Source organism: Planctomycetota bacterium (assembly GCA_016207825.1).
Classification (GTDB): Bacteria; Planctomycetota; MHYJ01; order JACQXL01; family JACQZI01; genus JACQZI01.
Genome location: JACQZI010000017.1, coordinates 1 through 57,671 on the forward strand (window position 1 = coordinate 1; position 57,671 = coordinate 57,671).

Here is a 57,671-nt window from a genome sequence, read left to right on the forward strand (position 1 = left end):
AGTTAAGGTTTAAGGGTAACATAATGAATCTGTTTAAGTTTGTTAGCAGAGGTTATCGGAAAGAAAAAGCCATAGCGTAGAGGTAAAACAGCTAATAAACCGAAAGAAGAAACTTATAAAAATTATTCAACAGAGCAGGGGTACCCCTACCCCCAAAAAAGACAACTGCACCAAAAAGGCAGTTTTAACGCAATATAACGAGGATTCAGCCTGTTTTTGGATTTATTCAGATTTTTCACTGCACCAAAAACTCACTTTTGTGTGCACTCAACTGCACCAAAAACCATGTTTTTTGGGTATTTTAGCCACAGATTAGAGCTACTGCCTCCCGTGGGACACAGATTTAGTTAGTTAATCTGTTCAATCCGTTTAATCTGCTTACTGATTCTAAATATATTAAGAATGGGTGTAAGTATATGCGTTTTTATAGCCATAGTTCCCTTTTTCATTTGACAAAGTTCCCTTTTTGGGTTGACACCGTTAGAGCTTGCGATCGCCCAGAGCGACCTATCTCTAACGGCGTAAACAAATAAAATAATGCTCGGAAAAAATAATACTCAATATTTTTCCCCGGTGTTGACAAAACCATTTTTATGGTTTATACTTAATAAGGAGGACGAGAGTTATGGCGCAAAGATGTTTGTTTATCAAACTAAGCCGGGAGGAATTATTCGCCCTGAACAAGTTTATTTCCGATATGGCGGTCAAAAGCAAATTCCGGGCGCGCCTGCGCGGACAGGTCGCCTGGCTTTCCCACCAAAACCGGACGCCCGAATATATCGCCCGATATTTCCACTGCCCCATAAAATCAGTTTATAAATGGCTCAGGCTCTACCGCCGGAAAGGATTGGACGGACTGCGTTATAATGCCCGCAAGCCAAAACTTTCCGCGGAGGAAATCGCGAAGGCAATGGCCGTCAGCCACTGGGCGGATTCAACCAATAATGACAAGGAATACCGGGCGCGCTGGACTTTCCGCCGGATAGCCGGCTGGATAAAAGAGAATACGGGAACGGCTATTTCCCACGAGCGGATAAGGCAGATAATTTATAAAAGGCTTAAGGAATAATGAAATATCCCGACAGAAATATGAATAAGTCCCGACTGCCCCTCACGGGACGACCTGCTGGCTGCGGTCGGGATGCCTGAATAATTATAGCTGGTAAAGGCAGGACGCACGAATAAAGCAGTATGTGGGGCGGATTGAACTTTATGGATTAGAAAAATTAGTAATTACACCGCAAAGGCGCAAAGAATGTTTAAGTTTTCTTGGTGACTTAGCCCCGCTCCGCTTTGCTCCGGGGATACCCCATTATAGGGAGTCCCTGACGAAAGGAATGGGATGTCTTAGTGGCAGAAAGGAGATTAAATTATGACTTTACAACAAGGCGAAGTAAAAACAGAAAACATCGCCAACGGCGCGGTCACCCGCGATAAAATCGGCGAGAAACAGGTTTCAAGTTCCCGGATAAAGGATGCCGCTGTCACTACCGAGAAAATTGCCAATGAAGCAATCACCGCATCAAAAATCGGTGCCTTACAGGTAACTGATGCGAAGTTAAAATCCGGCGCAGTAACAACCGAAAAGATTGCCGATGGCGCGGTTTTAGTCAAGAAAATCGGCGATAGGGCGGTAACGACGGAGAAAATCGCCTTCGGCGCAATAACGAGTTCAAAGATTAGTTCAGGGGCAGTCGGCAGTCCCCAACTGGCTTCGAGCAGTGTAACTACGGAAAAGATTGCTAATGGTTCAATCACGCAAGCCAAGTTATCTTTTGTTCCGCCTTCCGTGGCACGACCGATTACTCCGCCGGTTACAACAGATGAGATTGCAAACTTGGCTGTTACTACACCGAAGATTGCCAATGGTGTAGTAACACCGGCGAAGTTATCTTTCGTTCCGGTGGCAAGACCGCTTGTCCCGCCGATTGTTGCGGCGGAAATCGCTACGGACGCCGTAGAGACGGAGAAAATCAAAGACGGCGCAGTCACTCCGGCAAAGCTGTCTTTTACCCCGGCTGGCGGCTCGCAAATAGTCGACTTCAGCCAGAACCTGCCGGTCTACCAGAACGCGGGCAGTGATGATTTCGGCTTGCAGGTGGATTTATCTGCATTCGTGCCGGACGGGGCTAAGGCAGTCTTCGTGGAACTCGAGCATCAGGCAGGCGAAGCCGTAACATTCGGGGCGATTGCCTCGGTCGGCGGTCCGGGCAATTACTATGCTTGCAGGGCGACACTGCCGGCCGGGCATACGGACACTGCTTACCCGGTTTGCAATGCGGGCAAGGTTGAACTTGCCGTAAAGACCCCGACAAGGAAGGTATTCGTCAGCGCGGAAAGGAACGGAAAAAGCACAACGGTGAATGTTTACCTGCTGGGTTGGGTGATATAAAGGTTACAGAGGCGGTCTCGGCATTCGCCGGGACGCCTGATTATATAATTATTGTAGAGCCGAGTAAAGCTGGGGTGGTTTATATAATCCCACTTGAGGCTGGATAAGCTTTGAATAATATAATACGGCCTAATCCTGTTTTTCCAAGGACTGTTCGACTATCCAGACCTTGCAGGTGGCGCTGACGCCGCTTTCCAGCTTGACCTTGACGCGGTAAACACCCAGTTCTTTGATGGGCGTTTCGATTTCTATCATCTCCGCTTTAATCTGCTTCCAGCCCTGCTTTTGGAGGGATTCGGCTATCATTTCCTGGCTGACCGCGCCGAAAAGCACGCCTTCCTCGTTTGCCTTGACCTCGATGGTGGATGAGGCATTTTCCAACTCGCCGGCGGCTTGCTGCAATGCCAGCTTGGCTTTTTCCTCTTCCGCCTTCATCCGTTTTTTATAGCTTTCCAGCTGTTTCAGGTTCTCTTTGGTCGCCATGGAAACCAGTTTTCTGGGTAAAAGGTAATTCCGGGCGTAGCCATCGGAAACCTTAAGGACATCACCGCGCTTACCTAACTTTGGAACATCGTGCCAGAGCAAAACTTCTACCATAATTAATCTCCGTTATACAAAAATACAAGAAAATGCTAACCCACAAAAGGAAGCAGTGCCATAATGCGGGCCTGTTTAATCGCTTTCTGGACCAGGCGCTGATGGGGAGCGCACATACCGGAACGCTTGCGTGAAACCATTTTAGCCTGGCTGGTGCAAAGTCGGGAAAGAACCGCCAGATTTTTGTAATCGACCGATTCGGTTTTATGCTGGCACAGACGGCATTTTTTGGTTCTTAATCTGGGATGGCCCATATCCCGGCTTTTGCCGTCACGGTCGCGCGGGCCGCCCCTGCCGCCGCCGAACCTTGAACCCGGGCCTGACTGTCTTGATTGAAAACTTCTTTGCATTTAATCCTCCGTTTTTATTTCTCTTATCATACAATCTCTTTTGAAACTGTCAAGAAAAAATGCTTTGCCACAAAGGCTCTAAGGCACTAAGCCAATCCGAAAATCACGGTGAAGCGATTATTCGAGATATATTTATTGACTTTTAAGGGAAACTATATTATTTATAGATATTAGTTCATGTAAAAGGAATTACGGCAATGAAAAACAATTCCCCTGATAAAAAAGCTAAAATAAAAGAAATCCTCGGCAAGATAAAAGAGTTTGATATCAAATTCATCAATCTTTGGTTTACCGATATATTAGGCTACCTTAAATCTTTTACCATTACCAGGCAGGAACTGGAAGCGGCTTTTACCGAAGGAATGGGTTTTGACGGCTCCTCCATCGAAGGCTTTACCAGGATAGATGAAAGCGATATGGTCGCCATCCCGGACCCGGAAACATTTCGGATAACCACTTGGCGCACCAATGATGAAGGCACTGCCCGGATGTTTGCGGACGTGGTAACGCCGGACGGCAAGCCCTTCGAAGGAGACCCCCGTTATATATTAAAATTGAACCTGGAACGGGCGGCAAAATTGGGATTTGTCTTTTATGTCGGCCCGGAACTGGAATATTTCTATTTTAAATCGGAACACTCCCCGGAAAAGCTCGATGAGGGCGGTTATTTTGATTTAATTCCGCGCGATGAAGCGATTCATTTACGGAGAGAAACCATCCTGGCTTTAGAATCGGTCGGGATTCCCGTGGAATACGCCCACCACGAAGTCGCCCCGTCCCAGCATGAAATTGATTTACGATATACCAACGCCCTTACCATGGCGGATACGGTCATGACTTACCGGCTAATCGTCAAGGAAATAGCCCAGAAATACGGTGTTTACGCAACCTTTATGCCCAAGCCGATTTTCGGGGAAAACGGTTCGGGCATGCATGTCCACATGTCCTTGTTCCAAGGAACGAGAAACGCCTTTTTTGACCAGAAAAGACGCTATCATCTTTCCAAATCTGCCGAGCAGTTTATCGCGGGACTCTTAAAATACGCCCCGGAATTCACAAGCGTAACAAACCAGTGGGTTAATTCCTATAAAAGGCTGGTGCCCGGTTATGAAGCGCCTGTTTATTTATCATGGGCACACAAGAACCGTTCGGACCTTATCCGCATCCCGATGTATAAACCGGGGAAAGAAAAAGCAACCAGAATTGAATTCCGTTCGCCGGACCCGGCATGTAACCCTTACCTGGCATTTTCCGTATTACTATCTGCCGGTCTTGCCGGTATCGAGGAAAAATTAAAGCCTTCTTCTCCAATTGAAGGGAACCTGTATGAAATGCCGCAGGAAGAACGCGACCGGAAAGGAATAAAAACGCTTCCCGGCAGTTTACTTGAAGCAATCCAGTTAACCGAAAAAAGCCGGCTGGTAAAAAAAGCGCTCGGCGAACACGTTTTTGAGCATTTTATACAAAACAAGAAAATCGAATGGGAACGCTACCGCGTCCAGATAACGTCTTACGAAATAGAAAAATATTTACCTGTGTTATGAACTTTCTAAAACCAGAGCAAAAGCCGTCGCTATTCAAAATGATATTCCGCTCGGCGGAATTCAGGCAGTTCGCCCTTATGACTGGATTGTGCCTGTTGTTTATCGGGACCATAGTTGTCTTCTCCGCCAAATGGGATAAATTATTCCCGCAAACAGCACAGGCACAGGGCAACCCGGAAGAAACGCCGGATGACAAGGAGAAACCTCCGGAAGAACAAAGCTTTCCCATCAAAATAGAGCCGATTAACGACGAACCACAACCGGTAACCCCGACCATTCACGGACCGGTTATCCCTTCCGTCCAACCGGCAATCACGGGCGAGGCTGATACAATCTTCAAATTAGCCATCGGCAGATTAGATAATGCCCGGGATGGCACGAGGGTAGAACAGGATGAGCCTTATAATAACCTGTTATCAGCTATCGGCAAAATGACGCGTGAAGAAATCTCTAAAAACATCAACCTTAACATAAAATTCAACGATTTGATGAAAAACCCCTCCAAATACAGGGGGGCGTTAATCAGCGTTAAAGGACTTCTTATCGTCGGTCCCCATGTTTTTGATTACCCCTCCACGAATCCAGCCGGGGTAACCCGTTATTATGCCGGAACGATTTTTGACCCTGAAAAGGACGAATGCTACCGCTTTCATTTGATTGACCGTCCGCAGGAACACAAAGATTGGAAAGGAGCCGGCTACGGCGATATGGTCTGGGTTGAAGGGGCGTTTCTCAAAGTCGAGCGGTATGAAATCAGCGAGAAATCAGGGGGCGGTTTCAAGGAAGCACCTTTCATTATTGGCCGAGCCATAAGAAAAGTAACACTGCCGACAAAAGGAGTTTCCGAGCTGCAGTGGGTGTTTGGCGGTATTATCATTTTGGTTACAATTGTTGTAATTATTATCGTTATTTTCTCCGGCAAAAGCGATAAAAAATACCAGGAACAATTACAGGCAAAACGGAAGAAAAAAGCCGAGGAGTTCATGCAGAAAAAGGAAAAGAGCACTACAGGGGAAGATAAACCTAAATCATCTTAATCCGTCCCGGACCTGGGCGGGCAAAAAGAAAGCCGAGCCATTTCAATCCATGCTTCCTTCAAATATAGAACAAAAATACCGGAAACTGATTGAGTTAATCCGCGGTTTAGGCTCAGTGGTCGTGGCATATTCCGGTGGCACCGACAGCACTTTACTGGCAGTCGTTTGCCATAATGTCCTCGGCGACAAGATGAGGGCTATTACCGCACAATCAGAAACTTACGCCCGGCACGAACTCGACGACGCCGTCCGGATTGCCCGGGAATTTAATTTCCCGCACGAGATAATACAGACCTCGGAATTCACAATTACCTCTTTTTCCGACAACCCCCCTAACCGCTGTTACTTTTGCAAGAAAGAATTATTCAAGAAACTAAAGGCGATTGCCGATAAAAAAAGTGATGCCTATGTAGTAGACGGAACGACTTTAAGCGACGAAGGCGACTTTCGTCCGGGCCGTCAAGCGGCAATCGAACTTGGTGTAAGAAGTCCTCTTCTTGAGGCGGGGTTAAGAAAGGAGGAAGTAAGAACACTTTCGCAATTTCTGGGGCTTCCCACCTGGAATAAACCCGCTTATGCCTGTTTAGCTTCAAGGTTCCCATATGGCGAAAAAATAAGCCGGGAAAAACTGGAAACACTGGAACAGGCTGAAAACTTCCTGCGCGATTTAGGATTCAAACAGGTGCGTGTCCGGTGGCATGCAAAAATCGCCCGGATAGAAGTGGACCCGGAAGACATCAACCGCTTGACCGAAGGAAAGACAAGAGACCTTATCGTAAATAAGTTCCTCTCCTTAGGCTTTTTATACGTAACAGTTGATTTAGAAGGATATAGGAGTGGAAGTATGAACAGAGAAATAGAAAAAAACGAACTAGAAGGATTTGAAAACGCGGACCATACCGGAGAAACCGAAAATGAGGAAATAAACCACCTGGCCTGCCCCCGTTGCAAGGATAAAAAGCTGGAAAACGTGGTCGCCAAAGACGCAAGATTCAAACAATGCCACCATTGCGGCGGAAGCTGGTTCAACCTTAATGAGCTGGAAAAAGCAATCGGGAAAAAGATAAAATTCATGATGCCGAACGGGAGCAAGGCAAGCGAAGCTTTTTCTTATTCTAACAAACCGATCTGCCCGACCTGCCATGCGCCGCTGATTCATATTAAATCGTTCGATTTTGCCGAGATAGGCATTGAAGCCTGCATCATATGCCAGGGACGATGGGTAGACGGCGCCGAAATAGAAAAGCTGCAAAACAGGGGACTTCTCACACAGGTCAAGAATTTTGTGATGCGCCTGTTCTAAAAATAAGGGAAAAACAGCCCGTTCCAAGCTGCGGCAACCAATGGGTTATCTCCGGCGACCCCAATATTCAATATATTTTTTGAGTTCCGCAGCTTTAGGATGGTTGGGGGAAAGATTGAGGACTTGCCTGAAATCATTACTTGCCTTTACATTATCTTTCTTCTTTACATAGGCCGCACCGCGATTCAAATAGCCGTCAACGATATTTTCAGGTTTTAAAGCAATGAATACATCATAGCACTTAATCGCGCTGTCCATATCGCCTATTTTGTAATAAATACTCCCAAGATTCAGGTAAGCCGCAGTGCGTTTGCGGTCAAGCTCAATTACCCTAATATAATCACTCGCCGCGCTCTTCAAGTTATCCTTCCGGTAAAAGATATTTCCACGATTCAAATAGGCATTAGTAAGATTTGGATTACGGGTAATCGCCGCACTATAATCACTCAGCGCCTTTTCCAATTCGCCTTTTTTAAGATAGGCATTACCGCGCATGTTATATGTTTCAGCATCATCTTTATTCAAGTCGACTGCCTTGTCAAAATCTTTAATCGCCAGGTCCATTTTATCCTGTTTATAATACAGGGAACCCCTTATCGCATAGGCAGATAAACTATCAGGGTCTGTATTTATTGCCTTGCTATAAGCTTCAATCGATTGGTTGATATCGCCTTTTTTATTATATATATCACCAATTTTGCAATAAACCGCCGCATCGTCCGGTTTTAATTCCAGTGCTTTGTTAAAATCAGCTATTGCCAGGTCAAATTCGTGCCTTTCACAGTAAATATCACCGCGAAACACATAAATATCCCTTGACCCCGGGTTAATCTCAATCAGCCTGTTGAAATCATCGAACGCCGATTCAGCATCCCCTTTATCCATATAAACCCTAACGCGCTTTTTATATCCCTCTTCGTTATTGGGAGACAATTCTATCACCCGTGAATAATCCTGTATCGCCTTTTCTATCTCCTTTTTATTATAATATGCATCGCCTCTCAACAAATGAGCCTCAAGATGGTCCGGAATAAATGTTATCACCCGGCTATAATTGGTTACGGCGTTATCCCAATCTTTTCCGTTACCATATGCCCTGGCAAGGGCAAAATAAGCTTCGACGAAATCGCTCTTGTATTTTACCGCTTCAAGGTATTTTTCGATGGCATTACAAATATCATCTTTTTCCTGATAAACATATCCGAGAGCATAATGGGCTTCGGCATAATTTGGTTTTTCCCTGAGCGCCTTGGTAAAACAATCTATAGTCTTATCATAGTTTGCTTCAGTTAATGCTATCACCGCTTTAGCAAACCATGCCAAATGGCTGTTAGGGTCACCTTTGACGACCTTCTCCATATCAACTTTAGCTTCAGCGGGTTTTTTATCTATAAAAGCCGTAATATAGCCTCTTTCATAATATGAAGATTCCAAGTCGGGAGAACTTTCAATCGCTTTGGTAAAGCACTCGACAGCCATTTTATAATTGCGCTTCTCTTTATAAGCATAACCCATCACCTGATAAGCATCGCCGAAAGACCCGTCAATTTTAATGGCATCTGCAGCAATCCTGATTTTATCGTCCGGCGTAGAAGCAAGCAAAGCGCCGCCTAAAACCTCCTTGGCTTTATTCCGTATTTCCTGCGCTCGTTTTTCTTTCTCTTTAGCTTCGGCTTCTGTCTTCTGCACCAAGCTGGCTTTTTCTCCCCGTTTCTTAATCGCGGTATCGCATTTATTCAGCATTTCTTTCGCCTTGGCGTCATCCGGAACTAACGCTAAAATATTTTTATATATATCACGAGCCTCCTCGTACTTTTCACGCTCAAAAGAATTAAGCCCTTTAAGATGATAATCACTTATCGCCTGGCTGGTTCTTATGGACGAGCTTACCAAGATAATTATCCCGATGATTATCAAAACCGCGGCAGAAACGATGGCAGCGGTTACAGCAGTTTTATTCTTTTTGTAAATGCCTGTCCATGTCCCGCCTGCTTTAGCGCTGACGCGTTCGTTTTTAAGGTATTTATCCAAATCAACAGCCATGGTTTCCGCCGTTTGGTAGCGGTCTTCATGTTTTTTCTCCAGGCATTTCAGGCAGATGGCCTCTATGTCTGGGGAAATTGTCTGAACTAATTTACGCGGTGGAATCGGCGCTTTATTTACCACTTGAATCAATGTTTGGTAAAGCTCTTTGCCTTTAAAGGGAGATACACCGGTTAGAGCGAAATAAAGAGTTGACCCTAGTGAAAAAACATCGCTTCGCCTGTCTATTTTATGCTTATCGCCCTTTGCCTGCTCCGGAGACATGTAATCAGGAGTCCCCATTATAGTACCGGTTACGGTAAGCGAACGTTCTGATTCCGTTGTTTCCTTCGCCAATCCGAAATCGGTAAGATACGCGTTGCCGGCCGAATCAAGCAATATATTTGAGGGCTTAATATCCCGATGAACTATCCCCTGGCTGTGCGCGTAATGAAGGGCGAGGGCGATATCGCGGATAATTTCTGCTGCCCGGTCATGGCTTAATTCCTTTTTATTCCTACCGACTATCTGGTCGAGAGAAACCCCATCGATATAATCCATGGTCAGATAATGGTATTTGTCAATCTTTCCGACTTCATAAACCCTGATGATATTTGAATGCTGCAACTTGGAAGCAGCCCTGGCTTCCCTGTTAAAACGCTCTATGGCCACATCGCCTTTTAAGAGCATGATTTTTAAAGCAACCCTCTGGTTTGATTCGGTATCCAAAGCAAGATAAACCACACCCATACCCCCTTGTCCGAGTTTCTTTTCTATCTGGTATTTACCAAATACTTTTCCGGTCGGCTGGGGATAATAGGGTGCTTTTTCAATCTGTTTAAGCCATGGCTCGACATAAGGATGTTTGCTGATACTGGTGATTTCATCCGGTTGTTTCTGGCGTGCCTGAACCACTTCCGGGCTTTCCCACCAATTACGGAATTCATCCAGTGATTTAAATTCCTTTAATTGCAATTGTATGCTTGACATAACAAATATTATCTTATCAAATACGCCCGGCAAGAGTCGAACTTGCGACCTGCGGTTTAGGAAACCGCCGCTCTATCCTGCTGAGCTACGGGCGCGTTTATTAATATTGAGCCTCTGCCCGGAGCGAAGCCCCTGCCGCTAGGGACTGAGCAACGGACGCATTAACACATAAATTTTAACCTTTTTGCGTTAAAAGTCAAGGATAAAAATCGATGATAAAACCAACGCGTGCTTATAGGCACTCAACGCACAGCCTGGCACAAAAAAAACAAACGGAGCTGCAAGGAAACCGCCCTAAATTAATTTACTTATTATATTTCAACAACGTGAATTTAGGAAAGCTGCAAACCTGTTTATTTGGGATGTCGGTCAATTCCATTAACGCAATAAGCCCCATGATTTTACCTTTCTCCTGCTTAATCATTTTAGCAATGGCTTCTACCGTTCCTCCGGTGGCAACAACATCATCTACAATCAGTACTTTGTTGTCACGTTTTATAATCCCTGCCGGAATTTCCAATAAAGAAACCCCGTATTCTAAAGCATACCCTGCTCGTTTCTTTGCCCCCGGTAGTTTGTTTATCTTACGAGCCATTATAAACCCGCACTTTAATTCAAACGCCAATGCCGCACCAAATATAAAACCCCTTGCTTCAGGCGAAACGATATAATCAGGATGCATACGGTTTTTACGCACGATAGCCGCCATTTTTTTTATAACAAGAGGAAACTTTTTAGACGCCAAACAAGGGCTGATATCCTTAAACAATATCCCTTTTTTTGGAAAATTCGGGTATTGTGCAATCAATCTTTTTAAATGCTTCATAAAAATTCCTCCTATTCGTTGATTCTATGCCTGTAATTATATTATTTTATCTTTTTAGAATCTAAATACCCTACATAAGGTAGATTACGATATTGCCCTTTATAATCAAGTCCATAGCCGATTATAAATTTATCCGGTGTTTTAAACCCATAATAATCAATCTTTATCTTCACTCGCCTCCGGCTGGGTTTATCCAGAAGAGCACACAGGCGGATACTTCGCGGTGAAAACGATTTCAACCTTTTCATAAGGAAATCCATTGTCAAGCCGGTATCGACAATATCATCAATAATAATGATATCTTTTCCTTTAATCGCATCAAAACGCCTTGTTTTTAGTTTTATTTTGCCTGATGAAACCGTTCCATTACCATAAGAAGAAACCTGTATAAAATCGCATTCCACCGGTATTTTAATCTCCCGAACAAGATCTGCTAAGAAAACAAAAGCGCCTTTAAGGATGCCGATTAGAAGCGGATTTTTACAGCGGTAATCTTTTTGAATAAGAGAAGCTAATTCACCAACCCGTTTTTTTATTTCCTGCTGAGAGATAAGGACTACTAATGTATCCTGCATATAAAGATAGCAACGCAATAGCAAACTGGATTACTCATTCCTTTTGGAAATGGCATAATATAATTTCCGCAGGGCATTTTTTTCCACCTGCCTGATTCTTTCGTAAGAAAGTCCCAGTTGTTTGCCTATCTGACGCAAAGTCATCGGAGGCTGTTTTTCTTCCAGCCCGTAACGCATTTTTAAAACAAGCGCTTCTTTGGGTTTGATGTTTTCAATCGTCCGCCTGAGCCATTCGGATTCCTCCCTGGTAAAAATATTGTGCACCGGAAGCCTGATGGTATCGTGCGGGGGAACATACGCTGATTCGGTAAAGTAATCCAGGCTGGTCGGGCGGCTTACTGATAATCCGTTTTGCAGAGTCTTTTTAAAAAGGTTGATGCTCTCGTGCGACATGTTCATCGTCTCGCAAACCTCATAAGGCTCCGGAAATCTACCTAGTTTCTGGGAAAGGGCAACCGAAACGCTCTTCCATCTTGAAATAAGCTCCACCACATGGCAAGGCAACCGGATGGTTTTGGATGACATATATAAAGCACGCATAATGGATTGCTTAATCCACCAGGAAGCATAGGTACTAAAACGCCCTTTTGAGGGATTGAAGCGCTTGACGGCTTTCATTAAACCGATATTTCCATCTTCAATCAAATCCTGGAATGATAACCCCCTATTCAAATATTTCCTGGCAATCTTAACGACCAAACGCAGGTTCGCTCTGATTAATTTATGCCTTGCTAAACGGTTGCCGCGCTTCATGGCGCCGGCTAGTTTATTTGTTTCGGGTATGCTTAATAAAGGATATTTGTTGATATCCTTGATGTACATCACCAGTTCATTCGAGTCTCTTTTCATTTCAGGTAAAATCGGGCGATTTGCGAAACCACATGTTCCTGCATTTCTTCGGTCAATTCCGCATAAATAGGCAGGGAAACGCATGTTTGGGCGCACTTTTCGGAAACCGGCAAATCTCCTTTTTTATATCCCATATCATTAAAGCATTCCTGGAGGTGCAACGGCAGCGGATAATAAACCTCGGTGCCAACGCCACCATCTTTAAGGAATTTAATCAGTTCATCGCGCTTCTCTTTTACCCGGATAGTGAACTGGTGGTATGTATGGTTACGCTCCGGTTTTGTTATTGGTGCGGTGATGATATCATCCAGTTTATATTTCTTAAAAAGATTTATATAACGCTGGGCATTCCTGGCACGCCCTTTATTCCATTCTGCAAGGTGTTTTAACTTGGCGGATAACACGGCCGCTTGTAATGCATCAAGGCGGCTGTTGCAACCGACATACTGGTGATAGTATTTCTTCAACCCGCCGTGTATGCGCAGGGTTTTTATAAGAATCGCCGATTTTTCATCATTTGTAGTCACCAAACCGGCATCACCCCAAGCGCCTAAGTTCTTGGATGGGAAGAAAGAAAAACACCCGAATATTCCGAAGGTTCCCGCATGTTTGTTTTTATACTTAGACCCGATTGCCTGCGCGGCATCTTCAACCACAGCAATGTTGTATTTGCGGCTCAACTCCGTTATCGCATCCATTTCGGCACACTGTCCGTAAAGATGGACCGGCATAACGGCTTTTACCTTTTTGCCGTTACGTTTGAGGTAATCTTCTATTTTATTAGGGTCAAGGTTATAAGTATCCTGTTCGATATCCACAAAAACAGGCTTGGCGCCCAAGCGCGCAATAGAACCGGCGGTCGCAAAGAAGCTGAAAGGGGTGGTGATCACCTCATCACCGCTGCCGATTTTTAGCGCCATAAAAGAAAGCAAAATCGCGTCCGAGCCGGAAGCGACCCCGATTGCGTATTTCACGTTGATATAACCGGAAATTTCTTTCTCAAAGTTTTCTACGGTTGCCCCTAAAATGAAATGCTGGCTTTGGATAACCGGCTGGATGGATTTTTCAATATCGCCCTTGATTGCTTGATACTGCGCTTTCAAATCCAGTATAGGGACCTGCATAGCACCCTATTATAGAAAGTTTAAAGGACAGCGCAAATATTTTTGTATTTGATATGAAAACGAATTTGCCTACTTGGGAGGAAATTCATTAAAGGCAAGGCTTTTATCTTTCACAATAGAGAAAACATTGGATAAACCCAAGAGATCAAAAACATTGCGAACCGCAGATTGCGGATTAACCAGAACTATTTTACCGTTGTTTTCCTCGGTAACACCGAGGGTGCCGATGAAAACACCGGCACCCGCGCTGTTTAAATAATCAACTCCGGTCAAATCGACCACCATTTCATACTGCTGCTTGGCTAAAAGCTTGTTAAAAACCTCCTCCAGTTTGCTGTACGAGTAGGCATCGATTGACCCATCGAGTATAATCGTAACCACCCCGTTTTCATTAACCTGTGTTTTTATTTCCAGGTCTTTCATATGAGATTACCTATTAGTATCCCAACAGCCGCAGTTGGCCGGCTACATCCTTATTCTTCACCAAATCATACGCTTTCTGGGCGGGCATACCTTCAGCCACCTCGAAAACGAGATGCTTGTTAACCTTCAGCACCGAAGCCAACTCGCTTACTTTTTCCAGGCGGGGAACCGGATATTCGCCTGTTTTAAATTCATGGAAATTCTTCTCATCCATTTTCCATTTCCGGGCAATATACCTGTCCGGAAGTTTTTCCCCCAGCACCAAACGGACAAACCGGTATAGGTTCAGGGACCGCGGGTTCTTAACCAAGGACATCTTCATCTGTTCGTATGTCCTTTTGTGTATCTTCCTTACACCCTTTCTGCTCATACTGCTCTCCTTTCATGTTGCTACTGCACAATGCTGCTAATTCAATTTTGTTAGGTATCATACCAAATGGATTTGGTTTTGTCAAGAAAAATAGTTGTTTTTCCGCTATTTCCCCAAGCCGGCGGCCCCTCCCTTTAGTTTTTATTGACTTGCCCTATAATTTATGATAAAATAAATACTTTTAGAGATACCGAAAGAATACGCCTATGTGTTATGCTATCCCCGGAAAGGTTATTGAGCTTGCCGACCGCCTGGCAACGGTTGATTATTACGGCGAGCGCAAGAAGGCGTATACCGACCTCCTTGACGTAAAGGTGGGCGATTATGTCTATGCCCAGGGCGGATTCCTCATCCAGAAAGTATCTTTCAAGGAAGCCCAGGAAATATTAGCCGACTGGAAAGAACTATTCTTCCGCTTGCAAGAAACGGATAAAAACCTCACCACGAACCCTAAAAACCTCTATGAAAGAGCCAATGCCATCCGGCAAAAGCACCAGGGCAATTCCTGCTGCGTCCATGGAATACTGGAATTTTCCAACTATTGCCGCTGCAATTGCCTTTACTGCGGCATACGGCGCGATAACAAAGCGCTCCAGAGATACCGCATGGAAATACCCCAGATACTGGAATCCGTGGAATATGCCGTTAAGCTCGGATTCAAGGCGCTGGTCCTGCAATCGGGCGAAGACCAGTATTACGACGACGACAAGCTTTATTCTATAGTAAAACAAATCCGCGACCGTTATCCTGTGCTTCTGTTTGTCTCGATAGGCGAACGCAGCTTAAACGCCTACAAACGGCTTTACGATGCCGGTGCACGGGGGGTTCTCATGCGTTTTGAAACATCTAACCCCAAAATATATGCCGAAGTCAAGCCGGAATCATCTCTCGAACAACGCCTTAAACTTCTAAACGATCTGAGGGAAATGGGTTATCTCATTATCACCGGTTTCCTGGTAGGACTCCCCGGAGAAAAAGCGAAAGATATCCTTAAAAGCATAAAACTTACCGCCTCTCTTGCCGCGGATAAGCCATCGGGCGAAGCCGGGATGTTTTCCTTCGGGCCGTTTATTCCGCATCCGCAAACGCCACTGGCAACCACCCCGCGCCCGACGATTGAAAAAATGCTGAAAATCATCGCCAAGGCGCGCATCATGAATCCGGATGCCCGGATACTCGTCACCACCGCGCTGGAAACCTTGGATAAAGAGAACGCGGCTCGTGACGGGCTTATGGCAGGCGCAAATTCGCTTATGATAAACGTCACCCCTCCCAAATACCGCAAATTATACGATATCTATCCCCAAAGATTCGGGACGGATTTGGAGGTCCAGGAACATATCAACCGGGCAATCGAATTATTGAAATCACTGGGACGCGCCCCAACTGATTTGAGCGTATGATTATAGGTATAGGAATAGACTTGGTCAAAATCCGCCGTATTAATAAATTGATACGCTCATCAAGCCTTCCCAAAATATTCACCCCAAATGAAATAAAATACTGCAAATCCAAAAAGAACCAGGCAGAATCATTTGCCGCGCGGTTTGCCGCCAAGGAGGCATTCCTTAAGGCAATCGGCACCGGCTGGGGCACATCCAAAAGCCCTCACTTTTCCCAAATAGAAGTTGTCAGGAACAATAAATCCCCTTTTCTATCCCTAAAACTAACCGGCAAAGCCAGGGAAATCGCCATGAAACTAAAAGTTAATAAAATCCATCTTTCCGTGGCTCATTCAGGAGAATATGCTATTGCCGTGGTGATACTGGAAGGCAAATCACAATAACTTTGTCTTATTGATAACCAGCTTGAACTCACACCCCAGAAGTTTGGCGGCTTTCTGGCTGACGACCATCCGGCTCATGAATATTTCAAAATATTCCATCACCTTGGAAATTCGCGTATCAATCACCAGTTCCATTGTTATCTTTTTGCGCTTTTTATCAATCTTGACATGGGACTCTTTAACCGCATAATTTACCCGGTCGTGGATATCAAAATCTATCTCCTTCATCGTCCGGACGCGCGAGCGGTGGACATCCGATTTATCCGCAATGATTACCGCCGCGGAAATAGAATTAACCGGCTCGCCTTTTTCTTCATCATGATTACCCACAGCCGCAACCACCTGGGCAATATCTTTGTAATCGGCTTTCAGGTCTTTCAAAATATGATAGACCAAAAACGCCCCATCCTGCCCATGGTCATGGCGGTTTATCGCGTTTCCAATATCATGCAAATATCCGGCAACTTCACCCATGTCCCGCATTTTTTTATTAAATCCGAGTGACTTAAGGATATGCCCTGTTCTCATGGCAACCAATTCGGCATGCCTTATTCCGTGCTCGGTATACCCGATGGCTCCGAGGTTGGCATTGGCAACCTCCATAAAAGCCTTTGTTTGCGGGTGGTTTATAACTTCTTTCAACGTAACCATGCCCTAACTTATATTATTATTTCTCCTTCGTGTAAAGGATTTTTATTGCCTTTTTAATTACGTGATGTTAATATATGGAATTATCCCATACCTCCGGTATGGGACGCCCTATCCATATACGGGAATGGGCGAAGGAGAATAAAATGATGACTCTCAATGAATTGCGCGAAAAACTGCAGAAAATCCATGAACGGCTGGCTATATTGGGAGATTCTCTTTGACCTGCCCGGCAAAGAAAAAGAGCTAACACTAATCGAGCAGGAAATGGCGCAACCGGGTTTCTGGGGCAACCAGACCGCTGCCCAGGAAAAAGTCAACCGCTTAAAGATTCTTAAAACTATCGTGCTGCCTTATCACAAACTGGAAAAAGAAAGCGCCGACAACCTAGAATTATCCGCCTTGGCAACCGAAAGCGGAGGCGAGAAAATTCTGGATGAGCTTGTTGCCGGGATATCCCCGCTGGAAAAATCGCTCGAACACCTGGAATACCAGCTATATTTAAACGGCCCTAACGACCAGAAGAATATCTTTTTAAGCATCCATGCGGGCACCGGCGGCACGGACGCCTGCGACTGGGCGGCCATGCTTTTAAGGATGTACCTAAGGTGGCTTGATAAAAACAATTACGAAAGCCAGATTATCGATTCGCTGGATGGGGACAGCGCCGGCATCCGGCACGCCACGGTTTATGCCAAAGGGCCTTACGCTTTCGGCTTCTTGAAATCGGAAATCGGCGTGCATAGATTGGTCCGCATTTCCCCTTTCGACTCCAATAAGCGCCGCCATACATCCTTTGCCGCTATTGATATCGTGCCTGAAATGGAAACGGAAGAACTTGATATTAACGAAAATGATATCAGAATTGATACCTACAGCGCCGGCGGTCCGGGCGGGCAGCACGTGAACAAAACCACCTCAGCTGTCAGGATTACCCATCTCCCGACCGGCATCATCGTCCAGTGCCAGAACGAGCGCTCCCAGCATTCCAATAAACAAACCGCCTTTAAACTGCTCGCCTCCAAGCTGAACGCCTTGAAGCAAAAGGAAAAGGAGGATGAGTTCAAGAAAATCTACGGGGAAAAAGGTGAAATCGCCTGGGGTTACCAGATACGCTCTTACGTCCTCCAGCCTTACACCCTGGTCAAAGACCACAGGACGGAAGTGGAAAACGGGAATGTCAACGCAGTTCTGGACGGTGATTTGGATATGTTCATAGAAGCTTATTTACAGACGAAGAAAAAATAATATGTGGATAAACCGGTTGTTGTTAGTTTGCCTCGCAGCCGTCCTGGTTGCATGCCCGCCCGGATGCGGCAAAGGCAATTCGGAAGAGGGGGAAACAAAAATCATCACTCTAGGCGCATATTATTTCCCGATGAACCCGGGAAAGAACAACCTACGCCAGAAACTGGTCCCGGAACAACTGCCCCTTTTGGGCAATTACGACTGCCGCGCTGAAACAACCTTAAAACAACATCTCCTGTGGGCAAACCAAGCAGGGATTAATTTCTTCCTGATGCACTGGTGGGGTCAGAGCACCACCACGGATAACACCGTTAAAAGCTTTTCCGACAACCTCACTAAAGAAAAGTCGGCGGTTAAATTTTGCATCTCTTACATGACCCCGTATATCCATAAAACACTGAACTTCGAAACCGCCTTGGACCAAACCTGCGAAGGACAAATGGTCGCCAATTTCATCTATTTAGCCCAGGCTTATTTCAAGCATCCGAATTATTTCCGCATTAATAATAAACCGGTCGTTTTCCTTTACCTCTCACGGCTTTTGAAAAGCGATAAAGGCGATTACCATAAGGCGTTTTCCAGAATCAGGACGCTCGTCAAGGATAAAACAGAAGACGAGCTTTATCTTATCGGCGATGAGGTCTTCTGGAACGAGCCCAAGCAAACCAGAATCAATGAACTGGACGCCGTCACGGCTTATAACATGTATGGCCCGGTCCGCTACAGCGGTTATGCGGAAGAAAGCGGGATTCTCAAGGATATGGACGAAGTTTTCGCCTCTTATAAAAAGTCAGCGCAAACTCTAAGCAAAGGCTTTATCCCTGCAGTCATGCCCGGCTTTAACGACCGCGGCGTGCCGGAAGCGGAAAGGCTGAAGTTCCAAGAAACACATTATATCATCCCGCGCCTGGTTTCCGTGGCAAACCAGGAAGAAGGTTCTTTTTACCGTGCTTATTTCCGGCTGGCTAAAAAGCATATCGACCCGAACCTGAATATTATCCTAATCAATTCCTGGAACGGATGGGAAAGCGACACCCAGATAGAACCGGTAAAAAGCTTCGTGGTCGGCACCAAACACCCGCCAGAACTGACCGGTGGTTATGAATATAACCCCTACGGGGATACGTATTTGAATATCACCAGGGAAGAAAAAATCCTTAAAATAGATAAACAGGAGTAATTATGTTCATCGTTGGAATAGATATCGGCGCTTCAGCCACCAAGGCGGTGATAATCGACCCGGCAAAAAAGATTATTGCCTCACACATCCACAAAACAGGCATAGACTTAACAGAAGCCAGCCAGACTGCTTATCACGAATTGCTCCACACCTCAAGGCTTAAACCCAGTGATATCAGCCTGATTGCCGCCACCGGATTCGGCAGGAACAACGTCACTTATGCCGACCGCACCATCACGGAAATCACCTGCCATGCCGTAGGCGCTTACCACTATTTTCCAAGAGCCATAACCGTGATAGATATCGGCGGGCAGGATAATAAAATCATCAAGGTTGACGAAAAGGGTTTGGTCACGAATTTCAAGATGAACCGCAAATGCGCGGCAGGAACAGGCGCCTTTATCGAAGAAATCGCATTTAAAATAGACGTAACGGTATCGGAATTGAATGAGATTGCGCGGGAGTCAACCAAAGATGTGGAAATCGGAAGCTTTTGCACGGTCTTTACCGCGACGGAAATACTCGCCAAAATACGCGCCGGAGAGAAAAAGGAAGATATCATCCGCGGCGTATTCCTGGCCGTGGCAAAAAGAGTCATTGAAATGGATACGCTGGAAGGAGAAATCGTCCTGACCGGCGGCGTGGTGGCCTATAATGATATCATGATATCCATTTTCAGCACCATGCTGAATAAACCCGTCCTGGTCCCGCCCGAACCGCAGTTAACCGGCGCATTAGGCGCGGCGCTCATCGGATTGAAAAACCTCGTGGATAAGTAAACATGTCAAGCTATTTTAAGTTGTTCAATTCGGGCGAACTAGCAAAACGCGTCAGCCAAGCCAAAGAAATCTTAAAAGAATGCACCTTATGCCCGCGCGATTGCAAAACAGATAGGACTAAAGGCAACAAAGGTATATGCAAGAGTGGAGTTGATGTGGTCATATCCTCAGCCGGACCTCATTATGGGGAAGAACCGCCTATATCTGGAGTTAAAGGATCTGGGACAATATTCTTTACCGGATGCAATATGCGCTGCCTCTTCTGCCAGAATTACCAGATAAGCCACCTTTATGAAGGGAAACCTATAACCATTGATGATTTGGCAAAGAAGATGATTCACCTGCAAGACCTCGGATGCCATAATATCAACCTGGTTACACCAACCCACTTTCTCCCTCAAGTTCTGGAGGCGTTATCGATTGCCTGCGGACAGGGATTAAAGATACCGATTGTCTATAACACCAACGGATACGATACCGTTGAAACGCTCAATCTCCTTGACGGGATTGTGGATATCTACCTCCCTGACATAAAACACAGCGATGAAGAATCGGCAAAGTTATGTTCCGGGGTTTCCGATTATGTCAAACACAACAGGCCCGCGTTAAAGGAAATGTATAGACAGGTTGGGAATTTGACGGTTGATGAAAATGGCATTGCCATCAGGGGATTAATCATCAGGCATCTGGTCCTGCCGGAAAGGCTGGCCGGGAGCTTTGCCTCTCTTGATTTTATCTCTAAGGAATTATCTCCGGATACCTGTGTCGGCATTATGTCGCAGTATCATCCGTGTTACAAAGGCGAGACACACCCGACACTTAACCGGCGGATTACGAACCGGGAATATGAAGAGGTGGTGGATTACGCGGAGAAGTTGGGGATGGAAAACTGTTTGGTGCAGTCTTTAACCAGCGCGGATAACTATCTGCCGGACTTTAAGAAGGAAAAACCGTTCAGTAAATAGTAGTTAGTGGACAGTTGTCAGTAAACAGAGAAAGATGAGTATTTTTAACATCAGTCCGTTCAAGGAAAAGGCCTTGCTTGACCGCATGGCGCGGCTGGGAATCAAGGAAGCCGATTTAGAGGAGCAATTCATCCGCTCAGGGGGCCATGGAGGGCAGAATGTCAACAAGGTGGCGACTTGTGTCTACCTAAAGCACTTACCTACCGGGATAGAGGTCAAGTGTCAGCAGGAGCGCTCCCAGGCGCTTAACCGCTTCCTGGCAAGGCGTATTCTGGCTGATAAGATCGAGAATATGATTCTGGGCAAGGCGAGCAAGGAAGAGCAGCGGAGGGAAAAGATACGGCGACAAAAACGCCGGCGCTCAAGGCGCGCCAAAGATAAGATGCTTCAGGATAAGAAATTGCATTCGTTGAAGAAGCAGAATCGTTCATTTAAACCGAACATGGACGGTTAGCAGTGAATATACAACGGGATTAAACGGATTTAGCGGGAATTAAGTAAGGTGGAGCTTGTCTAAAAACACTTTCCACCTATAACTACCCCTAATAATGCTACAAAATCTTAAATTAATTCTTACTGCCCTATTTTTGTAAAATTCCGTTTTAAAATCTCCACTCCTCCCTATGGACGGTTACTCCCTGCCGTATGAAGGGTCTATCCATACCGTATAAACCATCCATCCCCGCCCAATAGAGGGTTACTCCATGCCGTACGAAACACTGCTCCCCGCCCTGCGGAATAACCATCCCCACCATACAGACCGCCCCTCCCTACCGTAGAAATACCCCATAGGGAGGGTGGGGATGGGGGGTAGTGGTCAGAGAGGTGGAAAATCGCCCCAATTTCTTATAAAACAAGGAGATACAACCCGGTGACTTCATAACATTCTTGTAAATATGGAGTTAGGCAGTCCGACGCATAAATTCACCATAAAAAGCGTTGTGGTTTTGCCATAAGAAGGGTGAAGGAAGACGGCGAACCACTAAGGATTCACCGCATGGAAATCGTAAAAATCTTCAAGGAAAAATAATTTTTCCATATAACCACCCCCCATACTTTCTAATTTGATTATAGAGGGAGAGATAGTGAGGAAGGCTAAAAGGCTATGAGGCTAAGAGTAAGAAAATATGATAAATTTTAGGGGATTTATAAGATTTTATGTCACATTTAGCCTTTTTTGTCAATAGACTATGCAAGGGGATATGAAAATATGAAAAATTTTACCAAGAAAATGATTTTTCCTGTCAAAAGGGTGGGGGGTCAAACGCCTTATAGATAGAGGGGGAAATAAGAATATCATGAATTTTACAGGAATTCCGATTTTTGGATGTCACATTCTGGGTTTTTCCGGGTTAGGTTATGGAAAGAGAAAGAAAGAAATATGAAAAACGGATTAAATAAAGAATCAGTCAGATGGCCGTATCAGCAAAACGGAGGTGTCTGTGATAGCGTTGCGCGTCAGGTGTCATGTGTTTGGCGCCAAGCACAGGATTCAGGACGTATGACGCCACGGGACGTTTTGCCGGCCAACTGGCGCTACATTTCGATTGGAGGTGAATAAAATGAGTACAATTAAAAGTCACGCGATGCTGATGATCGGCTGGCCACTGGATACGCCGGCGGATATGGGCGAAAAGTGGCTGGAAGGCATGAAAGCCAATGCGCTTCGTATCTACCAGAACATTTTAGCCAGAATTCCGGACAGCGGCAAGTTCCAGGAAAGGTTATCCGGTCCATCAAGCACGGGTTACGCGGGTTATGTGAATCCCGGTTTCGTTTCCAGAAGCGGAGACGAAAGTGGCGATATCCTGAACGGCCAGGTGGCAAACCTGCGGGATTCCTACGAGAAGTTCGTCCGGGGACTTGAACACGCCTTTGAAACCGTGGACGGGGTCGCTGCCAAGCGGTTCAAAGAGAAGGTGGAAAAGGCCAAGGAAAACTTCTTGGCGGGAATGGCCCGGCGCACGCTCATCTTCGGCGGAACAAGGGTAACGGGACGCGGCGCGGCGGCAATCGCCCCGCACTGGCTCGTGAATGACCTTCGGGTTATGGATTGGCTGAGAGCTGACGACAAGGTGCTGGAAGGCGGACCCTTCAAGGTCTGCAAGACTTCCGACCGGTCGGCGTTCAAGGCGGCCCTGACCGAACGGCTCATCCAGGCGGGAATCCGGATTATCAAATCCGGGCTCTCCCATCCGGTTATCGACAAGGAGAACGACCAGACAAACGCGCTGGTGCAGAAGTTCATCGACCCTTCGCTGGGTCTTGAATCTTTTGCCACCGGAGGATTATCCAGGCTTGATTTTATCAAGCAGGGTAACCGTTTGTTCCTGGAAATCCAGGTTTCACAAGTGTAGCCATCCCGACACTTCGGTCGGGACGTCGCTACGCTCCGGGTGAGCCAGGTCTAAATCCGAATCGGTAAAGAACAGGGGTGTTGGCAAGCCAACACCCCTGATTCTTTTCTCGGGCTAATTCTTTTTTATTGCCTTCCGCTTTATTAAATGGTTTATTATATTTTAATATATATTCATTTAATCAGTAAAGGACTTACTATTATGAAGAATAAAAAGACTTCCATCTCCAGGCGTGATTTCCTGAAGAACGCGCTCATTATCGGCGGGGCGGGCTTGATGGCGCCTTCGCTTTTCCCCATTCTTTCCCATGGAGAGGATGATAAGAAGAAAAAAGAGGATGAGAAAGAAGTTCCGATAGAGAAAATCTTGGCGATCTGCTCAACCGAATCCGATAAGACTAACCCCGGCGTAATGGTAAAAGAAGCCTTGGCGCTTTTGGGCGGGATGAAGAAATTCGTCAAGAAAGGCGATGTCGTCCTGGTTAAGCCTAATATCGCCTGGGAAAGGAAACCGGAATTCGCCGCCACGACCAATCCGAAAGTGGTCGCCGCCGTTATCGAAGAAGCGCTGGCCGCCGGCGCCAAGAAGGTCAAAGTCTTTGACCGGACCTGCAACGATGCCCGGAGATGCTACAAAATCACGGAGATAGAAGAAGTTGCCAAGAAGGCAGGCGCGGAAGTATTTATCATAGAAAAAGACGCCAGCTTTTACCAGGAGGTTAAAATACCCAAAGGCAAGATATTAAAATCATGCGACGTGGTAAAAGAGGTTCTGGAAAGCAATGTTTTTATCAACGTGCCGATAGCCAAGCACCACGGCATTTCGCGCTTAACGCTGGGGATAAAGAACCTGATGGGCGTGGTCGGCGGCAACCGCGGAGAACTGCATAAGGAAATCGGGACGAAACTGACGGATATACTTTCCGTAACAAAGCCGCACCTTAATATTATGGACGCCTTTAACGTCCTGGTGGCGCACGGGCCGATAGGAGGGGATTTAAAAGACGTGCGTTTCTGCGGAAAGATTATCGCCGGAGTGGATATCGTGGCGGTAGATTCCTACACCGCAGGCTTAAAGCCTTTCAGCGAAGGCTCCAAAAAAGAGCTTACTTGGGAAGATATCCCATACATAAAAGAAGCCGCTGAAAGAGGCCTGGGCGAAGCGGATATTACTAAACTGAAAATCCTTGAGAAAAAGGTTTAATAAGCTGTTAAATAGCTGTCTTTCGAGCATTTCATGATAATACTACGCCGTATCAGCCAGTTTATTTTCTTCAGCCTCTTTATTTATCTCATTTTCCGGACGGTCAGCCCGCTTGCCTCGTGGATACCGGTTAACCTATTCTTTACGAGCGACCCATTGGTAGCAATCGGAGCCGGAATAGCCGGAAGGGCTTTGGTAATCAAGTTTATCGCGGCATTGGTTGTAATCATTATCACCGTTCTTTTAGGCCGGGTCTTTTGCGGATGGATATGCCCATTGGGCGCGACGATTGACTGGTTTGACAAAGTATTCCTGTGGTGGCGCAAGAAGCGGATTGTTATGTGGCTGGGCTGGCGGAAGGTAAAATACGCGATACTCGTTATCTTATTAACGGGCGCGGTTTTCGGGGTGAATGCCATCGGCTGGCTCGACCCGATTTCGATTGCCTTTAAAGGATACGGGCTTTTCATATATTCGGCACTGGACTGGGCAGGAACCAAAGTAGGCCTGGACAGAACCACCGTTTCAAGCCTGATTGATATTGGCATTTTTGACCGCAATGAGGTGTTATTCAAATACTCAGCGGTATTCGCGATTACCCTGGCAGTTATCTTATTATTAAGCATGCTTGAGAGACGCTTCTGGTGCAGGAACCTTTGCCCTTTGGGGGCATTGCTTGGATTGCTTTCCAAATGGCGGCTGGTGCGCACGCATACGGGAGAGGATTGCAACGAGTGCAAGCTGTGCGTCCGCACCTGCAAGATGGGGGCGCGGAGTAAGGAATTAGAGGCGCTGGATGAAGAGTGCATACATTGTTACACCTGCGTTAACGGATGCCCGAAGGACCAATTGTTTATAAAGAAGGCGGCTAAAGTAAAAACGGTTTCTATCCTGCCTTCAAGAAGAGGATTTTTGATAAGCGGGATGCTGGGGATATTATCGTTCCCGCTTCTTAAATACAGCCTTTTAAAGAAGAAGGAAGAAAATCCTGTATTACCGATACTGAGGCCGCCCGGAGCGAATCCGGATGAGGAAAAATTCCTCGTCAAATGCGTCCGTTGTGGAGAGTGCATGAAGGTTTGCCCTTATAACGCAATACAACCGTTGATGTTCGAAGGCGGTATTTACGGGATGTTTTCCCCGGTCATTATTCCGATTATAGGCTACTGCGGTTATGAATGTAACTTATGCGGACAAGCCTGCCCGACCGGCGCTATTAAAAACATGCCGTTAGCTGAAAAGAAGAAATGGAAAATCGGCACGGCAAAAACATATGAGGATATCTGTATAAACTGCCTGGTTTGCGAGGAATATTGCCCGGTCCCGGATAAAGCAATTAAGAATATAGAAAAGGACGGGCTTCAGTATCCCTGGGTAATAGATGAAATGTGCATCGGATGCGGGACATGCGAGAATGTCTGCCCGGCGTCGCCCCAAAAGGCGATAAGGGTGTTTAGAGACGCCAATCCTCCATCCAATCCCGCAAAATAGCGGCGTTTTACAGATGGGGTCGGGGCAACCAGAAATTATCGCTTCAGTTTTCATCCCCGGTCAACCGAAATAATATAGTAGTTCCGCGCTATCGCGCACACGGATTACAACTTACTTTATAAAATACTGCTTATTATGAAACAGGTATTTGAGAAGATTGTTTCCGAATATTTTAGCCGCCACAGGATATTATTCGGCATTGCCGGGGTGATTGTCATCATATTAACCTTTTCCTTTATCATGGGAAGCGGACATCCCGTCGCTAAGGGCGAAGAGGTAAATATAGACCGGCAAGCCATGAAGAACTCCAGCGACTCGATAGAATTAATAAACACCAGAAACCGTGTAAACACCGAGGGAAACGCCAAAATGATTACCGTAGAAAAGGCGTTGATTTGCGTTAACGTGGATGATATGTCTCCGGTCGGCGCGATACGCCAGATTCCGCCTGATATCGAACGCATTTTCTGCTGGGCAAGGGTATTGGAAGCGAAGGGCGAAAAAATCAGGTATCTGTGGTATTTCAACGGCACGGTGGTAACCAGCAACTGGCAGGTAATCCTAAGCGACCGTTTCATAACATGGTGCCCATACCGATTCAACACCAATGCAGGCGGTAAGGGGCACGTTGATATAGTCAACAGCCGCGGTAAAGTCTTAAAGCGTATTCAATTTGAGGTAATGGAAAAACAGGAGCCCACACGGGTGCGCCTGAAACGTTCGTAAGAAACTGCTATTTCCAATCCTGAACTACTTCTTAGCAGCCGGCTTGTCTTTTGCGCCCGCTTTGGGAGCGGCGGCAGCCGGAGCAGCGCCTTTGGCCGGGACGGCACCTGCTTTAGCCGGAGCACCTGCGGCAGCAGGAGCGGCACCCGCAACAGGGACGGCGCCCGGAGCAGCGGCGGCAGCTTCTTCCTTCTTAGCAGCTTTCTTGGCTTTGGGCTTGATATTCTTTACTTTCATCAAACCGAAAACCGAATTGGCTTCTTTCCACTTGCCTTCTTTGCCTAAATAAGCCAGGCGTTCGGCCCGTGAAAGCACATTACGATGCCTTTTAAGTTTGCCTGATAATACCAGACTTTTGTGAATCGTCATTTTTACCTCCTAATCTGAACAACTTCGCTTATGGAAAATACTCTGATATCGCGATTAGCGTTTTTTATGGATTTGAAAGCTTCTTCGGCCTCTGACCTTGAACCATACGGCCCTATATACACACTGATTTGGGAAGAATCCCGGTGGTTCCGGTCAACCGAGGAATTTGTAATCTGCTTATTTTGTAAGAGCTTTAACATACGGTCGGCCGAATATTTGCCGACGGTAGTATTATCGTAAGAAACCACTTCTATCATCCATTTTTGCTGAGTGGCGGCAGGAGCCGGAGCCGGGGCAGGTGCTGCCCTGACTGTATCCGCCGTAGACGTTTGCCCGTCTGTAACGGCAGGCTCAACCGTACCGGAAGAAGATGTGTCTTTTGAAGGGCTGCTTTCACGCCCCATAATAAACACAATCGCCAGTATGATGATACCGATTAAAATGCCGAAAAAGACCGCATTATACGAAAGCTTAAACTCTTTATTTTGCGGGGATCCAGGCTTTTTTACAAAGGAACTTTTAAGCTTAGGATAAACCCTTTCCGGAATTGGGGTAAGCGTTACAAGAGGCACAACATTGGAATCTGAGCTTTTCGCCGTGCTGTCTTCTTTAACAGCATCTTCTTCTTTAAGCGAAGGTTTCCTGATATCAACGTTTCCCCTTTTTAAGACCTCGTATAATTCAGGAGCGCTCCTTTTTTTCATAAGCCGTCATTCCTTTATTTTTGGACGGTAGACAATATAGCACAAAACTTGTTGAGTGTCAAAGTTTTCTATTCTAAACCGTATTTCTTTAATTTTTCCCAAAGGTTCTTCCGGCTGATTTGGAGAATACCGGCCATTTCGGTTTTATTGCCCTTGGTAAACTCATTAAGGCGCTTAAGATAGGCCACTTCCGCCTGGTTAAGATATTCAACCAGGCTGATAAACTGGTCAGGCATTTGGGGCGAATCCGACTCGGCAGGCTGCACCGGTTGAGGCTTTATAAGATGCTCCTTTTTCAAAACAAGGCTGTCGCCGGCCAGGGTCACGGCGCGTTCCACGGCGTTTTCCAGCTCCCGGACATTGCCCGGCCAATTATAGTTTTGCAAGGCAAAAAGGGTTTCAGGATCAACTTTATACTCTTTCCCCTTGCCGTACTTTTTTATGAAATGGTCCATCAAAAGCTGGATATCAGACTCTCTTTCACGCAAGGGCGGTATTTTTATATTGACGACATTCAAACGATAATATAAATCCTCCCGGAAAGAGCCGTCCTTGACTTTTTTAAGGAGGTCATCCTTCGTCGCAACAAGGATTCTGATATCAACTTTTATGGTAGCCGTACCGCCGATACGCTCGAATTCGTGCTCCTGAAGCACGCGCAACAACTTGACTTGGGTACGTGGAGACATATCGTCGATATCATCGAGGAAAATGGTGCCTTTATCAGCCATTTCGAACCGGCCGATTTTCTGTGATTTGGCATCGGTAAAAGCGCCTTTTTCGTGCCCGAACAGTTCCGCTTCTATCAGGTTTTCCGGGAATACTGCACAGCTTATTTTCACCAACGGCGCGTCTTTTCTCAGGCTTTGGGTATGGATGGCTTCGGCAACCAGTTCCTTGCCGGTTCCGCTTTCCCCCTGGATCAAGACGCTTGCATCGCTTTTGGCAACGCTTTCAATCAACTGAAAAACCTCCTTCATTTTATGGCTTTTGCCGACCAGGTTTTCGTAATGCTGTTTTTCCTCTTTGAGCTTCAGGTATTCCTGGCGGATTTTATTCTGCTGCCTGATACGTTCCAGAATCAGGAGGACTTTTTCATTATAGAAAGGCTTTTCGAGATAATCATAAGCCCCGCTTTTGAGGGCAACTATGGCGGAATCAACCGTGCCGAACCCGGTAATGATAATGATGGGCAAATCAGGCTTGGCAACGGTGGTTTTCTGCAAGATTGTCATCCCGTCCACGCCAGGCAGTTTAATATCCAAAAGGACGCAATCAAAGTCCTGCTGGGAAAGCAACTCCAGAGCGCGATTGCCGTCCGGTGCAACGGTAAGGTCATAACCTTTTTCTTTTATGGCATCGCCTAATGTTACGCGGATACCTTTGTCATCTTCGGCTAAAAGCACTCTCATGTTATGCTCGGTGTTATTAATAAGATGTCAAATGCGAGCCGGATGGGATGGAATTATCGGCAATTCCGGAAACACCTTGCCCATACCGGGTTCTCAAGTAAAGGAATGACCGTTATATATATAAACCTATTTTCTTATTTTTTCGTCCGTCGCTTCAGGAGCTTCTTTCGATTCAACGGGCATAAAACCTATGACAACCCGCCTGTTTTCGGCTTTTTTCTCACTCTTGGGTTGGTGTTCGCCGAAGCTGCATAGGAACATCTTCGCCGGATCAATGCCTTGTTCCTGGAAATACAAAAGCACCTTTAATGCCCTATAAGCACCTAACTCAAAATTAGAACGGGTTTTCCACTCCCCTGCGGATTTATCAATCGGGTCTGTATCCGTATGGCCGTCTACGCGAATGATATAATCAGGATGCTGTTTGAATACTTCGGCAACACGGCCAAGTATTTCCTTGCCGCTTTCTTTAAGTGTAACCTTACCAGAATCAAAAAGGACTTCCCCTTGAATTTCAATTCCACCCGGGGTTATTTCAATGCCTTCGATTCCTCTTAGTTTGCTGCCAATTCCTTCAAGTAATCTTGCCCGGGCCATCTGTTCAGCTTTCCATTTTTTTGTTAAAGCAGCGTTTTCGCCTTTAGCGATCCCTAGCTCCTGGCTAAGGTCGTAATTCTTCTTTTCAATATCTTCCTTAGCATCTTTCAAGGCATTGCGCTGGTTATTTAAAGCTTCTATCTCGGCGCGATATTTATTTTCCATCTTCTTGTATTTTCCCAAGGAAACGCATCCGCCGGCAATCCAGACCATTCCTACAATCAACATAATAACAACCACCATCCTCACTGATTTTGCCATACCCTGGCCTCCTTTCTTATATTTTAATATCTTATTCACGGTTTATAATTCTTCATATCAATGGGCGTCCCGGACTCATCTTTAATTCCAAAAAGATCAATCACTATTTGGCCTAAGTCCCGGGTAACCCCAACGGGCAAATCCGTCCTGCCGGATGATATGCTTATTATATCGCCCAAAAACGACCCGACAAACATCAAAAAAACGAAAGAGAGCACTAATATTATTACAAAAGCCGGATGAACCTTTGGCCTTACTGTCGGCGCATCAACCGCAGGGGCGTAACGCCTGGAAGGCCGGAGCGCGGCGGCTGAAGGAGGTGGAGGCGGCGCTTTAAACTCGACCGGTTTTTCCGCAACGGTTTCGGCAAATTCCTCCGCAATCGTGGCTTGTTCGTCCTCCACTGTTTCTTCGATAAACGTTCCTTCAGTATCCTTTAAGGGAGCGGTAACGTTACTGCTTTCATCGCCTTCAAGGCTGATTTTTTCGTCTTCAAGCGATGGAATTGTTATATCAGTATCACCGAAAGGAAGCTCTTCTGTAATACTGGAAGTATCTTCTTCCAGAAATGTTTCTTCCTTACCGCTGCCAGCTTTAAGAAGGTCGTCAGGAGGCAAAATCACGGTAGGCTCAGTAATTTTACCCTTTTTTATGCTGTCAATATCTTCTTTTTTGAAGTGGACCCTATCGGCTTCTTTGAACGCCTGGATTTCACCTTCGGAAACCATCCGGTTAAGCTCATCCTCGCTCAACTTCAGCTCGTCAAGGACATCATCAAAAGAATAAAATTTACCTTTGCGGAAACTTTCAATATCTTCCTTACGGAATTTAATCTGGTCATCCTGGCGAAATGCCCGTAAATCGCCTTCTGAAACTATTTTCTTCAGGTCTTCCTCGTTTAATTTCAGCTCTTTAAGGACGTCGTCAAACGAATAAAACTCTTCTTTTTCCGGAGTCATAATTTATTTTTCGTTCTTCAGCAATTCGTCAATCTGCCTTTGCAATTCTTTTTCAATTCTCTTATATCCCTGTCTTATTTCAAGAGGAGAATCGCCTTTTGACATCTGGAATCCAAAATAACCATTCGGGATATCTAAATCGAAAGAAATATCCCTAAAAGCCTTTAGTTTTATAGTGCTGTCACCGGCAAATTCATAAATCAAAAGATTAGAGTTTTTCGCATCGACCAGCCACAAAATAGTTGCCTGCGTTTTCACTGTATTAGTTGTCAGTGCGATAAACCCATCACTGGCCCCATTAGCCGAATTAGCGGGGTCTACGGCATAAAGAGGCTGAAGGGGAAGCTTCGCCAAGGCTAGAACGATAATTATCCCGATAAGGATTCCAATCAATACGTATAAGCCCTTATTATGCATATACTTCTCCTTTCTAATAAGATGCATTGATGATGGTAATAAAATACATCTTTATTAAAATAATTTCAAGTATTTTCTGGTTTTCCCTTATTTTATTTGCCCTTTAAAAAGGAACTCCGGTTATTTCTCAAAAAGTATCTTTAAATGCTACAGACTTTGTTTCTGCCTGTTTGTTTTGCCTGATACAACGACTTGTCTGCCCGGCTGATAAGATGGGCAACATCTTCCATATGGTCATTGTATTCACTGACACCGAGGCTGATGGTAACTTCAATTTTAGAACCTTCTTGTATTATTATTCTATAACTTTCCACTTTTTTACGCACCCGTTCGGCAGCTTGTATAGCTCCTTTGAGATCTGTATTCGGTAAAATAATGGCAATTTCTTCACCGCCATAACGATAAGCTGACGATGTTTTCCGGAGATTTTTCTCTATCAGCTTGGTTATCTCACGTAAAACAAGATCGCCAACAGGGTGTCCGTAGGTATCATTTACTGACTTAAAATGATCTATATCTATCATAAGCAAAGAAAAAGGAGTTTTATGCCTGCGGCTTAACTCAAAGTAGGTTTGTATTTGAGCGAAAAAATGCCGCTTACTAAATAATCCGGTAAGAGAATCCGTGATGGTACGGCTGTAAAGAGTAGGTGTTTTAATGGCCAAAGAAATTATCTTGGCAAATTCCATAAGGTTTATCTGGATTTGCCCGACTTTTCTTGTGCGTTCCTCGGCATCGCCTTCCAATATGGTTTTAACCTTAACTACACCGACAGCCTCTCGGTCAGCTACTAAAGGCAGGCTAAAATCAAATTCATCCCCTGTTACGGAAAGGAACAGCCTTTGATGCTCAAAAGACTCTTTGACATTTTTGTTATTGACATTCTGGCGGTTTAATTCTTTTTCAAAATAAGTAACCCCTTTTTCCCTTTTAGCAACAGGGATTAATTTATCATCTCGCCCTGATTTCAAGAAAACAGTAACCGCATCGGTTTCCCCATATGAACTGCTTAATTGGGTGATAATTTCCATAGATTTAGTAAGGATTATCTCAAATTCAACATCCTCGTTAAGGATTAAGCTGATTTCCCGCGTGGCAGATAAAAGGTCTATCTTTGCTTGAAAACCATGGTTTTGCTTTATTAAATCAGCATTGTTTTTTTCAACTGATTTTATTTTATCCGATGCATCCTTATTTTTGATATTAGAAATAGCCAGGAGAACCAGTAAAATCATGCTATATACCGCGGTAAGCCCGGCAAATGCGGTTAATAAAGGAGGAAATGTACCGGAAAAACGAGGAGTCTGATATTCAGGGGAAAAATGATATACCGCCGCTAGGACAAGAGTGATAAGAGGAATCAAACATATTAAAAATATAACGATAATTCTAGAATACATAGTTTATACAATAAGTAAGCGAAAAGTTTAATCACTTATTGTTATTTTATTTTTTATTTTATTAAGAATGCCCTCGCTAAGCCCTTTTACCTCCAATAAATTAGTTAATTCAGTAAAACCGCCTTTTCCCACACGCATATTTTCTATTTCCCCGGCGATACCCGGCCCAATCCGCGGCAATAATTCGAGAACATCCCGCCCGGCTTTATTTATATTAATCAAAAAGTATTTTTGGGGTAAATCAAAATAAAACGGAGGAATAGGTTTTCGATAATATCGAACTGCGTAAACCGTTGAAAGAACAATCGCCGCCGATAAAACCAATACAACTTCATGAATTCTGCTATACATAAAAACGCTTTTTGTTTGCCTTGTTAATGATTTACTAAATTAGGCGGTTGTTTTCCGGAAAGCGCGATTACAACATTTTCGGCAACCATAGTGGCCATCTTATCCCTGGCCTCTTTTGTAGCACTGCCGATATGGGGCAATAAAACAACGTTATCCAGTTTCAATAAAGCAGGATTGACTTTTGGCTCATTTTCGTATACATCTAAACCGGCACCGGCTATTTGACCTGATTTTAAAGCCACCACCAACGCCTTTTCATTTACAACAGCCCCACGTGAGGTATTGACCAGATATGCGCTCGGCTTCATCAATGCAAATTCGTTTGAAGAAATCAGATGTTTAGTTTCCTGCATAAGAGGCGTATGTAAAGTTATAAAATCAGATTTACTTAAAACAGTGTGAAGACTGCTTTTCTTCGCTCCGGTTAAAAGCTCAAGTTTCCGATTACGGGATAAATCTGTATATACAATTTCCATATTAAAACCTTTTGCTTTATAAGCAACCGCTTGTCCGATACGTCCAGCACCAATAATCCCAAGTATTTTATTATTTAAACCGGTTCCTACCATCAAATCAGGCCGCCAAAACCACTTCTCTTTTTTACGGATAAACCTATCTGATTCCGCAATCCGCCTGGCGCAGGCAAAAATAAGTGCCCATGTTAATTCCGCCGTGGCATCAGTCAAAACACCCGGCGTATTTGTAACCATTATCCCCCGTTTAGAAGCATAAGAAACATCTATATTATCATACCCGACAGAATAAGTAGCGATAATTTTAAGGTTACTACCGGCATTTATAATATCTTTATCAATATTATCCCCAAGGAGACATATTAACCCGTCTTTGTTTCTGACCCTTTCCAGTAATTCCCTTTTCGAGACCGGTTGCTTTTCAGATTTAATCTCAATATTAAAACGGTTCTTTTTAAGGATCGCCAAACCGCATTCCGGGATTTTTTGTGTTATATAAACGCTTTTATTCATACACTGGCACTGTTAAGAATTGTTTTTATTTTACGCACATAAGCCGAGCTTAACTTCACACCGAAAGACTCAAGAACTTCTTCCGGAGAAACCGAACCTTCTGGCGTAAACTTAACGCCCAAGAACAGAGTCTGGTCGTTTAATTTACGAACATTTGTAATAAATTTCTTAACATCCTTAAGCTGAACTTTTTCCTTGCGGGTGCGTTGAATCAACACCTGTTTCTGCTCCATAAACCTAGCGATTTGGTGTTCATCAGGACTGTCTTTATACGAATTAAAAATGATATGATATTCAACCTCTTCAACCTTGGGTAAAACAGTAGATAAAACCGGTTCAACTTCAATAATCTTTATGCCCGAGGGAAGTTGTGCCTGGAATTTTTTGATAACATCGTTTGGCGTAATCCATTCAGAAAGAATCATATAAATCACCTCATCGTTAGACTCAATACCCAAGCTCAAAGCAGTCGGGAAAGAAATTCTGGGACGCGGGTTAAAGCCTTCTGACATTTTTACAGGTATGTTACCACGCCTGACTGCTCTTTGAATTGCCGTCATTAACTCACGATGGGAAAGAAAACGAGACTGGCCGTGTTTGGTAAAACGGACTTGTATAACAAACCGATTCATTAAGATATTTTACGATGATAAAAAAGGATTGTCAAGCAAAAGCTCAATCACTCTGCTAGAAAAGCATTAGGTAATACCTACAAGAGCAACAGTTGTTTAAACCGAATTCCTATCCCTATTATTCCTTATCCGGGTTCATTCCCTCCTCTGCTTTTTTTACTTCTTCAAGCTCGCTGGCTAACGCCTTCTGGCTTTCTTCGGCATTGCGAATAATACGGGGGGTTAAGAAAATAAGCAAATATGATTTGCGGATGGAATCATTCGTATACTTAAAGAGGAAATCACCCAATACAGGAATATCACCAAGCAAGGGGATTTTAGTTATGGTTTTACCCAAACGCTCCGTAGACAACCCACCGATTACTGCAGTTTGATTATCCTGCACAATTAAATGTGTCACCAAAGTTGACTCCTGTATCCTCGGTAAATCAATTGAGTTAGCAGTTCCGGCCGTAGTAACGGTGAAAGTGTCAAATCCCTGAGGAGTAGTCGCTTTAGCTCCGGTAAGAACCGTATTTTTGGGTATTATGGTCAGCATTATTTTCCCTGTCCCTCTAATTATATTGGGAACCACCAAAAGCTGGAACCCTTGCTCAGCAGGAGATTTACTTGCTTCTTTAATAGTCACCTGTGAAGTAGCGCCACCTGCCGTTGCCTCAGTAACGGTAACTTCCGGATAATGAATTTTTTCGCCAACCCAAATCGTCGATTCTTTTCCATCAAGCGTCATAATAAAAGGACGTTGCTCCAACTTTGAAAAAGCATCTTTTGAAAATATCCTCAAAGTGGATGTTAAATCAAAAGTGCTCAAAAAGCCCATGGCAAATTCACCGGCCTTATAAGTACCAGTTGACCCAGCTTCTAGCTCACCACCAACCCCAAATGGAGCTCGCGTAAGGCGTGTTTTATCAACCGCTGAACCGGAGCTTGTTGATTTAGGAACGGATGTGATTTTCCATCCGTCTGTTTCACCGGTGGTTGTATAATCTATACCGAATTTAAGCAAATCCTCGTTTGAAGTATTGACAAAGTTAACCATAAACATTATTTGTAACGGTTCAATATCCAGCTGTTTTACCATTTTTTCCATTTCATCCAAAGCAGGTTTGGTATCCTTGGCGATAATACTATTAGTTTTTCCGTCATATTTAAGCATGCCATTCGGGGAAAGCATATTTTGAAGTATTTCGAGTACGGTAAATTCCTTAGCCGGGTCGGGTTTTTGCGCGCTGCCTAATGCGTATGTAACGCTTATAGTTGCACGGTAATCTGTAGGAGGCCGCAAATATTGCAACTGGAAGATGCGGGTTTCCAGTTGTGAAGTCAAGGCTTCCTGACGGATTATCCTGTAAACATTATGCGCCTCTTTAACCACCACGAAACCGGACGTTTTACAGACATATTCCAACGCTTCCATCCACGGCACTTTAGAAAATTTGAATTTAGGCACGGTTACGCCTTCAACATCCCTCGCTATAATAATACTTACTCCGGCCATATCGGCAATACGGTTAATAATTTTATCCATTTGTCTTTTTTCCGGAGCATCACTGGTGATTTCCATGTCAACCCAAACGGCTCTCTTAATCTGAAAATAATTCAATTTGACTTCTTCGACAATGCAATCGCTCAAACGAACCGCCTCATTTAAAACATCGCGCCAAGGCAATTTGTTAACAGCCAATTGCTGGTTTATAACCACAGAATTATCCACTGTGATATCAGCAATTATAGTTACGCCTATTTTTTCAGATATGAATGTAAGTATATCCCTTAAAGGAGTATCTTTATTCCATTCGTTGGTAATGACCATCTCCTGTATGGAAACATCTTGTTTAACCTCATCGGCTTTCGGCGGTTGTGGCGTTACGACCGGTTCATCCGATACACCTATTCCGCAAAAGGACATGACCAATCCGAACGAAAGTAAAACTATAAGATATCGCTTTGCCATTTTGAGCCTCCTTTTCATATAAGTTAAAGTTAATTACCTTATTTTAAGACCAATTCTTCCCCTTTATAAGAAAATATGACTTTTTTATCCTTAGTAATCTTCTTTACGATAAGGCCTTCCTCAACCTTTTCATTTTCACCGTAATAATTCCCGTTAATTAAAACAGAGGCGACCGGCGTTTCCTGCGTAAAAGCAAACACGTCGTTAAACCGTAGCCCGAAAATACTTATTTTAAATGGTGATTTTAAAGCAACGATATCTCGCTTCTCATAAAACAAGACGCCATCAATCTTTATTCCCTTTACCGTATAAAACTCGTTGATTATCTTTGCCCGATTATTAAAACCTTCAACTTCTATAGCCAATTCCATTATTTTTTGCTCATATTCCGTGCCCTTGATTTCTTCCCGTGCACAATATTCTTTGAGGGTCTTTAATTTCTCTTCGAGTTTTCCGAAGAGGTTTTTTTCTATTGCAGCATTAAGGTCTTTTTTAATATCCGCCAAAATAGCGGCTGCGTTATCGCGCAAGTCTTTGGCGCGCTCGTAAAGCAATTGCTTAATCGGGAAAATCTCTTCAAGCCTTTTTACGACCTCATCCATTTGTTGTTTAAAATCTGTTTTATCTGTCTTATTAAGAGCCTCGTAAATGGCGCGGATTTCCAAATACTTATCGGAGAGTTCTTTTTCTTTGGTTTCCGGCTTCATTGTTTCATCCGCTATCATTTTTTCCATTTTACTTAATGAGTCCTTAGCACTATCGACTTTTTTTAACCATTCTAAATCATCTCCCGGATTTCCGTCTGACCCTGCGGGGCCTTCTCCTTTATTATCCCCTAAAAAATCCAAGTAAGGAGCTTTCTTAGCACCTTTAGGCGTATGGCGCGGGATAAACGGATCTATCCGTCCGTTTACGTCAAAAACCGTCCTCTTCTTTGAGCGCGCTTCTTCTTTCGAAACCATTGTCATAACCATATAATCATTCGTGAATTTCACGATATAGCCTTCCCTGTCTATTATTATTTTAAAGGTGTTCGGTTTAATTGCGGCGTCCGTATATTGGCATTCCACAAGATGACCTTCGGTCTCCTTCCCCATGACAATCTCGGTAATCTTACCGACTAATTTAACCTTTAATTCAGCCAGAGGAGAAGCGATACGCCCTTCGAAAATTATAGAGACCCCTTCGGTCAAATTTCTTGTCGGGTCAGGTGGCTGTTTAATAAGCCTACCGATGCATTCAAAATCATAAATCCCCCCTGCGGGAATCGGTTTTTCTGTTACATAAGTCTTATTGCTTGTCAGCAAATATTTAAAAACAATTTTATCTTCCTCGGCGTTTATAACAAGGTCTTTTTCCATATCCCTGCCAACCTGTCTGGTGGCCTCTATAAAAGAAAGATTATCCTGCCTGATATATATGGTTTTAATCTTGCGCTGTATTGGTAGATTAATCCCTGTTCTGGTCGGCGCCACTTCAGCCACTATTTTCCATGCAGGAGCTTCTTTAACAGTTACACTGGTCCATGTGGTATGGCCAAACCCAATCTGCAACCCCTTAGAATCTGTTATCATATACCAAATCTCTTTTGTAACCGGCTCCTGTTCCGGCTTAGCAGTTTCCTCTTTTCCTGATTGCCCCCAAACATTAACATTTTGAACAAACAATATTCCCGTAATCATGACGATTAAAACAATCATCATTAAGGAACGATGCATAAAAACATATATTAAATCAATTTTAGTTCTCATACTATTTAGCTGAATTTACGTAAGTGGTTATTTTAATAGTCAGCTCATGAATAATTTCGCCTGTTTTCAAAGCATCCCCCATTTTTATCGGCCTGAAAGAAAAACTGCTTACTTTAATAAAACGAGGATATTCTTCCAGTAGAGAAATAAATTTAATCAAATCAAATAATTTACCTTCAAGCTGTAAATCATAAGAAATCTGCTCGAAATCCGCGGTTACCGGAGCAGCTGATCCACGCCCGCCGCTGCTTTGAGTAATAGATGCTGTTTTTAAAACAACATTCACGCTATCGCTTAACCCGGTCAATGTCTCGACAAACACTTCGTAAGCAACCTCGTTTTTAGTCGGCAGTTGTTTTTGAAGCTCCTTGTTTTCTTCTTCAAGCTTTACTATGTCGTTTTCCAGTTCTTGTTTTTTCGGAAGTTGTTCTGACGCCGTCTTTAGCTTTGTTTCTATGCCTGCCAGTTCGGTACGCGCCTGGCTGAGATTCTTCCGAAAAACGAATATCCCCAATACCGCCAGGGTAACAGCAACAACCCCGGCCACGCCGAGCGTAACAAACAACAACTGTTTTTCTGACAATCTCATCTTACTTGGTTCCTGTAACGGGTAAACGATACAGCTCTATCTGGAAATCAGCTATCCAGTCTTCTTTCGCATCCGTTGCGTTAAGTTTAAACGTCAACTCTTCATTTATACCGCCATTAAAAATATCTATTAATTCCGGGGTGTTTTTCAGCCTGCGGCGGAAATCTGTCATAATTATGATAGGATTTTTACTTTCGTCCGGGGCCACTGCCTGGCAATTCATTTTTATCATGGCTTCAATAGCTTTTTTTGTCCTGGTTCCACCGATTGCTTTATCGGCGCATTCAAAACTCGTCACCCAAACAGTCTGATTTTCGTGCAACACATCAAAAAGCGTATCAATTGCATGCCACCATTTGAAAACGCGTGATTTTGTAATCTTTTCCGCAGCTTCTTTCCACTTCTTTAAGTCATTTTTTTTCTGCTCTAAAGCTGGAATCTGATTTAAAATTGCTTCTACTTTAGCCAATTCTACGTTCTTCTCTGTAATATCCTGTTTTACTTTCTTGGTATCCATCATGGTTTTGACATCCCAACCTAAAACGCCTAGACATACTACCACGGCTATAATAATACCAACGAACCGTGGTAATGGTGTTCGTTCTTTACGCCTTCGTTCAAACGGAATCAGGTTTATTTTTAACATATGCTTATTTCGGTTTTACGCGGGAAGCCAACCCTATTGCTATAGCCAAACGGGAAGCATGCCGCCCGATATCTTCTTTCGTAAGCTTTTCTTCATCAACCGCCAAATACTCCAATGGATTCCACCAAATCGGACGTTTCTCCAGGTTCTTTTCAAAAGCATCTTCCAACCCAACCAAACGGCCGCTTCCTCCGGAAAGATAAACCATGTCTATTGGTTTTTCAAACTGGTGCTCAAAGTAATCAAAAGATAAATGCACTTCGTGAATCAAATCATCCACCAAAGAAGCTGTTGCATCTTTAATATCTTCTATTTTATCAGCCGGGTTGCATTTAAGTTCGTCGGCCTGAGCAGACTGCAATCCGGTTCTTTTGCTTATTGCCTCCGTGAAATCATTCCCGGCAATGGTTATCTCACGTGTAAAACAGGAAACAGGACCTGACATAATATTCAACGACGACTTAATGGTCCCGATATCAATCAAAGCTATTGTCTTATTATCCTCGACCTTACCTTGATTAGCCGCCAGCATCTGGTGAAGCTCGTAAGCGTTGCCAAGAGCAAAAGTATCTATATCAATAATATACGGCCATAGCCCAGCTCCTTCCAAAATAGCCAGGTGGTCTTCAATCAAAGTCCGTTTGGAAGCCACCAAAACCACCTTCATCTCTTTGTTTGCAGAATCCGCCGGCGGCGCTTCTGCGCTTGCCGGAGCAGGCAAATCCATGCGCTGGCAATCGAGCACAACTTCATTTGCTTCAAAAGGAATATACTTGCTGGCTTCATATTTTATGGCATTAGGCAATTCTTCATCAGACATTTCCGGCATTGTGATATAACGAACGATAACCGGCCTTCCGGAAACTGCCGTTACCACTTTCTTTGAACTAAACCCCGCTTTTTGGAACAGGCTTTTCAGGAATTCCTTCAAATCGGCTCCGGCCGGTATATCTTCAACGGCATAACCGGTAATGGTATAAACGCCTTCTCCGCTGACAAGCTCAACGGCCTTAACGCATTTACTCCCGATATCCAAGCCGATTAACGATTTTCCTTTTATTTTCGCCATAAAATTTATATTTTCACGCTAACGTTAAAGACGTATGATGACGTTTGACTTTTTTAGCGAAATACTCATTCGCCTTATTATAGGAATCAATATCGCCTATGTCAAACCATTTACCCTTCATTTCACAACCAAAAAGAGCAGTTTGCTTATAAAGCCATTGGATATAATAACCGGGCGCATCCGGGTTATAACAGCAATCCAAATAATCGTTTATTAACCCTAACCTATCCCTGGAAAAAATATACAAACAAACAGCCGCTAATGTGCTTTTGGGAACAGGCGGCTTTTCTTCAAATTCAACTATTTGTTTGGCTTTATTTAAAGTAGCAATACCATACTGGGAAAGAAGCTTTTCGTCAAGTTTTTTAAGATTAATTAACGCAATACAAGGCCCTTTCTTTTTATAAAAATCCACGAGCGGTTTCAGCGCGAAATCAAAAAGATTATCTCCTGCCACAATCAAAAGGTCATCGTTTATCTTCTCCTGTTCAATCACAAAACGGATATCCTTGATTGCACCTAACCTGTCATCAGGAGAAGTCGTACCGTCGTTAACCACCGTAATTTTCTTTGGACCTTTAAATTCTTTTACCCACCTCTCGTAATTCGGATAAAACCGCTGGTTAACCACGATAAACAATTCCTTAATCTCTTTGATTTTATTCAGGCGTTCAATCGTCCAGTTAATCACCGGTTTGCCGGCAATTGCCAGTAATGGCTTGGGCATATTTTGGGTTAGCGGGTATAATCTAACGCCGTATCCGGCTCCTAATATCAATGCCTTCATAATTTTCTTTATTATAAATTAATACGGCGTGCGGTCAAGAAAATATACATACATAACTATAAAGATAATACGCCTCCCCTCTTAAAACAACAAATTCCCCCGCTTTTCAGGCTTTTCAATCCCTTTATTATCCTTGACAAACTTATACGGGCTGATATATTTAGTTCTCAAATAGCTTTTATGAATATACTCAAGAATGAAATAACCAACCTGCTTAAAGGGCATGACACCCTGTCAGGAATAAATATCGACTCTGTCCTGGAAAGGCCGCCGGACCGGGCTAAAGGCGATTATGCTTTAGCCTGCTTTTCACTGGCTAAATCGCTGAAACAAGTTCCTAATAAACTCGCCTCGGATATTGCCTTGCAATTAAAACCTTCGGGCCTCATTGCCTCCATCCAAGCAGAGGGCGGTTATATAAATTTCAGGGCGGACCCGGTAAAGCTGACGCCCCTTGTCATAAAACAAATTCTTACGGATAAAGAAAAATACGGGACATCCTCTATAGGCGAAGGAAAAACCATCGTCATAGATTACTCCTCGCCAAATATCGCCAAGCCCATGGGTATCGGCCACTTGCGCTCAACGGTCATCGGCAACTCTCTCTATAAAATATTCTCCGAGCTTGGGTATAAATGCATCGGCATAAATTACCTGGGCGACTGGGGCACACAGTTCGGAATGCTTATTGCGGATTACAAGGAAAACAAAAACCTCTATTCCGAATTTAATTCCGCGTTCCTGTCCGAACGCTATGTCGCTTTTAACGAACGGGCTAAAACCCAGCCGGAGCTCCTGGAAAAAGCGCGTGAGGAATTCAAGAAACTGGAATCAATGAATTCGGAAAACATGGAAATCTGGAATAAATTCCGCGCGCTCAGCATTAAGGAATTCCAGCGCATTTATAAATTAATAGGGGTGAGCTTCGACGATTACTCCGGCGAATCAGCCGTAACCAATATCAACGAAGTGATTGCCCTGATAGAAAACAAGGGTTTGTGCGAAATCAGCGAAGGCGCTTTAATCGTCAACATGGAAAAACAAAACTTACAGCCGTGCCTCTTAAAGAAAAGCGACGGCGCCACCCTTTATGCCGCGCGAGACATCGCCGCCGCCATCGGCCGCCACGATAAATATAAATTCCATAAATTAATCTACGTGGTCGGCGCGGACCAGAAACTCCACTTCCGCCAGTTCTTTAAAGTCCTGGAACTGATGGGCTACGAATGGGCAAAGGAATGTGTCCACGTTGAGTTCGGGCTGGTCCGTTTATCCGGTGAAAAAATGTCCACCCGCCAGGGAAAGACCATCATGCTGGAAGAAGTCCTGAACGAGGCGATTGAAAAATCCAAACAGGTGATTAAATCAAGGCCGCGGGAATTATCCGATAAAATCGCTTCCGCCGACCCCGATGAAATCGCCAAAGCGGTCGGCATCGGAGCGATTATCTTTAATGACCTTAAAAACAGACGCACGCGGGATGTGGATTTCAACTGGGAACACATTCTCTCATTTGACGGCGAAACCGGGCCATACCTGCAATATACCCATACAAGACTGGCAAGCCTCCTGGAAAAAGCCAAACACACCGGTTATAATACGGAAAGCGTTTCGCCGGCAAAAGCGGAACTCTTGACCGCGGATGAAGAAATATTACTTGCTAAACTCCTGAATGAATTCCCGGAAACCATAGAAAAAGCGGCGAAAAATTTCGAGCCGTCTATTCTCAGTAATTATCTTTTGGAACTCTCCTCGGTTTTCAACCGCTTTTACCGTTTCCACAAAGTGATTAACGATTTGGATAAAGATTTGAGTAATGCCAGAATATCTCTGGTCCGTTCCTTAAAATATGTTCTGGCAAAAGGGTTAAGTCTTCTCGGAATTAATCCTATCGAAAAAATGTAACTGCATCAAGAAAAGGAGTTCGACTAAATGAGGAAATTATTATTAACCCTGCTGGGAACGGGATTGTCAATTATCTATTTGGGTTGCGGGTCAACGGCAAGCGAAGTAAAAAAACCGGTAACGGCAAAAGAACCGCCGCCGGCAACCAAGCAAGCCCAACCGTCGGAGCTCGTTAAAGAAAAACTCTCCTTGATAGAAGAACTCGGCTCTGACGACTGGGAAACCAGGGAAAAAGCACAGAAAGAACTGGAAAAAATGGGGGAAAAAGCGGAAGGCCAGCTTAAAGAAGCGGCCAAAAGCGCAAACCCAGAAATAAGGAGCCGGGCCACCCGTATCCTGAAACTTATTGAAACTCAAAAGCGGTGCAAACTTTCCGATGGCTTCTTAAGAGAATTCCCAAATATTTATTATAATATCCTGGGGCTTTCCCCGGCGGGCAAATATGAACTCTTGGAAGAAGTTGTTTCCAAAGATAAAAACGGGCAGTTGAAATTCATCGGGAAAATCTCGCCCGCCGATATCGCCGTATTGACTGGCGAAATCTTGCGCGAGGACGGCAAAGGGCTAACCGATGACCAGAAAATAAAACTTATCCACACAAACTTATCAAGCGGTTTCGGGCAGATAAACCAATCCGGCATACATTTGATAAAACTCCTGAAGGATCAGAACACGGAAATAAAACGCCTGGCCATCGAAACAGCAGGCTACATGGGTGTAAAAGAAGCAATTCCGGAAATCCGGGCTTTCCTAAAAGATCCTGCCGGGATACTGCGCGGCTATGCCGCCAAGACGCTCGGAACGCTGGGCGATAAAGAAAGCATGAAAGACATCGCCGCGCTCTTAAACGACTCAGAAGCACTCCCTTACGAAGTAATCAACGCGCTGGTCATGCTCGGCGCTAAAGAATATGTAAATGAAATAAGACCTTTATTAAAAAGTGGTGATTCCTCTGCGCGGGTGGCCGCTGCCGTGGCCATGGGAAATTTTGGAGACAAGGAATCGATTCCTCAGCTTATGGAACTGCTTGGTGATTCGTCGGATTCCAGCGTGCCTGCTATGGCGGCCGAGGCACTCGGCAGGCTCGGCCACAAGGAAGCCATCCCGAAAATAATACCTCTCCTGGGCGCGGAGACATCTGATTGCCGAGAATATTCACTTAGGGCGCTGACCACCCTCAGAGCGTCCGATGCCGTCCCGGAAATAATGAAAAGACTGAGTGATGAAGACCCCTATATCACCCAGCTTTCCATCCAATCCCTTAAAATTCTCGGTTCTAAAGAGCTTATCCCGAAAATGATTCAAGAGCTACAAAGCAACAGCGAGCCTTCCCATCAGGAACCCTACCTAAAAATCGACCTCTTAAACACGTCCGCCCACATGATGGCAAAGGAACTCTTTCCGGAAATAGCCAGTCTCTTGAAAGATTCAGACAAAACAACCGTCGCCGTAGCGGCTTTTTCGCTTATCAACGCAAATATCGGGATGACCGGCGAGGAAGTCCCGGAAATAACGGAACTTCTGAAAAAAGAAAATGTCTCCAGCGCCCAGCTTAACGAAATCTCCGAGCCGGTTTATGGATTCTTCCCGGAATACACCGCGGAAAAAACAGCCGGGTTACTATCGGATAAAAGAAAGGCTGTCCGGGCATCGGCCCTCTTAACATTGGGCAACTTAGTCCTAAAAGAATCCACGCCGGAAATAATAAAAATGCTCGGTGACAAAGAACCACCCGTCCGCGCCACGGCAATTTCCGCCTTATGCAACCTCGAAGCGGTTAACGCCTCGGACTATATCAAAAAGCTTTATTCGGATAGCGACCCGGCAATCCGAGCCATGGCAGAACTCGCCATCCAATACTTAAAAACAATCGAGGAACCGCCGCCACAGGAATAAAACGAAAATAATATAAAACCCTGAAGTTTTCTTGACCTTAAAAAGGTATTCTGTTATAAACCCTTTTATCAAACAGTGTTAACTATTTAACAAGGAGATAAAAAATGGCGTCATTTGAAGACCTGCTGGTCCAATTGGTAAAAAGAGGCGGTTCTGATTTGCATATCACGAAAGATTCTCCACCGCGCATCAGGGTGGACGGCAAGTTGGCTCCGCTTGAAGGCGACAAACTGACTGCCGCAGACTCCCAAAAATTAATCTACGGTCTTCTGGACCCATCCCAGGTTGCCCGTTTTGAAAAGAATAAAGAGCTCGATTTCTCTTTCGGTATCGAAGGCTTAGGCAGGTTCAGGACGAACGTTTTCATGCAGCGCGGCGCGGTCGGCGCAGTCCTGCGTATCATCCCGACCAAAATAAAAACATTCGAGGATTTGGGGCTTTCCCGGCAGGTCTGCGAATCGCTGTGCAACCTGCCCAAAGGCTTGATTCTGGTCACCGGCGCGACCGGCAGCGGCAAATCCACCACCCTCGCCGCGATGATTGATTTCATCAACACCACGGATTACGGGCATATAATCACCGTGGAAGACCCGATAGAATTCGTCCACTCGAACAAAAACTGCCTGGTCAACCAGCGCGAAGTCGGCTCGGATACCAACGAATTCAAAAACGCCTTGAGAACGGTCTTAAGGCAGGACCCGGACGTGGTGCTAATCGGAGAAATGCGCGATACGGAAACGACCGAAGCAGCATTGACCATTTCCGAAACCGGCCACCTGACATTCGGGACACTGCATACCAGCGATTGCGTCCAGACCATGAACCGTATCATAGATATCTTCCCGGCTTACCAACAATCGCAGATACGGACTCAATTATCCTTTACATTATCAGCCGTATTCTGCCAGCAGTTGTTACCGCGTGCAACCGGCAAAGGGCGCGTGCTGGCGGCGGAAATCATGCTTGCCAACTCTGCCATCCGCTCGCTCATCCGGGATAATAAGGTACACCAAATTTACTCGGTCATCCAGACCGCCGGGAAGTCCGGAATGAAGACGATGAACCAGTCGTTATACGAACTCTATAAATCAGGCACGATAAAATATGATACGGCATTGGAATACTCAAGCGACCCGGACGATCTGAAACGCCTGATGCAGAAATAAGACAATAAAAAATTAACCCAAAACCCCGTTCTCTCGCGGAGCGGGGTTTTTTCATATCTTTAATGAACAACCATACTTATTCCACGCAGATAATATCTTCCAAGCGCCACATCTCCGCCCTCTCCATACAAAACACCAAGGGAGGTGTCAGACGACCTCTGTTCCCGGCATACTTAAACGATGAATCTCGTAACTAGTCCAATGTTTGTATTCTTCAGAATTTGATTGTACCTTCTCGAATTCCGCGGGCGCAACCACCACCAACAATTCCCAATGAACCGGCTCATAGGGCGAGGCGGTATTCAAACGCACCTTCTTGTATTCCACTTCCACAAATTCCTCTTTCCAGTTGCGGCCTGAACCGGAATTGGCCTTCCATTCGACATAAAGGGCTGTCAAGCCCAATTTGCCGGAAAAAGCCTCGTCAAATATATAATACTTGTGCCCGCTCATATCAGATTTCGGCCTGGATTCTTGCAGGTATTTCTTCAGGACCTCGGCGCGGAAAAAATAAGGCCTTGCCCCGGTATGCCCGAAGGTGTAATATTTGTAAGTGACATAACGCTCCACATCCGCACGGTGGAACCGCCAGGCGCGGCCTGCTTTGAATGCCGGTAATTTCCCTGCCTTGGCTAAGCGGTAAACTGTGTGGTTATTTACCCGCAGGTATTTTGCCACTTCGTCAAGGGTCAATATTTCAGGAAGTTCCATAATAATATTATACCAAACCGGACACTATTTAGCAATATTTTACTCTATTTAGCAATATTGTACATTAACCCCTACCCTACCTACCCACCCTCTGTACGGTAGGGAAGGGCGTTCTGTACGGTGGGGAGAGGTACTCCGTACGGTATGGAAGCATACTCTGTACGGTCAGGAGCGGTATTCCGTACGGTATGGAGACACGCTCTATACGGTCAGGAGTGGTATTCCGTACGGTATGGAGGCACACTCTGTACGGTCGGGAGTGGTATTCCGTACGGTATGGAGGCATACTCTGTACGGTCGGTATGAGTATTCTGTACGGTCAGGAGAATGCACCTGATGGGTATGGAGAAGTATTCGCTTGGGTATCCGGGCACCTTCGCTATGGAATACTGGGATTCTCCCTTGGGGAGGATAGTTTTTTTAACCTGAACCGACCCTAGTATAGATTAATCCCACCTCTTGTATAGATTACTACCCGTCCTAGTATAGATTACAGCACCCTCTTATAAGGATTATATCCCCCTCTCGTATAGATTATATCTACTACCCGCATAGATTGTACTATCCTATTACAGAATATACTCCACCTCATCATGGGATATCCATCCGGTATTTGTCATACTTTAGAAGAAGTTCTTTCCATGCTCCGTTCTGTACACCCTTGTAATGGACACGTCGGACAGTAAAACCAGGATTTATAAACCTCACCTAACCGCCCGGTGAGTTTAGCCTCACGCATTATTTTAATGGCGTTTTTTAGTTTCTGGATAGCCTTATTTTGCACCTTAACTTTAAAGGTTTTGCCCGGATATTGGACCAATCCATATTTAGGCAATTTATTATAGGTGGCTTCCACTAAAAGCGCCTAGGCAATTAATTGCATCCGAACCGAACTATAAAGTTTTTTAGGCGGTGCGGCGGATTTAATTTCAACCGGTATGTAATTTTCGTCTTGTTTGATAACATAATCAGGATAGCCTCTGATAAAGTAACGAGGAGCCGAAAGCATTTTAGCATCTTTTACACTAATTCCTTTATAAACGATTTCCCCTGCGGGCATATTTGTTTCATTTTGCAAGGCTTTTGCTGAATGCCTTAAAACATACCATATGATAAAAAATAAAAGCGCAATAAATAAGAACCAATAAATCATCTTGTTTATTTAAGCATTAAGAGGATGATAAAAGCTAATAAAGACGAGAGTCCTATAATTAAGAATGCAACCGACCACCGGCTATAGCTCTGTTCTTTTTTAACGTTATCCTGCTGATGGGCATGGAAGACTTCGCCTTTATGTAATAATTCAAGGTCTGCGGAAATGACACCGGTTCTCCTGAGCCACCAGGCATGAGGGCAATAAAAGAATTCATTGATTTCTGATGCGCTAACCCATATTTCTTCGCGTTTATCCGGTTCCATGATTTTACGATTTATAGTTCGCCCTGTCGTCCCCAGCTTTAGTTATAACCTCATTAATGTTTTGATATGTTTTTGCAATAGAACGAAATGATCTGATTCAAGCATGCCTATTTTAGTTGTCAACTGCCTTCTATCGATTGCCATTATTTGAAACGGCAATAATACCGACTTCATTTTAAGGCCATTTACAGGTGAGGGCTCAACAGGGAAAGCAAATGGAAAACGAAGAGCCCCACTTGTTTAGTAAAAGGAATAATTACAATAGTCGGGAGAGTGGAATAATCATCTTCATCCTGAACTATAACAACCGGCCTGGGTCCGCTTTGCACATGCGTGTGTTGGTCTTTTGGAGAGGGTAAATTCGCGTAGACAATATCACCATTTTTAAATATCGCCATTTGTTATTTCTCATCTGGCTTCTTCATAAAGGCCTAATCCTTCTATTCCAGCCTGTTCTAACCCATGAAATTCTCTTTCGATTTCTTCGTTAATAAAAGGAGGATTTTCACTTATATTATCCGAGCCTGAATAAACGTAGTTGCTAAGGGGGATTCCAATAAGGTTCTTATCTTTCGTCACTTCAACCACATAAAAGACAATAGAAGGCTGTCCCCACTGGTCAGACCTTTCTCTCAATGCCGAACTGTTAATTTCTTTGGTTATCATATTAATTTCCTCCATTTGGCGTTGCGGTAATAAATTTTATTACTTCAGTTTTAGCGTAACTATCCACTAAGTTTAGCAATTTCCCCGGCTCAAAATTCTTAGTGGGTTGCAATGGCTGCGGCCAAACAAATTGAGTTTCCACAAAGATTTTCTTGGTATATCTTAAAAACGATTCTATTTTAACTTCTATTTCACAAGGAATCTTCTCATCTTTCTTCGGCGGCATAACAAGCCTGAGGCCACCTCCAAGAACTGGCCGGCCTAATGCCGACAAACCCGTCTCATCTTGCCCCAATCTTTTTTCCCAAAGATACTGAAACGCATGCTGTTCTTTTGATTGATACAGATATCTCAAGCAAACATCTCTTTTAATGATTTGAAACGGCTGTTTCCAAATATTATTAAACGACAAACAAATCGCCTCCGCCTGTTTAATAAAAAACGTGCTGTCCTCTTTTGGCTGAGATTCTATAATCAATAATTGCCCTATTCCTATGGGCGTTTGTGCTCCTGCTATGATTTTAAGCTGTAAGTTAGGGCTCTGTACTTCTTTAACAAAGTTAAAGCTGGTTTCTTCTCGTTGCGCCGTAACAAAATTAACGCCCTGCCCTCCCAGCTCTTTCTGTAAATCCAAAAACGCCTCTTTAGTCAATACTGGCATTGGGGCAAAGATATAATTTACGCCAAAGTGAAATGGTATTCTTGATTCTGTTAACATATATCCTCTTTATATAATACGAGTTCTTACATTCAAATGCAAGTAATTTTTACCGATTTTGTATAACCGCTATAATATCGGGAAACGCTTTATTAAAGTACACCTTTTCCCGCGTTGCCATTCAACCTTTTTCCCCGCTAAGCCCTAAAAATGACACCCTCACTTCGGCGACCGGATTATCAGTTTCCTGTTTACCCACGCACCAGAAAGCCACAGGTGTAAAGCCGTGGAGCTTCATCGTATCGCGCAGATTTAAGACACCCCGCACCTCTTGATTATTAACTTCACTTTGGTAATTTCTCATCACGGCACGGCCAATATATAATCAGCCACTGCCGGAGTTACGTTAATCGTGCCGAGAAAAGTTTCCCCAATCCAAATATCCACCGCATTATTTGCCTGATAAGAAAACACATTCACTTTAATTGAAGCCGTGTTTGCCGGAATATCCACATACAGCGTATTCACCTTATCAAGGTTTCCGGTCCACTGCCCCCAAGGCTCATTCGGATACCAGCCCTGCCCCTGGAGTTTATTGGCTTCAATCGTTCCGAAATCTACGCGTTTTAATACCGAAGTATCCGCCGCCAGAAACTCCAGATACGTAAAAGCCAGCGCCAGATACCTGCCGTCGCCCGGGACAGGGGTTGTTTCCACCTGCGAATATTGGAATTTTATCCTTTTGGCGGATGTATTCTGACCGGTAAAGTATTTATTTATTACTTCAACCGAAGGCTTGGCTTCCAGTGTGGAGCTGAAGGCGCCGTATTTCAAATCGAGATCCTCCGCCCCGGCGCGGCATAAAGCAGTCGCCGGCGGATTATTCAAATCCATAAGCATCCAAAAAATCCCACCGGCAAGGTTTTCGTTATTGAAAATAATATCGGAATGGCTTGCCAGGCGGGTGACATTGCCTGATGCGCTTGCCCAGGCGTTGCCGGCGGAGGCATAGCCGTATTCCTGGTCGACTATGGGCATAGCTTTGCCGAGGCTCGCTTTTAACGTTCGGATTTTCGGCCCTAAATCAGCCGGGTCTTCGTAACGGTGGAAAGAGATAAAATCCACGAAATCCTTGGAATCCGCGGCTTTATCAATCTTCCCGAATCCAGCGGTGATAAGGTGGTTCCTGTCCAAAACACTGATATGCGCCGACATATCGCGGTAGAAGCTGAGGAGTTTGTCGTAATCCGTTCCGTATTTATCCACCAGCATATCGCCTTCGTTCATGATATCCCAGGCGGCGATGGTCGGGCTATTGCGGAAATGCGGGATTAATTCCGTGAGGTATTTTTTGGGGGTTTCGTGGTCGCCATTATCGATAAAAGCCCAGCCGGGCATATAGTCAAAAAAGCCCAGTATTACCTTTAAGTTGTATTTCGCCGCGATATTGAGAAACCGCTGGATAGAGTTTATATAAGCCATGGTCGGGTGGTAATTGGTGTAGATATCTTTGCTTTCATCCGGATTATCGGTAGAATAACCGTAATCAATAAATGTCCTGACCGTATTCGCTCCGAGCGAGGAAGCCAGGGCAAGCTCTTCATCCACTTCAACCCAATCCCATTCGGCCATGGACGCCCAGGCATAGTTCCTGGGGAAGTAATTAAAACCTTTCATGGTAAAGGCGGAATTTCCATGCATGAATTTATCGCCGCTTGTGGTTAGGAAATAATTGCCGCTGCTGCCCGTATTGATATCATGGTTTTGGCTTCCGAAGCATCCTCTAAACGCAACGGTAAAAGAAACGATTAAGAAAGCTAACAGCAGGATAATAAGCTTTAACGCGCGCTTTTTCCCCATATTAATCACTGACGATATTCCTAATAAACAGCTTTACTATATTATTTATTACAGAGAACAGCCTGCTTAATTCCGTAATTTCGAGGAACCGTCATCCCATTACTTCGGCGACCAGATGACTTGCTCCCCGATATCGCCTCCGTTGGTTGCCTGGTATATCTTGCCGCTTTCCACTTCTATCACGTAAATATTATAAGTCTTCCTGAAGGCAATCCATTTGCCGTCCGGACTCCAAGAGGGAGATAATTCCTCATCCTTGCTATCGGTCAGATTCTTAAATTCGCTCCCATCCGCTTTCATAATACAGATATCATTGGTAAAATGTCCGTGGGGCGAACACTGGACAATCACCAGGGAGCCGTCCGGAGACCAGATGAGCGGCTTTCGGTCCAAAATCTTTACATCCAATTGGGTTTTGTTGGTGCCTTCCGAATCCATGCTAAAAACCTTTACCCCTTCGCCTATCTTACTGCTGAGAAAGAGTATGCTGTCGTCTTTCGGAGAGCAAACAGGAAAATCGTCCCAGCCATCACTGTCAGTGAGCTGTTTTTCATCGCCGCCGTCTATGTCTATGCTAAAAATCCGGAAACTATTATCCCGTGAACTGCGGTAAACAAGGCGGTCACTGCCGGAAGACCAGCTGATATTTTCCGCGCCGCCTTTGCCTGAAGTCAGCTGTTTAAGGCCGGAGCCATCGGGTCGGACAACCCATATATCCGGTGGATTATAGCTTCTGGAATTTTCAGTTTTGCTTTCCACGGAAGAAGAACTGAAGGCAATCCATCTGCCGTCCGGCGACCAGACCGGTGCGCGGTCTTCGGCATCGTTTTTGGTCAGGCGGGACAGACCACGCCCGTCTATGTTTACGGTGTAGAGTTCTGTAGCCTCGCTTATGGGATGGGAATCAAAGACGAGCTTCATGCCGTCCGGCGACCAGGCGACGAAATCCTTGAAGCCGCCGGTCTTGGTGACCGGCTTGCACTTTGAGCCGTCCGGATTCATTACGTAAACCTCATACTGTCCCTCGCGGTTGGAAATGAAAGCAATCTTTCCCGGGAGCCCGGCGAGTTCGGCAACGGGCTTTTGCCTGGACTTCGCGCCGACATTGAAGCTATGCTTTTTTATTTTCCAAGCGCCCCCTTCTCTGACAAAATCCACAGAGCCTTCTCCTTCCTGGTCTCCCATCTTGCCTTCAAAGGAAAGTGTTCCTTCATCTCCGGAGATAGCCACATCCGTCACGGTCGTTTCGGTCGGCATAAAACCAATGGCCATGGACATAAGCTCCTGCGGGTCGCCCAGTTGCTCCATTTCCTTGATGGCATCCGCGGAAAGATATTTCTTTAGCTCTTTAAAGTCGCCGGATTTCATGGCTTTGCGGAAATTATCATAAAGTATTTTTAACGCGTCTTCATCGCTTGAGGGCTTTGATTCCGGTTTTGTATCTTTTTTATCCGGCTGGGGAACGGGCGGCTGGACGGGTTTGGGAGGGGCCGGAGGAGGGGTAAAATCGAACTCTTCATCAAACTTCTGCCCGGAAAACTTCCACTCACCGTCTTCCAGAACCATATAGACCGTGCCGGAAACGCTGCGTCCATTAAAGGTGCCATCCACCATCAGGCTCGCCTTTGACTGGAAGACAGAAATACCGAAGATATCAACTTGAGAGGGCGTCTTCTTTTTAAGCTCCAGAAGTTTCTGTTTTGAATCGTCTGTTTCAAGCTCGTGGCGCAGTCCGGCGGTAACACATTTCTTAACCGTTTCCAGGTTTTCTTCGGCAACGGCAGTAATGTAATCGGTATACGCTTTTTTTGCCTCGCTCTTGTCGTCACCGACGGCTTTATAGATAAAAGCACCGTTTAAAGAAATAACCGCCAAAGCGATAACCAGTGTTCTAAAAAAAGATTTCATAAAACGCTCCTTGTTTTTATTATAGCGCCTCTAACATTATTCAATAAAAGGCGTTTAGTCAAGAAAATACCGCGCGGGCGCTCTGCTCCACCGGTCGGAATAAAATCTTCAGATAAATATTATTTTTCTCTTGATAAATCTATTTTTTGAGGATATAATATATAGCAGTATTTATGGTTAATATTTCAAAGATAACCAAGAAGCGCCTGGGCGAGCTTTTGGTCTCCGAAGGCTTAGTCACCAACGACCAGGTTACCGAGGCGTTAACCGAGCAGAAAAAAGTCGGCTCGCTCCTGGGCGAGACGTTGATTAAGCTGGGTTACGTAACCGAATCCGATATCGCCGCGGCAATAGCGGCGCAATTCGGGCTGCCTTATATTGATACCTCCCGTTACACCATAGAAAAAGAGATTTTCGAACTGATTCCGGTGGATTTCATGAAGAAAAACGAGCTGATTCCGCTGGACAGAATCGGCAATATCATTACCATTGCCGTATGCGGCCCTTTGAGCGAGAAAGTCTTTGAGGAACTGGAAAAGCTTATGGGATGCGAAGCATATCTTTTTGTTTCAACTTCGTCACAAGTTCATAAAATAATAGAAGATTTTACATCAGGCGAGAAAAAGAAATAGCCCCGACACCCTTGTCGGGACTTGCAAGAGACTAATTATATGGCGAGTAATTTCAGCGGCTGGTTAAAGATGTTTCTAGTTAAGAAGAACCTGCTTACCGAGGAGCAAAAAAAAACGGCTGACGATATAACATCCAAGGATAAAAGATTATTAAGCGAAGTCCTGATAACCAATAAGTTTATTGAAGAAGAAACCTTATTAGCCTTGATTGCCAGGGAAGCGCGCATCCCACCCATAAACGTGGAAAAAGTCTTGCCGGATGAAGCGGCCCTTAAGATGATTCTGGAAAGCCAGGCGCATTCTTACGGGGTTCTTCCCGTTTCCAAAATAGGCGATATCCTTACCATTGCGGTAAGTAATCCTTTCGACATACTTAAAATAGACGACCTGAAAATAATCACCGGATGCGATATCAGGTATGTAGTGGCACTGGATTTCCGGATAGCAGAGCGAATCCGCCCGTTTTATAACCCGGAAGAACTGGCCATGGAAAAGATGCTGGAGGAAAACGAAGAGACCGACGAGGTGGAGCTTACCAAGCACCAGATGGAAGACGTGGACGTGGCATCGTTGACTGCGGCGGGAGAAGACGCACCGATTGTGAAATTCGTCAACCTGATTATTTATAAAGCACTCGAGGAAGGGGCAAGCGATATTCATATCGAGCCCTATGAAAACATGGTGGCGGTCCGTTATCGCAAAGACGGCGTGCTTCATGAAGCAATGCAGCCGCCCAAGAAGATTTTCAACGCCATCATTTCACGCGTAAAAGTAATGACTTCGCTCGATATCGCCGAACGCAGGGTTCCCCAGGACGGCAAATTCCAGATAAAGTATGAGAACCGTCAGATAGATTTCCGCGTTTCCACCCTGCCGACCATTTACGGGGAAAAGGTCGTTATGCGCGTCCTGGATTCTTCCAGCATTAATTTAGGACTGGATGTTTTAGGGTTTGAACCGCAGGCAATGAATGCATTTAAAACGGCAATTATGGCTCCTTATGGAATGATTCTGGTAACAGGCCCGACCGGAAGCGGAAAATCAACCACTTTGTATTCAGCGTTAAAAGCAATCATGTCGAATGAAGATAATATCATGACCGTGGAAGACCCGGTGGAATACCAGCTGGAAGGCGTCGGGCAGGTACCGATAAACCAAAAAAGGGGAATGACCTTTGCTTTGGCATTAAGGTCTCTTTTACGCCAGGACCCGGATAAGATAATGGTCGGAGAAATCCGCGACGGAGAAACGGCCGATATCGCGGTAAAAGCGGCGATGACCGGGCACCTGGTTTTAAGCACGCTCCATACGAACGATGCGGCTTCGGCTATCACACGCCTGGCTGATATGGGAGTTGACCCATTCCTGATTGCCTCATCAACTATCCTTCTTTCAGCGCAAAGGCTTGCCAGAAAACTATGCGAAAGATGCAAACAGCCCTTTGACCCCCTTCCGCCTCCGGAAAGATTAATCAATATCGGTTTTAAAGAAGCGGAGTGTAAAAACATTATTTATAAACCGGTCGGCTGCGCACATTGCCGTGACGGCTACAAAGGACGTTTTGCCTTCCTGGAAGCGCTTGAAATTGATGATGAAGTACGCAGGATGATTATTAAAAGCAAGTCTGTTTTTGAGATAAAGAAATATGCCGTAGATAAAGGAATGATTACCCTGCGCCGTTGCGGGGTGCTTAATATCCTAAAAGGAAAGACCTCTATTGAAGAAGTGCTGAGAATGACCGAGGCATAACCGGCCAATTACCACAGAGAAGACAAGAAAATCAAGTTTTACCGACTAACATCCAAGAAAAACCCTGTAATAACACCAGAAAACCAATAAAAAACCCCCAGCATATCGCCGGGGGATGATTGCAGAGCCTTAAGCTATGTCCGTCGCCGGAACTATATAGCCTAAGGACTCCGGAGAGGGGTTTTAATTATTCCTATATATTATATATAAGGCAAAATTCGTGCCAACCAGATAATAATTAGAGTGATATGGCGTATTTTCCGAAAGACATCCGTTCCAACACCCTGAAATATAAAGAGATACAAAATTACGCTTTTTACAAGGAAAATCGGCTGGTTATCCTACAGGCGGAAGTTTTTTCCGCCTGTACGGTAATTTCTGCCTATTTTAAGAACCTCTTTGGCTACCGCCGACATTGGCGAATATCATTTTACCGGCACTTGTCTGCAATACACTGGTCGTGGTTACGGTAAGGCGCTGGCCAATCTTATTCCCAGCACCTTCAACAACTATCATGGTGCCGTCATTTAGATAAGCAACCCCCTGCTGGTATTCTTCCCCCTGGCGGACAATCCTGACTTCCATGGTTTCACCCGGTAAAACGACGGTTTTTAGGGCATTGGTCATATCGTTCATGTTGATAACGGTAATACCCTGTACCTGCGCCACTTTATTCAGGTTAAAATCGGTAGTCATCAAACGCCCTTTGAGGTGTTTGGCAAGTTCTATAAGCTTATCGTCCGTATTTTTTATATTGGGCATTTCCACTTCGCTTATTTGCACGTCAATATTCTTGCTATCCTGCATCTTTTTAAGGATATCCAACCCATGCCTACCGCGGGTTCTTTTCAGGCGGTCGGCTGAATCGGCAATGCGTTGTAGTTCCATCAGGACAAAACGCGGGATTATCAAAGGGGCTTCGATAATTCCGGTCTCACCGATATCCGCAATACGGCCATCAATAATCACGCTGGTATCAACGATGATCGGACTCATGCCTTTTCCTTCCTTGGAAAGTTCGATAAAGGGTATCACGAACTTGAAATCATCCTTGCTGCGTATGATTGCCAGGATAGAAAGAAACGAAACCGCAAAGGTAATGGCAAAAGATAGCCATTCTTTGAAATTAGGCGTATCGGTTACCAGTTTTTGCATCCAAGGAAGCAAAAACAACGCCTGGATGAAAAGGAAAGACACGATAAACCCGAAAACCAACCCGAACATTACCACGGAAATCGTGCCGATATAACGCCTGGTGAAGAAGACCTCCCCCGTCACGAATAGCACGGCTAAAACCATGCCGATAATCAATCCGTAATAGCCGGTGGCATGGTCTGCCGGACCGGTTGAAAACAAAGAACCTATATACCAGCCGATGATTCCGCTGATAATCAAAAATATCGCTCTTAAAATATATAACATTAAACACCTC

57 protein-coding genes, 1 tRNA gene and 1 pseudogene are annotated in these 57,671 nt (G+C 44.7%); 21 read left to right on the top strand and 38 right to left on the bottom strand.

Annotated features, from left to right (window positions below; genetic code table 11):
• Nucleotides 1–625: 625 nt before the first annotated feature.
• Together HY811_07035 and HY811_07040 are read left to right on the top strand one after the other, a co-directional pair.
• Nucleotides 626–1,069: a helix-turn-helix domain-containing protein gene (locus HY811_07035; GenBank protein ID MBI4834554.1), complete on the top strand. Its 444-nt coding sequence runs from the start codon at nt 626–628 to the stop codon at nt 1,067–1,069.
• Nucleotides 1,070–1,372: 303 nt separating this feature from the next.
• Nucleotides 1,373–2,392, top strand: coding sequence for a hypothetical protein (locus HY811_07040; protein ID MBI4834555.1), 1,020 nt, complete (start codon nt 1,373–1,375; stop codon nt 2,390–2,392).
• A gap of 129 nt (nt 2,393–2,521) precedes the next feature.
• On the opposite strand, the gene rplI is transcribed toward HY811_07040, so the two are convergent.
• Nucleotides 2,522–2,989: a 50S ribosomal protein L9 gene (gene rplI / locus HY811_07045; GenBank protein MBI4834556.1), complete on the bottom strand. Its 468-nt coding sequence runs from the start codon at nt 2,987–2,989 to the stop codon at nt 2,522–2,524.
• Between the two features lie 35 nt (nt 2,990–3,024).
• Complete coding sequence (locus HY811_07050; protein MBI4834557.1) at nt 3,025–3,339, bottom strand: 30S ribosomal protein S18; 315 nt, start codon at nt 3,337–3,339, stop codon at nt 3,025–3,027.
• Between the two features lie 197 nt (nt 3,340–3,536).
• Here HY811_07050 and glnA point away from each other — a divergent pair, with 197 nt between their 5' ends.
• Genes glnA through larE form a run of 3 tightly spaced genes read left to right on the top strand, consistent with a single transcriptional unit; the run spans nt 3,537 to nt 7,223 of the window.
• Nucleotides 3,537–4,883, top strand: a complete 1,347-nt coding sequence (gene glnA, locus HY811_07055) for a type I glutamate--ammonia ligase (GenBank protein MBI4834558.1) — start codon at nt 3,537–3,539, stop codon at nt 4,881–4,883.
• Nucleotides 4,880–5,920, top strand: a complete 1,041-nt coding sequence (locus HY811_07060; GenBank protein MBI4834559.1) for a hypothetical protein — start codon at nt 4,880–4,882, stop codon at nt 5,918–5,920. The genes glnA and HY811_07060 overlap by 4 nt, the downstream gene beginning before the upstream one ends.
• 49 nt (nt 5,921–5,969) lie before the next feature.
• The gene (gene larE / locus HY811_07065) at nt 5,970–7,223 is read left to right on the top strand and encodes an ATP-dependent sacrificial sulfur transferase LarE (GenBank protein MBI4834560.1); all 1,254 of its coding nucleotides are present in this window, start codon (nt 5,970–5,972) and stop codon (nt 7,221–7,223) included.
• 45 nt (nt 7,224–7,268) lie between these two features.
• Here the strand turns inward: larE and HY811_07070 are convergent, their stop codons facing one another.
• From HY811_07070 to HY811_07105, 8 genes are all read right to left on the bottom strand, one after another.
• On the bottom strand, nt 7,269–10,235 hold the full coding sequence (locus tag HY811_07070; protein MBI4834561.1) for a tetratricopeptide repeat protein: 2,967 nt from the start codon (nt 10,233–10,235) through the stop codon (nt 7,269–7,271).
• Between the two features lie 21 nt (nt 10,236–10,256).
• Nucleotides 10,257–10,330, bottom strand: a tRNA-Arg gene (locus tag HY811_07075).
• Between the two features lie 209 nt (nt 10,331–10,539).
• Nucleotides 10,540–11,061: an adenine phosphoribosyltransferase gene (locus tag HY811_07080; GenBank protein ID MBI4834562.1), complete on the bottom strand. Its 522-nt coding sequence runs from the start codon at nt 11,059–11,061 to the stop codon at nt 10,540–10,542.
• 41 nt (nt 11,062–11,102) lie between these two features.
• Nucleotides 11,103–11,636, bottom strand: coding sequence for a hypoxanthine phosphoribosyltransferase (gene hpt / locus HY811_07085; protein MBI4834563.1), 534 nt, complete (start codon nt 11,634–11,636; stop codon nt 11,103–11,105).
• A 30-nt stretch (nt 11,637–11,666) separates the two neighbouring features.
• On the bottom strand, nt 11,667–12,485 hold the full coding sequence (locus tag HY811_07090) for an RNA polymerase sigma factor RpoD/SigA (GenBank protein MBI4834564.1): 819 nt from the start codon (nt 12,483–12,485) through the stop codon (nt 11,667–11,669).
• Entirely contained in the window at nt 12,482–13,609 is a 1,128-nt protein-coding gene (locus HY811_07095) for a DegT/DnrJ/EryC1/StrS family aminotransferase (GenBank protein MBI4834565.1), read from the bottom strand. The genes HY811_07090 and HY811_07095 overlap by 4 nt, the downstream gene beginning before the upstream one ends.
• A 69-nt stretch (nt 13,610–13,678) precedes the next feature.
• Nucleotides 13,679–14,032: an STAS domain-containing protein gene (locus tag HY811_07100; GenBank protein MBI4834566.1), complete on the bottom strand. Its 354-nt coding sequence runs from the start codon at nt 14,030–14,032 to the stop codon at nt 13,679–13,681.
• Between the two features lie 13 nt (nt 14,033–14,045).
• Nucleotides 14,046–14,402: a hypothetical protein gene (locus HY811_07105; protein ID MBI4834567.1), complete on the bottom strand. Its 357-nt coding sequence runs from the start codon at nt 14,400–14,402 to the stop codon at nt 14,046–14,048.
• Between the two features lie 206 nt (nt 14,403–14,608).
• Between HY811_07105 and hydE the strand changes: the two genes are divergently transcribed.
• Nucleotides 14,609–15,805, top strand: a complete 1,197-nt coding sequence (gene hydE / locus HY811_07110; protein MBI4834568.1) for a [FeFe] hydrogenase H-cluster radical SAM maturase HydE — start codon at nt 14,609–14,611, stop codon at nt 15,803–15,805.
• Nucleotides 15,802–16,188 carry a holo-ACP synthase gene (gene acpS / locus HY811_07115; GenBank protein MBI4834569.1) on the top strand — a complete coding sequence of 129 codons (387 nt, stop codon included), beginning with the start codon at nt 15,802–15,804 and terminating at the stop codon, nt 16,186–16,188. Before hydE ends, acpS begins: the two co-directional genes overlap by 4 nt.
• Here the strand turns inward: acpS and HY811_07120 are convergent.
• Complete coding sequence (locus HY811_07120) at nt 16,180–16,839, bottom strand: HD domain-containing protein (protein ID MBI4834570.1); 660 nt, start codon at nt 16,837–16,839, stop codon at nt 16,180–16,182. The two genes, acpS and HY811_07120, sit on opposite strands and share 9 nt — an antisense overlap.
• 146 nt (nt 16,840–16,985) lie before the next feature.
• On the opposite strand from HY811_07120, the gene prfB reads away from it, so the two are divergent.
• From prfB to HY811_07165, 9 genes are all read left to right on the top strand, one after another.
• Nucleotides 16,986–18,084 (top strand): peptide chain release factor 2 gene (prfB, locus tag HY811_07125; GenBank protein MBI4834571.1). Its coding sequence is split into 2 segments (ribosomal slippage): nt 16,986–17,057 and nt 17,059–18,084, totalling 1,098 coding nucleotides; the frame shifts between segments, so codons are not numbered across the junction.
• Nucleotide 18,085: 1 nt separating this feature from the next.
• Nucleotides 18,086–19,264, top strand: a complete 1,179-nt coding sequence (locus HY811_07130; protein ID MBI4834572.1) for a glycoside hydrolase family 99-like domain-containing protein — start codon at nt 18,086–18,088, stop codon at nt 19,262–19,264.
• A 2-nt stretch (nt 19,265–19,266) separates the two neighbouring features.
• A complete protein-coding gene (locus HY811_07135; protein ID MBI4834573.1) occupies nt 19,267–20,043 on the top strand; it encodes an ATPase in 777 nt (258 codons plus the stop codon).
• 2 nt (nt 20,044–20,045) lie between these two features.
• The gene (locus HY811_07140; GenBank protein ID MBI4834574.1) at nt 20,046–21,008 is read left to right on the top strand and encodes a radical SAM protein; all 963 of its coding nucleotides are present in this window, start codon (nt 20,046–20,048) and stop codon (nt 21,006–21,008) included.
• Nucleotides 21,009–21,042: 34 nt separating this feature from the next.
• A complete protein-coding gene (locus HY811_07145) occupies nt 21,043–21,462 on the top strand; it encodes a peptide chain release factor-like protein (protein MBI4834575.1) in 420 nt (139 codons plus the stop codon).
• A gap of 1,108 nt (nt 21,463–22,570) precedes the next feature.
• Nucleotides 22,571–23,365: a hypothetical protein gene (locus tag HY811_07150; protein MBI4834576.1), complete on the top strand. Its 795-nt coding sequence runs from the start codon at nt 22,571–22,573 to the stop codon at nt 23,363–23,365.
• A gap of 201 nt (nt 23,366–23,566) precedes the next feature.
• Nucleotides 23,567–24,568, top strand: coding sequence for a DUF362 domain-containing protein (locus HY811_07155; GenBank protein MBI4834577.1), 1,002 nt, complete (start codon nt 23,567–23,569; stop codon nt 24,566–24,568).
• Between the two features lie 33 nt (nt 24,569–24,601).
• Nucleotides 24,602–26,059 (top strand): 4Fe-4S binding protein, encoded by a 1,458-nt coding sequence (locus tag HY811_07160; protein MBI4834578.1) that lies wholly within the window; start codon nt 24,602–24,604, stop codon nt 26,057–26,059.
• 135 nt (nt 26,060–26,194) lie between these two features.
• A complete protein-coding gene (locus HY811_07165; protein MBI4834579.1) occupies nt 26,195–26,785 on the top strand; it encodes a hypothetical protein in 591 nt (196 codons plus the stop codon).
• Between the two features lie 24 nt (nt 26,786–26,809).
• On the opposite strand, the gene HY811_07170 is transcribed toward HY811_07165, so the two are convergent.
• The 16 genes from HY811_07170 to HY811_07245 all read right to left on the bottom strand — a co-directional run bounded on the left by HY811_07170 (nt 26,810) and on the right by HY811_07245 (nt 41,669).
• Nucleotides 26,810–27,154, bottom strand: coding sequence for a small basic protein (locus tag HY811_07170; protein ID MBI4834580.1), 345 nt, complete (start codon nt 27,152–27,154; stop codon nt 26,810–26,812).
• Between the two features lie 2 nt (nt 27,155–27,156).
• On the bottom strand, nt 27,157–27,858 hold the full coding sequence (locus HY811_07175; GenBank protein MBI4834581.1) for an SPOR domain-containing protein: 702 nt from the start codon (nt 27,856–27,858) through the stop codon (nt 27,157–27,159).
• 68 nt (nt 27,859–27,926) lie between these two features.
• Complete coding sequence (locus HY811_07180) at nt 27,927–29,270, bottom strand: sigma-54-dependent Fis family transcriptional regulator (GenBank protein MBI4834582.1); 1,344 nt, start codon at nt 29,268–29,270, stop codon at nt 27,927–27,929.
• A 126-nt stretch (nt 29,271–29,396) separates the two neighbouring features.
• Nucleotides 29,397–30,128, bottom strand: coding sequence for an OmpA family protein (locus tag HY811_07185; GenBank protein MBI4834583.1), 732 nt, complete (start codon nt 30,126–30,128; stop codon nt 29,397–29,399).
• A gap of 35 nt (nt 30,129–30,163) precedes the next feature.
• On the bottom strand, nt 30,164–31,087 hold the full coding sequence (locus HY811_07190; GenBank protein ID MBI4834584.1) for a helix-turn-helix domain-containing protein: 924 nt from the start codon (nt 31,085–31,087) through the stop codon (nt 30,164–30,166).
• Between the two features lie 3 nt (nt 31,088–31,090).
• A complete protein-coding gene (locus HY811_07195; GenBank protein ID MBI4834585.1) occupies nt 31,091–31,504 on the bottom strand; it encodes a hypothetical protein in 414 nt (137 codons plus the stop codon).
• 140 nt (nt 31,505–31,644) lie between these two features.
• Entirely contained in the window at nt 31,645–32,739 is a 1,095-nt protein-coding gene (locus HY811_07200; GenBank protein ID MBI4834586.1) for a GGDEF domain-containing protein, read from the bottom strand.
• A gap of 192 nt (nt 32,740–32,931) precedes the next feature.
• Nucleotides 32,932–33,255: a helix-hairpin-helix domain-containing protein gene (locus HY811_07205; GenBank protein ID MBI4834587.1), complete on the bottom strand. Its 324-nt coding sequence runs from the start codon at nt 33,253–33,255 to the stop codon at nt 32,932–32,934.
• Between the two features lie 23 nt (nt 33,256–33,278).
• On the bottom strand, nt 33,279–34,241 hold the full coding sequence (locus HY811_07210; GenBank protein MBI4834588.1) for a D-glycerate dehydrogenase: 963 nt from the start codon (nt 34,239–34,241) through the stop codon (nt 33,279–33,281).
• Nucleotides 34,238–34,873: a DUF2344 domain-containing protein gene (locus HY811_07215; protein MBI4834589.1), complete on the bottom strand. Its 636-nt coding sequence runs from the start codon at nt 34,871–34,873 to the stop codon at nt 34,238–34,240. The genes HY811_07210 and HY811_07215 overlap by 4 nt, the downstream gene beginning before the upstream one ends.
• 118 nt (nt 34,874–34,991) lie before the next feature.
• Entirely contained in the window at nt 34,992–36,827 is a 1,836-nt protein-coding gene (locus tag HY811_07220) for a hypothetical protein (GenBank protein MBI4834590.1), read from the bottom strand.
• Between the two features lie 38 nt (nt 36,828–36,865).
• A complete protein-coding gene (locus tag HY811_07225; GenBank protein MBI4834591.1) occupies nt 36,866–38,578 on the bottom strand; it encodes a hypothetical protein in 1,713 nt (570 codons plus the stop codon).
• Nucleotide 38,579: 1 nt separating this feature from the next.
• Nucleotides 38,580–39,167 carry a hypothetical protein gene (locus tag HY811_07230; protein ID MBI4834592.1) on the bottom strand — a complete coding sequence of 196 codons (588 nt, stop codon included), beginning with the start codon at nt 39,165–39,167 and terminating at the stop codon, nt 38,580–38,582.
• 1 nt (nt 39,168) lies between these two features.
• Complete coding sequence (locus HY811_07235) at nt 39,169–39,813, bottom strand: hypothetical protein (protein MBI4834593.1); 645 nt, start codon at nt 39,811–39,813, stop codon at nt 39,169–39,171.
• A gap of 4 nt (nt 39,814–39,817) precedes the next feature.
• Nucleotides 39,818–40,882 carry a type IV pilus assembly protein PilM gene (gene pilM / locus HY811_07240; protein ID MBI4834594.1) on the bottom strand — a complete coding sequence of 355 codons (1,065 nt, stop codon included), beginning with the start codon at nt 40,880–40,882 and terminating at the stop codon, nt 39,818–39,820.
• Nucleotides 40,883–40,895: 13 nt separating this feature from the next.
• Complete coding sequence (locus HY811_07245) at nt 40,896–41,669, bottom strand: nucleotidyltransferase family protein (protein ID MBI4834595.1); 774 nt, start codon at nt 41,667–41,669, stop codon at nt 40,896–40,898.
• 180 nt (nt 41,670–41,849) lie between these two features.
• Between HY811_07245 and argS the strand changes: the two genes are divergently transcribed.
• The 3 genes from argS (at nt 41,850) to HY811_07260 (ending at nt 46,636) form a co-directional block, all read left to right on the top strand.
• Nucleotides 41,850–43,574, top strand: coding sequence for an arginine--tRNA ligase (gene argS / locus HY811_07250; protein ID MBI4834596.1), 1,725 nt, complete (start codon nt 41,850–41,852; stop codon nt 43,572–43,574).
• Between the two features lie 27 nt (nt 43,575–43,601).
• On the top strand, nt 43,602–45,470 hold the full coding sequence (locus HY811_07255; GenBank protein MBI4834597.1) for a HEAT repeat domain-containing protein: 1,869 nt from the start codon (nt 43,602–43,604) through the stop codon (nt 45,468–45,470).
• A 104-nt stretch (nt 45,471–45,574) separates the two neighbouring features.
• The gene (locus tag HY811_07260; GenBank protein MBI4834598.1) at nt 45,575–46,636 is read left to right on the top strand and encodes a type IV pilus twitching motility protein PilT; all 1,062 of its coding nucleotides are present in this window, start codon (nt 45,575–45,577) and stop codon (nt 46,634–46,636) included.
• A gap of 147 nt (nt 46,637–46,783) precedes the next feature.
• Here HY811_07260 and HY811_07265 read toward each other — a convergent pair whose 3' ends face one another.
• The 10 genes and pseudogenes from HY811_07265 to HY811_07310 form a co-directional block, all read right to left on the bottom strand.
• Nucleotides 46,784–47,347 carry a helix-turn-helix domain-containing protein gene (locus HY811_07265; protein ID MBI4834599.1) on the bottom strand — a complete coding sequence of 188 codons (564 nt, stop codon included), beginning with the start codon at nt 47,345–47,347 and terminating at the stop codon, nt 46,784–46,786.
• Between the two features lie 865 nt (nt 47,348–48,212).
• Nucleotides 48,213–48,407: a hypothetical protein gene (locus HY811_07270; protein ID MBI4834600.1), complete on the bottom strand. Its 195-nt coding sequence runs from the start codon at nt 48,405–48,407 to the stop codon at nt 48,213–48,215.
• A 98-nt stretch (nt 48,408–48,505) separates the two neighbouring features.
• On the bottom strand, nt 48,506–48,766 hold the full coding sequence (locus tag HY811_07275; GenBank protein MBI4834601.1) for a hypothetical protein: 261 nt from the start codon (nt 48,764–48,766) through the stop codon (nt 48,506–48,508).
• Between the two features lie 42 nt (nt 48,767–48,808).
• Nucleotides 48,809–48,991: pseudogene (locus tag HY811_07280) on the bottom strand (type II toxin-antitoxin system PemK/MazF family toxin).
• Complete coding sequence (locus tag HY811_07285; protein MBI4834602.1) at nt 48,952–49,164, bottom strand: type II toxin-antitoxin system PemK/MazF family toxin; 213 nt, start codon at nt 49,162–49,164, stop codon at nt 48,952–48,954. Before HY811_07285 ends, HY811_07280 begins: the two are co-directional and overlap by 40 nt.
• Nucleotides 49,165–49,174: 10 nt before the next feature.
• Nucleotides 49,175–49,432 (bottom strand): hypothetical protein, encoded by a 258-nt coding sequence (locus tag HY811_07290; GenBank protein ID MBI4834603.1) that lies wholly within the window; start codon nt 49,430–49,432, stop codon nt 49,175–49,177.
• A 1-nt stretch (nt 49,433) separates the two neighbouring features.
• Complete coding sequence (locus HY811_07295; GenBank protein ID MBI4834604.1) at nt 49,434–50,150, bottom strand: hypothetical protein; 717 nt, start codon at nt 50,148–50,150, stop codon at nt 49,434–49,436.
• A gap of 121 nt (nt 50,151–50,271) precedes the next feature.
• On the bottom strand, nt 50,272–50,454 hold the full coding sequence (locus HY811_07300) for a hypothetical protein (protein ID MBI4834605.1): 183 nt from the start codon (nt 50,452–50,454) through the stop codon (nt 50,272–50,274).
• A complete protein-coding gene (locus HY811_07305; GenBank protein MBI4834606.1) occupies nt 50,454–51,950 on the bottom strand; it encodes a cellulase family glycosylhydrolase in 1,497 nt (498 codons plus the stop codon). Before HY811_07305 ends, HY811_07300 begins: the two co-directional genes overlap by 1 nt.
• 99 nt (nt 51,951–52,049) lie before the next feature.
• Nucleotides 52,050–53,858 (bottom strand): PD40 domain-containing protein, encoded by a 1,809-nt coding sequence (locus HY811_07310; GenBank protein MBI4834607.1) that lies wholly within the window; start codon nt 53,856–53,858, stop codon nt 52,050–52,052.
• Nucleotides 53,859–54,031: 173 nt separating this feature from the next.
• Between HY811_07310 and HY811_07315 the strand changes: the two genes are divergently transcribed.
• Nucleotides 54,032–54,490, top strand: coding sequence for a hypothetical protein (locus HY811_07315; protein MBI4834608.1), 459 nt, complete (start codon nt 54,032–54,034; stop codon nt 54,488–54,490).
• A gap of 39 nt (nt 54,491–54,529) precedes the next feature.
• Nucleotides 54,530–56,239, top strand: a complete 1,710-nt coding sequence (pilB, locus tag HY811_07320) for a type IV-A pilus assembly ATPase PilB (GenBank protein MBI4834609.1) — start codon at nt 54,530–54,532, stop codon at nt 56,237–56,239.
• A 387-nt stretch (nt 56,240–56,626) separates the two neighbouring features.
• Here the strand turns inward: pilB and HY811_07325 are convergent, their stop codons facing one another.
• The gene (locus HY811_07325) at nt 56,627–57,661 is read right to left on the bottom strand and encodes a PIN/TRAM domain-containing protein (GenBank protein MBI4834610.1); all 1,035 of its coding nucleotides are present in this window, start codon (nt 57,659–57,661) and stop codon (nt 56,627–56,629) included.
• Nucleotides 57,662–57,671: the final 10 nt, after the last annotated feature.

Excerpts from the sequence above, each read along its gene's own strand:
- HY811_07035 (MBI4834554.1), top strand. The coding sequence starts at position 626 with ATGGCGCAAAGATGTTTGTTTATCAAACTAAGCCGGGAGGAATTATTC.
- HY811_07040 (MBI4834555.1), top strand. The coding sequence starts at position 1,373 with ATGACTTTACAACAAGGCGAAGTAAAAACAGAAAACATCGCCAACGGC.
- rplI (MBI4834556.1), bottom strand. The coding sequence starts at position 2,989 with ATGGTAGAAGTTTTGCTCTGGCACGATGTTCCAAAGTTAGGTAAGCGC.
- HY811_07050 (MBI4834557.1), bottom strand. The coding sequence starts at position 3,339 with ATGCAAAGAAGTTTTCAATCAAGACAGTCAGGCCCGGGTTCAAGGTTC.
- glnA (MBI4834558.1), top strand. The coding sequence starts at position 3,537 with ATGAAAAACAATTCCCCTGATAAAAAAGCTAAAATAAAAGAAATCCTC.
- HY811_07060 (MBI4834559.1), top strand. The coding sequence starts at position 4,880 with ATGAACTTTCTAAAACCAGAGCAAAAGCCGTCGCTATTCAAAATGATA.
- larE (MBI4834560.1), top strand. The coding sequence starts at position 5,970 with ATGCTTCCTTCAAATATAGAACAAAAATACCGGAAACTGATTGAGTTA.
- HY811_07070 (MBI4834561.1), bottom strand. The coding sequence starts at position 10,235 with ATGTCAAGCATACAATTGCAATTAAAGGAATTTAAATCACTGGATGAA.
- HY811_07080 (MBI4834562.1), bottom strand. The coding sequence starts at position 11,061 with ATGAAGCATTTAAAAAGATTGATTGCACAATACCCGAATTTTCCAAAA.
- hpt (MBI4834563.1), bottom strand. The coding sequence starts at position 11,636 with ATGCAGGATACATTAGTAGTCCTTATCTCTCAGCAGGAAATAAAAAAA.
- HY811_07090 (MBI4834564.1), bottom strand. The coding sequence starts at position 12,485 with ATGAAAAGAGACTCGAATGAACTGGTGATGTACATCAAGGATATCAAC.
- HY811_07095 (MBI4834565.1), bottom strand. The coding sequence starts at position 13,609 with ATGCAGGTCCCTATACTGGATTTGAAAGCGCAGTATCAAGCAATCAAG.
- HY811_07100 (MBI4834566.1), bottom strand. The coding sequence starts at position 14,032 with ATGAAAGACCTGGAAATAAAAACACAGGTTAATGAAAACGGGGTGGTT.
- HY811_07105 (MBI4834567.1), bottom strand. The coding sequence starts at position 14,402 with ATGAGCAGAAAGGGTGTAAGGAAGATACACAAAAGGACATACGAACAG.
- hydE (MBI4834568.1), top strand. The coding sequence starts at position 14,609 with ATGTGTTATGCTATCCCCGGAAAGGTTATTGAGCTTGCCGACCGCCTG.
- acpS (MBI4834569.1), top strand. The coding sequence starts at position 15,802 with ATGATTATAGGTATAGGAATAGACTTGGTCAAAATCCGCCGTATTAAT.
- HY811_07120 (MBI4834570.1), bottom strand. The coding sequence starts at position 16,839 with ATGGTTACGTTGAAAGAAGTTATAAACCACCCGCAAACAAAGGCTTTT.
- HY811_07130 (MBI4834572.1), top strand. The coding sequence starts at position 18,086 with ATGTGGATAAACCGGTTGTTGTTAGTTTGCCTCGCAGCCGTCCTGGTT.
- HY811_07135 (MBI4834573.1), top strand. The coding sequence starts at position 19,267 with ATGTTCATCGTTGGAATAGATATCGGCGCTTCAGCCACCAAGGCGGTG.
- HY811_07140 (MBI4834574.1), top strand. The coding sequence starts at position 20,046 with ATGTCAAGCTATTTTAAGTTGTTCAATTCGGGCGAACTAGCAAAACGC.
- HY811_07145 (MBI4834575.1), top strand. The coding sequence starts at position 21,043 with ATGAGTATTTTTAACATCAGTCCGTTCAAGGAAAAGGCCTTGCTTGAC.
- HY811_07150 (MBI4834576.1), top strand. The coding sequence starts at position 22,571 with ATGAGTACAATTAAAAGTCACGCGATGCTGATGATCGGCTGGCCACTG.
- HY811_07155 (MBI4834577.1), top strand. The coding sequence starts at position 23,567 with ATGAAGAATAAAAAGACTTCCATCTCCAGGCGTGATTTCCTGAAGAAC.
- HY811_07160 (MBI4834578.1), top strand. The coding sequence starts at position 24,602 with ATGATAATACTACGCCGTATCAGCCAGTTTATTTTCTTCAGCCTCTTT.
- HY811_07165 (MBI4834579.1), top strand. The coding sequence starts at position 26,195 with ATGAAACAGGTATTTGAGAAGATTGTTTCCGAATATTTTAGCCGCCAC.
- HY811_07170 (MBI4834580.1), bottom strand. The coding sequence starts at position 27,154 with ATGACGATTCACAAAAGTCTGGTATTATCAGGCAAACTTAAAAGGCAT.
- HY811_07175 (MBI4834581.1), bottom strand. The coding sequence starts at position 27,858 with ATGAAAAAAAGGAGCGCTCCTGAATTATACGAGGTCTTAAAAAGGGGA.
- HY811_07180 (MBI4834582.1), bottom strand. The coding sequence starts at position 29,270 with ATGAGAGTGCTTTTAGCCGAAGATGACAAAGGTATCCGCGTAACATTA.
- HY811_07185 (MBI4834583.1), bottom strand. The coding sequence starts at position 30,128 with ATGGCAAAATCAGTGAGGATGGTGGTTGTTATTATGTTGATTGTAGGA.
- HY811_07190 (MBI4834584.1), bottom strand. The coding sequence starts at position 31,087 with ATGACTCCGGAAAAAGAAGAGTTTTATTCGTTTGACGACGTCCTTAAA.
- HY811_07195 (MBI4834585.1), bottom strand. The coding sequence starts at position 31,504 with ATGCATAATAAGGGCTTATACGTATTGATTGGAATCCTTATCGGGATA.
- HY811_07200 (MBI4834586.1), bottom strand. The coding sequence starts at position 32,739 with ATGATTTTACTGGTTCTCCTGGCTATTTCTAATATCAAAAATAAGGAT.
- HY811_07205 (MBI4834587.1), bottom strand. The coding sequence starts at position 33,255 with ATGTATAGCAGAATTCATGAAGTTGTATTGGTTTTATCGGCGGCGATT.
- HY811_07210 (MBI4834588.1), bottom strand. The coding sequence starts at position 34,241 with ATGAATAAAAGCGTTTATATAACACAAAAAATCCCGGAATGCGGTTTG.
- HY811_07215 (MBI4834589.1), bottom strand. The coding sequence starts at position 34,873 with ATGAATCGGTTTGTTATACAAGTCCGTTTTACCAAACACGGCCAGTCT.
- HY811_07220 (MBI4834590.1), bottom strand. The coding sequence starts at position 36,827 with ATGGCAAAGCGATATCTTATAGTTTTACTTTCGTTCGGATTGGTCATG.
- HY811_07225 (MBI4834591.1), bottom strand. The coding sequence starts at position 38,578 with ATGAGAACTAAAATTGATTTAATATATGTTTTTATGCATCGTTCCTTA.
- HY811_07230 (MBI4834592.1), bottom strand. The coding sequence starts at position 39,167 with ATGAGATTGTCAGAAAAACAGTTGTTGTTTGTTACGCTCGGCGTGGCC.
- HY811_07235 (MBI4834593.1), bottom strand. The coding sequence starts at position 39,813 with ATGTTAAAAATAAACCTGATTCCGTTTGAACGAAGGCGTAAAGAACGA.
- pilM (MBI4834594.1), bottom strand. The coding sequence starts at position 40,882 with ATGGCGAAAATAAAAGGAAAATCGTTAATCGGCTTGGATATCGGGAGT.
- HY811_07245 (MBI4834595.1), bottom strand. The coding sequence starts at position 41,669 with ATGAAGGCATTGATATTAGGAGCCGGATACGGCGTTAGATTATACCCG.
- argS (MBI4834596.1), top strand. The coding sequence starts at position 41,850 with ATGAATATACTCAAGAATGAAATAACCAACCTGCTTAAAGGGCATGAC.
- HY811_07255 (MBI4834597.1), top strand. The coding sequence starts at position 43,602 with ATGAGGAAATTATTATTAACCCTGCTGGGAACGGGATTGTCAATTATC.
- HY811_07260 (MBI4834598.1), top strand. The coding sequence starts at position 45,575 with ATGGCGTCATTTGAAGACCTGCTGGTCCAATTGGTAAAAAGAGGCGGT.
- HY811_07265 (MBI4834599.1), bottom strand. The coding sequence starts at position 47,347 with ATGGAACTTCCTGAAATATTGACCCTTGACGAAGTGGCAAAATACCTG.
- HY811_07270 (MBI4834600.1), bottom strand. The coding sequence starts at position 48,407 with ATGCCCGCAGGGGAAATCGTTTATAAAGGAATTAGTGTAAAAGATGCT.
- HY811_07275 (MBI4834601.1), bottom strand. The coding sequence starts at position 48,766 with ATGGAACCGGATAAACGCGAAGAAATATGGGTTAGCGCATCAGAAATC.
- HY811_07285 (MBI4834602.1), bottom strand. The coding sequence starts at position 49,164 with ATGGCGATATTTAAAAATGGTGATATTGTCTACGCGAATTTACCCTCT.
- HY811_07290 (MBI4834603.1), bottom strand. The coding sequence starts at position 49,432 with ATGATAACCAAAGAAATTAACAGTTCGGCATTGAGAGAAAGGTCTGAC.
- HY811_07295 (MBI4834604.1), bottom strand. The coding sequence starts at position 50,150 with ATGTTAACAGAATCAAGAATACCATTTCACTTTGGCGTAAATTATATC.
- HY811_07300 (MBI4834605.1), bottom strand. The coding sequence starts at position 50,454 with ATGAGAAATTACCAAAGTGAAGTTAATAATCAAGAGGTGCGGGGTGTC.
- HY811_07305 (MBI4834606.1), bottom strand. The coding sequence starts at position 51,950 with ATGGGGAAAAAGCGCGCGTTAAAGCTTATTATCCTGCTGTTAGCTTTC.
- HY811_07310 (MBI4834607.1), bottom strand. The coding sequence starts at position 53,858 with ATGAAATCTTTTTTTAGAACACTGGTTATCGCTTTGGCGGTTATTTCT.
- HY811_07315 (MBI4834608.1), top strand. The coding sequence starts at position 54,032 with ATGGTTAATATTTCAAAGATAACCAAGAAGCGCCTGGGCGAGCTTTTG.
- pilB (MBI4834609.1), top strand. The coding sequence starts at position 54,530 with ATGGCGAGTAATTTCAGCGGCTGGTTAAAGATGTTTCTAGTTAAGAAG.
- HY811_07325 (MBI4834610.1), bottom strand. The coding sequence starts at position 57,661 with ATGTTATATATTTTAAGAGCGATATTTTTGATTATCAGCGGAATCATC.